Raw genomic sequence first — 57,671 nt, 5'->3', positions numbered from 1 at the left:
ATCCGGGTAGCCGGCCGGCCGGCCGGTCCGCTGGAGCCGTCGGTGGGCCAGCCACCGTCGTCGCGGCCACGTGGCAGCCGGCCGGCCGGGCGGCCCGGCTAGCCTCGGCCGCATGGCCGCGCGGATCCTGCTCGTCACCGCGACCCGGGTCGAGGCGCTCGCCGTCCTCGCCGACCTGCCGGCCGCGGCCACCGTCGCGCTCGGCCCGGTGCCCGGCCAGCAGGTGCAGACCCCGGCCGGCTTGTTCACCGTGATCGTCGGTGGGGTCGGCCCGATGGCGGCCGCCGCCACCACCGCCGCGACGCTCGCACATGTGCCGGTCGACCTGGTGCTCTGCGTGGGCATCGCCGGGGGGTTCGGCACCGAACTGACCGCCGGTGACCTCGTCGTCGCCGATTCGATGGTGCCGGCCGACCTGGGCGTCGAGACGGTGGCCGGATATCTGGGTCCGGAGACGTTCGGTGCGGCGGTGGCCTTCTACCCGCCAGCGGGGCTCGCGGAGGAGATCGCGGACCGGCTCCGTGACGCCGGGCTCGCCGCCAGCGTCGGCCCGGTTCTCACGGTCGCCACCGTCACCGGGACCGCGGCCCGGGCCGGGCTCCTCACCGACCGGCACCACGGGTTGGCCGAGGCGATGGAGGGCGCCGGGGTCGGTCAGGCCGCCGCGTTGTACGGATGCCCCGCAGCCGAGCTGCGGGCGGTCAGCAACCTGGTGGGGGCGAGGGACCGGGCTGGCTGGCGGATCTCGGCGGCCCTCGGTGCGCTGGGCGCGGCGACTGCCGCCCTGGCCGCGGCGCCGTTGGAAGCCCTGGCCCCGGCGGCCGCGCCGTGACCGTGTCCCTCGCCATCTCGCCCTGCCCGAACGACACCTTCATCTTCCACGCCTGGGTGCACGGGCTGGTCCCGGGCGCGCCCCCCGTCGAGGTGACGTACGCCGACGTGGACGTCACCAACGGGCTGGCCGAGGCGGGCCGGCTCGATGTGCTCAAGATCTCCTACGCGGCACTGCCCTGGGTGCTCGACGAGTACGCGTTGCTACCCGCCGGGGGGGCCTTGGGGCGGGGATGCGGGCCGCTCGTCCTCGTCGCGTCGCCGCCGGCGGGTGGCCGCCTCGATGGCGCCCGGGTGGCCGTGCCCGGCGAGCGGACCACGGCTTACCTGCTGTTCCGGCTATGGGCGGCGGATCACGACCTGGCCGGCGTCGAGGTGATGCCGTTCGAACAGATCATGCCGGCGGTCCGGGAGGGCCGGGTCGACGCCGGCCTGGTCATCCATGAGGCCAGGTTCACCTACCAGCGGTTCGGCCTCACCCGCCTCGTCGACCTGGGGGAATGGTGGGAGGAGCAGACCGGTCTGGCCATCCCGCTCGGGGCCATCGTCGCCCGGCGCGGCCTCGACGTCGCCGCCGTCGCCGATGCGATTCGCGGCTCGCTGCGGCGAGCGTGGGCCAACCCGGCCGCCTCCCGGGACTACGTGCTCGAGCACGCTCAGGAGATGGAGCCCGACGTCGTCGACGCGCACATCGGCCTGTACGTGACCGAGCACAGCCTCGCCCTCGGCGTCGATGGCCTGGCCGCCGTCCGCGGTCTGCTCACCCGGGCCGAGGCAGCGGGTCTGGTGCCGGCGATCCGCCCCGGAGCCCTTGACCCGGTGGGCTGAGGCCGCCCCCGCTCCCTCCCGCCCGCCGCCCGCCAGCCGCCCGCCCCGCGGCGAGTGGGCGAATGTGCGCGGGTGCCACGCTCCGAGTGGGCGAATCGCCCCGGCACAACCGCCCACTCGCCGTGGGGGCGACGTCTGGGGGACAATGGCCGGGTGCCTACCAGCAGCGCGACCGACCGGGTCCTCGTGGACGCGGTCGACCTGGCCCGAGCCGTCGCGGTGGAGGTCGGCGGCCTGGACGTCGTCGGCGAGCACGAGGGGGTCGACGCCGACGGGGAGCGGCTGCTCACCCACTACTTCGCCTGCCTCGACCGCGCCTATCGGGGGTGGCGTTGGTCGGTCACCGTCAGCCGGGCCTCCCGCGGGAAGACCGCCAGCGTCGACGAGGTCGTGCTGCTGCCCGGCCCGGAGGCGCTGCTGGCCCCGGAATGGCTGCCCTGGCAGGAGCGGCTGCGCCCGGGCGACCTCGGCGTCGGGGACCTGCTGCCAACCGCCGCGGACGACCCGCGACTGGTGCCGGCGTTCTTCGACGTCAGCGACGACGACGTCGACCAGGTCGCCTTCGAGCTGGGTCTGGGCCGGCCGCGGGTGCTCTCCCCGGAGGGCCGGGACCTGGCGGCGACCCGCTGGCACGAGGGCGCGGCCGGCCCGGACGCGCCGATCGCCAAGGCGGTCGCCGTGCCCTGCGCGACCTGCGGGTTCTTCCTTCCGCTGGCCGGTCCCCTGCGGCAGGCTTTCGGAGCATGCGGGAACGGTTACGCCCCGGACGACGGCCGCGTGGTCGCCGTCGACCACGGGTGCGGGGCGCACTCCGAGGTCGTCGTCGTCACCAGCCTGGCGGCCCCGCCGCCGCCGCTGCTCGACGAGTTCGGTGTCGATCCCGCGGCGCCCGAACACGCCGTCGGTTCGGTGACGGACACCGACTCGGCCGAGCCGCTCGGCCATTCCTGACCCGGTGAGCCGGGCCGGCGCCGCCGACCGGTTCGACACCGCCGACCGGTTCGACACCGCGGAGCTTCGCCGCCGGGTGCTCGCCGGCTGGGCCGGGTCGGTGTCCCGCTTCCGCGAGGACGCGAACTCGGAGGAGGACCACGCACTCGGCGGCTACCGCGATCGGCTGGTGGTGGAGCTGGCCCAGAATGCAGCGGACGCCGCGCGCCGAGCATCGGACGGCACCGCGGGTGCGCTGCGGCTCACCCTCGCCGACGGTGTGCTCGTCGCCGCCAACACCGGCGCCCCGCTGGACCGCCCGGGCGTCGAATCCCTGGTCAGTTTGCGGGCGTCGGCGAAGCGTGGCCCGGGCACGATCGGACGCTTCGGGGTCGGCTTCGCAGCGGTGGTTGCGGTGAGCGACCAGCCGGCGATCCGCTCCACCACCGGAGGGGTGCGCTGGTCGGCGGCGGAGAGCCGCCGGGCGGCGGAGGCGGTGCCCGGCCTGCGCGCGGAGATCGACGCCCGGGGCGGCGGGGTGCCCCTGCTGCGGCTGCCCTGGCCGGACGACACCCCGCCGCCGGCCGGGTTCGACACGGCGGTCGTGCTGCCGTTGCGCGACGGCGACGCCGAACGCGCGGTGCGCGAGATGCTCGGCGGCGTCGATCCCGGGCTGCTGCTCGCGCTGCCCGACCTGGCGACGGTGGAGGTGGAGATCGACGGCCGGGTGCGCCGGCTGCACGCCGCCGTCGGCCCCGACACCCTCGTCGAGATCCACGACGGACCGGAGGTCACCAGGTGGCGGGTCCGCCGTGGCGGTGGCGAACTCGCGCCCGGCCTGCTCGAGCAGCGACCGGTGGAGGAGCGCTGGCGGCCGGTCTGGAACGTGACCTGGGCGGTTCCGGTGGATTCGGCCGGCGAGCCATCCGGACGCCTCCCGGTGGACGGCGTCGCCCGGGCACCGACCCCGACCGATGAGCCGCTCGGGTTGCCGGCTCTGCTCATCGCGAGCTTCCCGCTCGACCCGTCCCGGCGCCACGTCGCGCCCGGCCCGCTCCGGGACTTCCTCGTGGCCCGGGCCGCGGAGGGGTACGCGGCGGTCCTCGGTGAGCTGCCGGCGCTGCCGTCCCGCCTGCGGCTGGTCCCCACCGGGCCGGCTGCCGGCGAGCTCGACGCGGAGCTGCGCCGGGCGATCCTCGCCGAGCTGGCCGGTACGGCCTTCCTGGTGCCCGCAGTGCCCGCAGTGCCCGCAGTGCCCGCAGTCCCCGCCGGGGCCGCGGAGGGCGGGCTCCGGCCGAGCGAGGCGATCGCGCTCGACGATGCGCTGGTCCAGCCGCTGGCCGGCGTGATCGGTGGCCTGCTCGAAGCGGGCTGGACCGGCGGCGACGGGGACCGGGCGCTGGCCGTCCTCGGTGTGCGCCGGCCGGGTCTCGCCGAGGTCGTCGATGCGCTAGCCGGTGCCGATCGGCCGCCGGACTGGTGGTTCGCCGTCTACGTCGGCCTCGACACCGCCCTCCCGCCGACCCCCGCCGAGCGCGAGCCGCTGGCCGGCCTGCCGGTCCCGCTCACCGACGGCCGGCTGGCCCGCGGGCCGCGCGGCCTCGTCCTCGGCGGCGAGGGGCTAGCACCGGCGGTGGTGGAGGCGCTGGACCTGCGGGTCGTGCACCCGGCGGCCGCGCACCCCCTGCTGCGGGCGCTCGGTGCGAGCGACGCCGACCCGGCCCGCCTCCTCGACGAGCCGCGGTTGCGGGCGGCGGTCGAGGCCTCCTTCGACGCGGCGCTCGACGGCGCGGATCCGAACCTGCTCGCGGACGCGGTGCTCGGACTGGTCGCGGCATCCGGGGCCACCTTCGCCGACCGGCCCTGGCTGTCCGAGCTTGCATTGCCGGGTGCGGACGGCGAGCCCTATCCGGCCGGCGAGCTGCTGCTGCCGGACGGGGTGTTGGCCGGGCTGGTCGAGGACGACGCGCCGTTCGGCCGGGTCGACGTCTCGCTCGTGGAGCGCTGGGGCCGGGACGCCCTGGCGGCGGTCGGGGTACTCGACGGGTTCGCCACGGTTGCCGACGCGGAGCTGTCACTGGACGGCCCGGGCGAGCACGACCTCGACGCGGAGGCCGGCTGGCTGGCCTGGCTGCGCGACTCGGTCGGTGCGGCGGACGACGCGGTGATCGCAGAGTTCGGCGCGGTCCGCGACCTCGAGCTGGTCCGGGCGGATGTCTGGCCGCGGGTGCTCGAACTGCTGGGCGGATCGCGGCTGCGGGCCCTCGTCGTCGAGCCGGTGCACGTGCTTGCCGGCGGCCGGCGCTATCCGCGCGTGCCCTACACCGCCTGGTGGCTGGCCCGGCATCCGGTGCTCGACGGGGCCCGGCCCGATCGGCTCCGCGCCGCTGACGCCGACCCCGAGCTGCACGGTCTATACGACCCCGCACCCCCTCTCGTCGACGCCGAGTTCGCCGCGGCGCTCGGGGTGCTGCGATCGCTCGACGACGCCGACCCGGACGACGTGGCGGCCCGGCTCGCCGATCCGGCCCGCGTGCTGGACCGCAGGATCGTGCGGACGTTGCACGGCTGGCTGGCCGAACGCCCGCCACAGCGACCCCCCGGGCAGGTCCGCGGAGTCCGGGGCGGCCGCCTCGACGTGGTCCCGCCCGGAGACGCGGTCGTGCTCGCCGCACCCGACCGGGCGCCGTTCGCGGACGGTCGGGCGGTGCTGCCCTGCCGGCTCGAGGTCGGGGCGGCGCTGGGGGCGGCGCTGGGGGTCCAGGTGCTGGGCCTTCGGGGGGACCACCCGGTCGAGTCGGTGGGAAGCGACCGCGACGTCCCCGGGCTGCTGCGCGATCTGGTGCCGGGCCTGCCGACGTCCTACGTCGAGCACACCCCGTTGCGCGTCGGCGGCCGGACGGTGCCGTGGTGGTTCGCCGACGGGGTGCTGCACGTCGACGCCGGCCACCGCATGATCGGCCTCGGCCGTGGGGCCGCCTGGGCGGTGGGCGATTGGACACTGCGCGCGGTTCTCACCGAAGCGGCGCTGCTCGCCGACGACGCACCGGTCGAGTTGGTGGAGCGGCTGCGCACGGAGACGGACCTCGACTAGCCGGGCGATCGCCTCCGGCGCTGCAACCAGACGACGAACCACAGCCCGTAGCCGCCGAGGACGAGACCGACCACGCAGGTCCAGATCCACCAGATCTCGTGGTGGCGGGACAGCGACGCATGCATCGGCACCAGCACCGCAAGGGCGACCAGCCACAGCGCCAACCCGACCGCCACCGCGCGCGCGTCGTTCGTGGCGAGCGGTGGTGGATCCGGGCGGCGGGCCATGTGCCCAATCTAACCCGGTCCAAGCGCACGGTTTTTGTGCCATAACGAGGGCATCCGTCCCCAACGCGACTGCCCAGACTTGGCCGGTCGAGGGGGCGACGGGCCGCCGTCGGCCTACTCTCGGACTCGCGCCGCGAGTTGGGGGTGAGGTTGTGATCAGCGAGGTGCTGTCGCTCGCCGGGGAGACCGATGCGGTCCCCCTGGCTCGCGCATTCATCCGTGGCCGACTCGGCTCGTGGGGGCTCCCCGAACTGGTCGCTGACGCAGAGCTGATCGTGAGCGAGCTGGTGACCAACGCGTTGCTCCACGCCGGTCCGCCGGTCGGCCTCGAGCTGAGCATGGACTCGCCCGGACTGCGGATCGCGGTGGCCGACACGAGTCGGATCCGCCCGTTGCGTGGGCTGGACGACGGCGAGGGGATGACCGGGCGGGGACTGACGCTCGTCCGGGCGATCGCGACCCGGTTCGGGGTGGACACGACCGACGCCGGCAAGGTCGTGTGGTGTCTGCTGGACCCGGCGGGGGAGTCCGCCGAGCTCGAGGTGGATGCCGACGCGGACGCCCGGCTGGCGGGCTGGGACGACGACGCCGAACTCCCCGGCCGGCGCTACCGGGTGACCCTGGGCGACGTGCCCACCGACCTGTTGCTCGCGGCGAAAAACCACGTGGACAGCCTGATCCGGGAGTTCACCCTCGCCGCTGCCGGGGCGAGCGCCGGCAGTACCCCACTGGTGCCGAGCCAGCTCGCCGACCTGATCGAACGAGTGGTGCACCGCTTCGCCGAGGCCCGCCAGTCGATCAAGCGGCAGGCGATCGCGGCCGCCGGGCGCGGGGACCTCCGGGTCACGCTGACGCTGACGCTGCCGCTGGACGCCGCCGACGCCGGGCTCGACTACCTTGCCGGTCTGGACGAGGCGGACGCGTACGCCCGCGACGCCCGACTCCTCACCCTCGAGTCCCCGGCGGAGTACCGGGTCTTCCGCCGGTGGTACGTCGAGGGCCTCGTGGACCACCTCCGAAGGGCCGCCGCGGGCGAGCCTGCCGCGGTGCCCGAGTCGTTCGAGGCCCGGCTCCTGACGGAGCTGCGCGCGATCACCGCCCGGCAGCGCTCCAGCGAGCGGGCCGCCCGGCTCCAGTCGATGACCGCCGCGTTGGCCGCGGCCACGTCGTCGGAGGAGGTCCCCGGCGTCATCCTCGGCGAGGGACGGGCCGTGCTGGGTGCCGCCGGGGGACTACTCGCCCTGCGGGGACCCGGCGACGTCCTGCTCCCGGTCGGCGAGTTCGGCCGGGACGCGGGCCTCCTCCGCAGGTACGCGGAGGAGGGCGCGGCCGATCCGGCGGGCCCGAGCTGGGCCGCCGGGGTCCCGGTCTGGGCCGAGTCCCTCGCGGTGGTCCCGCTCGCCGTGGGCGGCCGGGTCGTCGGGGTGTTGAGCTTCTCGTTCGCGGAGCCGCGGCGGATCGACAGCGACGAGCGTGACTACCTGTTGGCGCTCGCGGCGCAGACCGCGCAGACCCTGGAACGGACCCGGCTCTTCGAAGGCCAGCGCCGGACAGCAGAGCGTCTCGGGCGGCTCCAGTCGGTCACCGCCGCGTTGGCCGCGGCGCCAGGTTCGGCGCAGGTGCTCGACCTGGTCGTCGAGCACCTGGCGGGAATGGTCGGCGCGGAGGTGGCTACCGCGTCGCTGGTCAGCGGGGACGGCAGGGCGCTCGAGCTGCGCAGCCGCCGTCGTGGTCAGGACGTCAGCTTGGCCCGCTACCGCTCCTATCCGGTGGACGCGGTACTGCCGGCCAGCGAGGCCTTTCGCTCCGGCCAGATCGTCGTCGTCTCCGGCCGGGCCGATTGGGACCTGCGCTATCCGGAGCTGGCGGGCCTCGGGCAGTTCTACGACCGGACCCTGGTCTGCCTGCCCTTGACGGTCGAGGCGCAGCGGTTGGGCGTTCTCACCCTGTCGCTTCAGGGTAATTGGCCGCTCGAGGACGACGACCGGGCTTTTTTCGGCGCACTCTCCGATGTCTGCGCGCAGGCCATCGCCCGGTCCCTCGCCCTCGACGAAGCTCAAGATGCCCGGGACAAGCTGATCTTCCTCGCCGACGCCTCCGCGGAGTTCGGCAGCAGCCTCGACTATCGGACCGCGCTGGCCAACCTCGCCCGGCTCGCCGTTCCCCGGCTGGCCGACTGGTGCACCGTCGCCATCGTCGAGAACGGTCGGCTCGAAACCGTCGCGGTCGCCCACAGCGACCCGACCAAGGTCGCCATGGCCGAGGAGGTTCAGCGGCGCTATTGGGCGTCGCTCGACGCCCCCGCCGGGCCGGCCGAGGTGATCCGCAGCGGGATCGGGCGGCTCCACGCAAACGTCACCGACCGGATGCTCGTCGAAGGCGCCGTCGACGAGGACCAGCTGCGGATTCTTCGCGAGCTCGGCATGTCGAGCATCCTGTTCGTCCCGCTCGCGGTGGGCCGGCGGGTGCTCGGGGTGCTCACGATGATCAGAGCCGAGTCCGGCCGGCACTACGACGGCGAAGACCTCGACTTCGCCGGGGACCTGGCCCGGCGGGCGGGTATGGCCATCGACAACGCTCGATCGCACCGAGCCCTGGAGGAGACCGCCGTCGCCCTGGCGCAGAGCCTTCTTCCGGCGAGCCTGCCGGCCATCCCCGGCCTCGAGCTGGCCGCGCGCTATCACTGCGCCGGCCACGGCAGCGACCCCGGTGGCGACGTCTACGACGTCTGGGGGCTGCGGCGCGATCCGCCGACCTGGGCCGCCTTGGTGGCCGACGTGCCCGGCAAGGGAGTCGCGGCGGCCGCTCTCGCCGCGCTCGTCCGGTACACGGTGCGAGTCGCCTCCCGGCACGCGGCACGGCCGGATGACGTGCTGGCCGAGCTCAACGACGCGCTGCTCATCGCCGAGCCGGGAACCGGCGGCGAGCTGTTTGCCACCGCCGTCTACGCGGAGCTGACCCCGCGGCCCGGCGGGCTGGACATCTCGCTGTGCTCCGGCGGGCACCCGGCGGCCCTGCTCCGCCGCGCCGACGGGTCGGTTACGACGATCGACACTGGGGGTGGCGCGCTCGGCTGGTTTGCGGTGCCGACGCTGGACGTCGTCGAGATCCGCCTTGGTCCGGGCGACGTCTTCGTAGCCTTCACCGATGGCTACCTGGAGGGCCGTTCCGCCGACGGCAGATTCGCCGACGACCTGCTGGCGATGACGCTCATGAACTCGACCGCGGCTACGGCCGCCGAGCTGGTCGGGGAGTTGGAGGCAGCGGTCCTCGGCTTCTGTGCGGGCGCGCCCCGAGACGACATGGCGCTGCTCGCCGTCAAGCTGCCGGTCGGGTGAGCTCGGGATGTCCGGACCCGCCCACCTGCTCCCCGGCGCCACCCCTCGGCTGGCCGAGGAGCGCTGGTCGACCGGGCTGAGGTCCTTCGCCGATCCCGGTCAGGAGTGGCGCCGGTTGGTCGCCGAGTTCGTCGGCACCTTCTTCCTCGTCCTCGTCGCCGCCGGGGCCGGGGTTGCCGATGCGGTGAGCCACGGAGGGATCGGTCGGGTGGCGGCCGTCGTCGCGCCCGGCGTGATGGTGCTCGCGCTGATCTACACCGTGGGGGAGACCTCGGGGGCGCACCTCAACCCGGCGGTCACCATCGGGTTCTCGGTGCGCGGTCACTTCCCCTGGCGGCGGGTGCCCGGGTACGTCGTCGTCCAGCTGCTCGGGGCGGTAGCGGCCGCCGGCCTGCTCCGGGCGCTGTTCGGAGTGGTCGGCGACCTCGGGGCGAGTACCCGGGTCCGTGGGGTCAGCTCCGGCACCGCGTTCGTCGTCGAGGTCGTGCTCACCCTCGGCCTCGTCTCGGTCATCCTCGGCACGTCCTCCGGCGCCCGAAACGTCGGCCACAATGCCGCGATCGCAGTCGGCGGTTACGTCGCGCTGGCCGGGCTGTGGGCGAGCCCGCTCAGCGGCGCCTCGATGAATCCGGCGCGGAGCCTCGGCCCGGACCTGGTGCGTGGCCGGCTCAGCTCGAGCTGGATCTACCTGGCCGGCCCCGTGCTCGGCGCGCTGCTCGCCGTGGGGCTGGCCTGGTTGCTGCGCGGGCGGCCGTCGCCGGCGGGCGACCTCGCCGCCCAGGGCGTGAGCGGCACCGGTCGGTAGCGGCGCTTCCGTTAGCGAGGCTCATGAGTTATGCTAACGATATGCCGAAGAGCACGACCCGCGCCGACACCGAACTGTCCGGTGCCCTGCGAATAGGCGTCATGCGGCTCGCCCGGCGGCTGCGCGCGGAGCGCACCGACGCCAGTCTGTCGCTCACGCAGATGGCCGCGCTCGGGTCGCTGGAGCGCCACGGGCCGCTCTCCCCGAGCGAGCTGGCCGGACACGAGCGGGTCCGTCCGCCGTCGATGACCCGGACCATCGCCCTGCTCGAGGCCAAGGGCCTGGTCGGGCGCACGGCCCACCCGACCGACGGCCGGCAGGCCATCGTCGCGCTCTCCGCCGAGGGTCGGGCGCTGCTCGCCGCCGACCGTCGCCGGCGAGATGCGTGGCTGTCTCGCCGCCTGCCCGAGCTGGAACCCGACGAACTGGAGGTGCTCCGCGCGGCCGTGCCCATCCTCGACCGCCTGGCCCAGTCATGACGATCTTCTCCTCGCTCCGAGTTCGCAACTACCGGTTGTTCGCGGCCGGCCAGGTGGTCTCCCTCACCGGGACCTGGATGCAGCGGGTGGCCCAGGACTGGCTGGTGGTCCAGCTGACCCACGGCTCCGGCTCTGCCCTCGGCTACGCAACCGCGCTTCAGTTCCTGCCGACGCTGTTCCTCAGCCTCTACGGCGGCGTGGTCGCGGACCGGCATTCGAAGCGCCGGCTGCTCATCGTCACCCAGGCGGTCATGGGAGCTTTCGCGCTCGCCCTAGGCCTGCTCGTGGTCACGCACAGCGTCGTGCTCTGGCACGTGTACCTGCTCGCCTTCCTGCTCGGTCTGGCGTCTGCGATCGACACCCCGACCCGGCAGGCGTTCGTCGCGGAGCTGGTCGGACCGGCACAGGTCGTCAACGCGGTGAGCCTGAACAGCGCGACCTTCAACCTGGCTCGAATCGCCGGTCCGGCAGCCGCCGGCCTGCTCATCGAGGCGATCGGGACCGGGCCGGTCTTCCTGTTCAACGCCGTCTCGTTCCTCGCGGTGATCGGCGGTCTCGTGCTCATGCGCGAGGCGGACTTGTACCTCGCGCCGCGCCAGCCGCGCGCCGCCGGCCAACTGCGGGCCGGCCTCGCCTACGTCCGGGGCCGCCCGGACCTGCTCTGGCCGATCGTGCTGGTCGGGATCGTCGGCACCTTCGGGCTGAACTTCCAAATGACGATGGCCCTGATCGCAAAGAACGTCTTCCATCGCAACGCGGGAAGCTACGGGCTGCTGTCCACGGCGCTCGCCTTCGGCTCTTTGATCGGTGCCCTGCTCGCCGCGCGCCGCCCGCGGCCGCGGCAGAGCCTGCTGATCGGATCCGCGCTGGCCTTCGGCATCCTCGAGACGATCAGCGGCCTGATGCCGAGCTACCTCACCCTCGTGCTGCTGCTGATCCCGACCGGGGTGGCCGCGCTCACCCTGTCGACGGCGGCGAACACCACGATGCAACTCGGTTCCTCGGCCGCGATGCGCGGGCGGGTGATGGCCCTCTACGTGCTGGTGTTTCTCGGCGGAACCCCGATCGGAGCCCCCATCGTCGGTTGGGTCGCCCAGGTTGCCGGCGCCCGGTACAGCCTCATCCTCGGCGGGGCGATCTCCGCGGTGGCCGCGCTCGTCGTCGGCCTCGTGCTGGCCCGCAGCCGCCAACTCCGGGTCGAGCCGCACCTGTTCCGGCGGCACCCGCACGTGCATATCCGGTTGCCAGAGGAGGCCCCGATGCCGCGCCCGGACATCGACGAGGTGGCCACGGCCTCGTAGGCTGCGGCGTCGATGGACATCCACCTCGATCCGCCGAAGGCGATCCTCCAACTGTCCCGGGACGCCCCCGCGCTGGTTGCCGCGGGGCGCCGGGCCGGGCTCGACGCGATCGTCCCGTCCTGCCCGGGGTGGACCGTGGCCGACCTCGTCGGGCACGTGGGCGGGGGCTACGCGCACAAGGCGACGATCGTGCGCGAGCGACTCCGCGACCCACCCGAGCCCGAAGCCACGCCGCCGGGCGGAGAGGCGGTCTTCGGCTGGTTCGACGAGCAACTCGCCGACCTGCTCGGCGCGCTGAAGTCCACTCCTGCGGATACCGCGCTATGGACCTGGTTCCCGCGCGAGCAGAACGCTCGATTCTGGAGCCGCCGGATGGCCCACGAGACGGTCATCCACCGGGCCGACGCCGAGCTCGCCACGGGCGAGCCGCACCACGTCGACGCCCTGGTCGCGGTGGACGGGATCGACGAGTTCCTCGAGCGCATGCTCGGGTTCTGGGGCGAGGGCGACCCATCCTTGGCGGACCGCACTATGGCCGTCGTCACGCCCGGTGCCAGCTGGCGGATGACCGGGCGATCCGACGGCCTCGACTTCGAACGCGACCCCACCGGCGCCGCCGGTGCCACCGTCGCCGGCACCCCCTCCCACGTCCTGTACTGGCTGTGGGGCCGGCTCGGCGACGAGGCGGTCGACCTGCGCGGCGACCTCGACCTGATCGCCGCCATGCGCCGGCAGATGGCCGCCGCGGCGGAGTGAGCCGGTCGGCTCAGCCGACCGGAGCCGGCTCCCGGGCATCGACGGGTTCGGGAAGGCGCAGCGCCCGGGCCGCCCGGCGGGGGAACCACCAGTTCCACCGGCCGAGGAGTGACACCAGCGCCGGCACGAGCAGGGCCCGCACGATGGTGGCGTCGAGCAGGATGCCGGCACCGAGGCCGGTGGCCAGCACCTTGATGTCGGTGTTCGGCGCCGAGGCGAGCGAGGCGAACGCGAGGAACAGGATCAGCGCCGCGCTGGTCACCAGCCGACCGGTTCGGCCGAGCCCTTCGACGATCGCCGACGTGGTGGATCCGGTGCGGTCGTACTCCTCGCGGACCCGGGTGAGGATGAACACCTCGTAGTCCATCGACAGGCCGAACAGGAACGCGAAGATCATCAGGGGCAGCCAGAAGGTGATCGCGCCGGTGGCCGGGATCCCGAACAACGCCTGCGAGCCGTGCCCCTCCTGCCAGAACCAGGTGAGCAGGCCAAAGGTCGCGCCCAGAGACACCAGGTTCAGCAGGACGGCCTTCGCGGCGAGCACGATCGAGCGGAACGCCCGGGCGAGCAGGAGGAAGGTGGCCAGCGCGATGATCGCGAACATCAGCGGGAACTGGCCGAACACGGCGTGGCTGTAGTCGAGCTCGATCGCCCCGACCCCGGTGACGCCGATCACCGCCGGGTCGCCGGCGAGGCTGGCGCGTACCGTGCGGACCGGTGCCAGCGAGGCCGAGTTGACCGTTTCGGCGGAGGGGATGGCGATCAGGTCGGTCAGGCCGCCGCGACTCCCGGTCCGTCCGGAAGCCAGCGCCACGGTGGCGATGCCGGGCAGTCCGGCCAGCCGGTCGCGGACCTCGGGGGCCGAGCGGGTCCGGACCAGTACCTCGATCGGCGTCAGCACCCCGGAAGGGACGCCGCCGGCCAGCAGCTGGTCGTAGCTGTCGTGCGCCGGTCCGGTCCGGGCCAGCGCGCTGGCGCTGGTCTCGCCGACGGTGAGGGAGAAGATCGGCGCGGTCACGACCGCCAGCGCGGCCACCCCGACGCCGGCGGCCAGCCAGCGGTGGCGGACCACGCCACGGGCCCACGCGGCCCAGGCCCGGCTCGCCTGGTTCTCCTTGCGGACCCGCGGCCAGTCGAACCGCGGTCCGATGCCGCCGAGCAGGGCGGGGAGCAGGGTCAGCGTGACGCCGACGGAGACCAGCGGAATGAGCATTCCACCGATGCCGACGCTGCGCAGGGCCGGGACGGGCAGGACCACAAGGGCGACCAGGCCGATCGCCACCGTGACGCCGGAGAGCATGACGGCGCGCCCGGCGGTCGCGACCGCGGTGGTCACCGCGGTCGCGTTGTCCGCGCCATGCGCCCGCTCCTCCCGCCAGCGGGTGACGAGCAGCAGCGAGTAGTCGATGGCGACGCCGAGCCCGACCAGGGCGACGAGGAACTGCACGACGAACGAGACCTGCGTGATGTAGGTGAGGCCGAGGATGACGAGCAGCGTCGTGAGGATGGAGACCGCGGCGATCAGCAGCGGCAGCAGGGCGAGGAACGAGGCGAACACGAACAGCAGTACGGCGAGCGCCCCGGCCGCGCCGAACATCGTCTCGACGAGGACCCCCGGCCCCTTGGTGCTGCCTCCACTTTCCAGTGCGCTGAGCCCGGTGGTGCCGAGCCGGTACCCGGCCGGTAGCGCCGCCCGGATAGTCCGGGTGGCGCGCTCCGCCACCTGATCGCCACCGAAGCCGTGAACGATCGGGGTGAACAGCAGCGCGTAGGTGGAGCCCCCGTCTGCGGTGACGAACTGCCGGTCACCGGTCACCGCGAGGTCGACGATGCGGACCCGGTGATCGCTCACCCGGGCCCGCTGGAAGGCCGCGGCGATCGGGGCCGCGTCGCCGGCGACGGTCTGACCGGGCGGCACGGTGACCACCTCGATCGCCGGCGGCTGCCCACCGCCGTTGCCGTAGTGCGCGGTGACCCGCAGCGCGGTCTCGTACCCCGGCTGGCCGGGCAGCGAGAAGTCGAAGGTGAAGCGCTTGGAGACCTGGCCGGCCGCCGCCCCGCCGGCGACCAGCGCGACGAGCCACAGCACGATCACCACGCGCCGGTGGTGGAGCACGAAGCCGGCGAGCCGGGCCAGTGCCGCCGAGTGCGACGGCCGGGCATCCGGGCGGTCGGTCATCGGCCCACCACTTCTGCCGTAGACGTTTCGAACGGAACGCTCCTCCACCGTCGCACAGCGTCGGATTCCTCCTGTCCCGGCTGGGCTTCGTCATCGCCCGTCGCTTCGCCGGGCCCCGATCGGCATGCTCCAGCGGCTCGCGGTCGGGATGCAGCTACCGCACTACGCACCCTGACCTGACCTGCGGAGACCGCTACCAGGCGTACGCCTCGGGCGCCGGACCACCCGGGCCGGGAAAGATCTCGTCCAGCCGGGCCAGCGCCTTCTCGTCGAGCCGGATCTCGAGCGCGCGCATGGCCCCGTCCAGCTGGCCGAGCGTCCGTGGCCCGATGATCGGGCCGGTGACCGCCGGCTGGTGCAGCAGCCACGCCAGACCCACGTTCGCCGGGTCCTCGTCGAGATCGGTGCAGAACGCCTCGTACTCCTCGACCGCCGGCCGGATCTTCTCCAGCAGCTCCTGGGAGCGGCCGCCCTTCGACCGGCCGAGCTCCTGCTTGCGCAGCACCCCGGCAAGCATGCCGCCGTGCAGCGGGCTCCACGGGATGACGCCCAGGCCGTAGGCCTGGCAGGCCGGGAGCACCTCGAGCTCGAGGCTGCGCGACGCCAGGTTGTACAGCGACTGCTCGCTCGCCAAGCCGGTGAAATGCCGGGCCCGGGCGGCCTCCTGGGCCTGCGCGATATGCCAACCGGCGAAGTTGCTGCTACCGACGTAGAGGACCTTGCCTTGTGCGACGAGGACCTCCATGGCCTGCCAGATCTCGTCCCACGGGGTGTTCCGATCCACGTGGTGCATCTGGTACAGGTCGATGTAGTCGGTCTGCAACCGGCGCAGCGAGCCCTCGCAGGCCCGGCGGATGTTGAGCGCGGACAGGAACGTGTCGTTGGGCCAGTCGCTCATCGATCCGTACAGCTTGGTCGCCAGGACGGTCTTCTCCCGCCGCCCGCCGCCCTGGGCGAACCACCGGCCGATGATCGCCTCGGTGAGTCCCTCGCCCTTCTGCCAGCCGTAGACGTTGGCCGTGTCGAAGAAGTTGAGCCCGACGTCGTGCGCCCGGTCCATGATCGCGTGCGCGTCCGACTCGGTGGTCTCGGGACCGAAATTCATGGTGCCCAGACAGAGTCGGCTCACCGAGAGGCCGGTACGACCCAGATGCGTGTAGTCCATATCCGAACGCTACCCCTGGCCTCCCGGGTGGTACCCATTGCAGGGTGAGGATCTGGCAGCGCACCCTCGATCACGTCACCGTCCCGCCGCGGCCGCTCGCGCTTGCGTCGCCCAAGCTGCGCGGGGCACTCGTCGCCGCCGTGCTCGCCCTCGGCTGTCTCGTCGCCGGCGGGGTGTGGGGCAACATCCACGGCAACCTGCACCATCGGGTCGTCGCCGGGGGAGCCGCCGCCGGTTTCGTGCTGGCGTCGCTGGTCGGTATCCGGCACACCGCCAACGAGTTCGCCAGGGTGCTCGCCGCCCGCACCGGGGTTACGCACGCCTCGATCGTGCGGTGGCTCATCATGGTCGTCGGGTACCTCATCGCCACCTTCGCCACCCTCGATCTGCTCTCGGTGCCGGTCGGCCATTTGCTGCTCGGCGGGGCCCTGACCGGGATCATCATCGGGATCGCCGCTCAGCAGTCCCTGGGCAACATCTTCGCCGGGATCGTGCTGCTGCTGGCCAGGCCGTTCAACGTGGGAGACGACATCCGGATCCGCTCCGGGGCGCTCGGCGGCGAGCTGCTCGGAGCGGTCAGCGGGATGGGCCTCACCTACGTGACCCTCGTCACCGCGGACGGTCCGCTCTCGGTGCCGAACTCCGTGTTGCTCGCGGCCGCGATCGGCCCGGGGAAGCCGGCGGCGCCGCCGGCGGGTCAGTCCAGCCGCTCCACGATGTAGTCGATGCAGGCCGTGAGCGCCTCGACGTCCGTGGTCGGGATGTTCGCGAACATCGCGATCCGCAGCTGGTTGCGGCCGAGCTTGCGGTAGGGCTCGGTGTCGACGATTCCGTTGGAACGCAACGCTTTCGCGACCGCTGTGGCGTCGATGGGCTCGTTGAAGTCGATGGTTCCGACAACTGGCGACCGCGCCTGCGGGTCCGCGACGAACGGGACGGCGTAGTCGCTTTTCTCGGCCCAGGTGTAGAGCGCCTGCGCCGACTCGGCGGTCCGGGTGGTTGCCCAGTCGAGGCCGCCCTGGGCGAGCATCCACTCGAGCTGCTCGGCAAGCAGGAACAGGGTAGCGAGTGCCGGGGTGTTGAGCGTCTGGTTGAGCCGGGAGCTCTGCACCGCCGCGCTCAGGTCGAGGAAAGCCGGCGTCCAACGGCCCTTGGTCGCGATCCGGTCGGCCCGCTCGATCGCCGCGGGGGAGAGCGCCGCGAGCCACAGCCCACCCTCCCCGCCGAAGTTCTTCTGCGGGGCGAAGTAGTACGCGTCGCACTGGTCGAGGTCGATCGGGATGCCGCCCGCCGCGCTGGTCGCATCGATCAGCAGGAGCGCACCCGGATCGGCCCCCGGGACGCGGCGGACCGGGCAGGTCACCCCGGTGGACGTCTCGTTGTGCGGCCAGCAGTACGCGTCGATCCCCGACTCGGCCAGCGGCTCGGGCCGACTGCCGGGCCCGGCCTGGCGGATCGACGGGGTCTCGAGGAACGGCGCGGCGGTGGTCTCCGCGGCGAACTTCGCACCGAACTCGCCGAACGACAGGTGCTGCGAACGCCGCTCGACGAGGCAGAACGCGGCGATGTCCCAGAACGCGGTCGCCCCGCCGTTGCCGAGGGCGATCTCGTAGCCGTCCGGCAAGCCGAGCAGGGCGGACAGCCCGTCGCGCACGCGGCCCACCACGTTCTTCACGCCGCCTTGCCGGTGCGAGGTGCCGAGGAAGGCGCTACCGGTCGCCGCGAGCGCGTCCACGGTCTCGGGACGTACCTTCGACGGACCGGAGCCGAACCGGCCGTCGGCGGGTTTGAGGGCGTCGGGCAGGGCGATCTCAGCCACGGTTCTCCAGTTCGGCCAGGGTTTTCGGGACGGCGGACACCGGACGCGGGCCGGGCCCGATGTAGCGGGCGCTCGGGCGGATCAACCGCTCGGTGCGCTTCTGCTCGAGGATGTGGGCGCTCCAGCCGGCGGTCCGGGCGCAGGCGAACATCGACGTGAACAGGTCCGCCGGGACCTCCGCGAAGTCGAGAACGACGGCCGACCAGAACTCGACGTTCGTCTCCAGGACGCGATCGGGCTTGCGCTCGTGCAAGGCGCCGAGCGCCGCTTTCTCGAGTTCCTCCGCCGCCGCGTAGCGCGGGGACCCGAGCTCGCGCGCGGTCCGCCGCAACACTCGGGCCCGCGGGTCTTCCGCCCGGTACACCCGGTGGCCGAAACCCATCAGCCGCTGACCGGAGTCGAGCAGCGCTCGGACGTAACCCTCCGCGTCCCCGCTCTTCTCCACCTCGTCGAGCATGGCCAGAACCCGGGACGGGGCGCCGCCGTGCAGCGGACCGGAAAGCGCGCCGACCGCACCGGACAGCGCGGCCGCCACGTCGGCCCCGGTCGAGGCGATGACCCGAGCGGTGAACGTCGACGCGTTCATGCCGTGCTCGGCGGCGGCCACCCAGTAGGCGTCGATCGCCTTGACGTGCGCCGGGTCGGCCTCACCGCGCCAGCGGATGAGGAACCGCTCAACGATCGACTTCGCCCGGTTGATCTCGGACTGCGGGACCGGCGGCAGGTCCCCCCCGCGGGCTGACTGCGCCACGAAGGACATCCCGGTCACCGAGCAGCGGGCGAGGTCCTCGCGGGCCTGCGTTATGTCGATGTCGTGCAGCTGGTGCAGCCCCCACTGCGGAGCCAGCTCGGCCAGCGCCCCTTGCAGGTCCACCCGGGTGTCGCCGAAACGCAGCGGGATCGGCAGCGGCTCGGCCGGGGGCAGGCCCGGCTCGAAGGCGCCATCGACCAGGAGTCCCCAGACGTGCTCGAATCGCACATGGCCGGCGAGGTCCTCGACGTCCACACCCCGGTAGCGGAGCGCACTGCCGGCCTTGTCCGGCTCGGCGATCTCGGTCTCGAATGCGATGACCCCTTCGAGCCCCGGCTTGAATACGGTGTCGTCGGACATGCGGCCGGGGACTCCCCTCGTCGGCAGGCGGCGAGCGGCAGCCCACCGGAGCCCAGTGTCTCGCGTCCCGGCCGCTGCTGTCGGATCGGGGCGCACCGGCGGCGGGAAGGATGCACGTGGACGAGGCGGGGCGGCGCCGAACGGGCCCCGGCCCCGGGCTGAGCGCGGGGACCCGGTGAGTGGATCGGGGGAGCTCGCGCCGGTGGCGCCGTCGGGGGCGCCCCGGGCCATCCTCGCCGACATCACCCCCCTGCGTCGCCCCGACTACCGGCGGCTGTGGGCTGGGACCACGGTCTCCGTCATCGGGTCACAGCTCACCATCGTGACCGTCCAGATCCAGGTCTACGCCGAGACGCGCTCCTCGTTCGACGTCGGGCTGATCGGGCTGGCCGGGCTGGCCGGGCTGGTCGGCTTCGGTTTCGTCGGCGGCGCGGTCGCCGACTCGCACGACCGGCGGCGGGTGGCGATGTTGACATCGAGCCTGCTCACCCTGTGTTCGGGGGCACTCGCGGCCCAGGCGGGCTGGCACGTGCGGGCGGTCTGGGTTGTGTATCTGCTGGTCTTCGCGATCTCCGCGCTGTCCGCGATCGACCAGCCGACCCGAGGGGCGATCGTGCCGCGGTTGCTGCCGCCGAGCGAGCTGCGAGCCGGCAACGCGCTGGCGCAGATCTCGATGAGCGTCGGGTTCACCGTCGGCCCGTTGCTGGCCGGACTGCTGGTCTCCCAGGTCGGCGCGTTCGCCGCCTACCTCGCCGACGCCGGGTCGTTCCTCGTGGCGCTGTACGCGATCTGGAGATTGCCGCCGGTGCCGCCGCTCGGGGAAGCCCCCAGGGCGGGGTTCCGCTCGGTCGGCGAGGGCCTGCGGTTCCTGCGCAGCAAGCCGGTGCTCTACATGACATTCCTCGTCGACATCAACGCGATGGTTTTCGGTATGCCCCGTGCGCTGTTCCCCGCGCTGGCCGGATCGTTCTTCCACGGCGGCGCCGGAGTCGTCGGACTGCTCAACGCGGCCCCCGCGGTGGGCGCTTTGGTCGGCGGGGTGCTGTCCGGGGTGCTCGTCCGGGTGCGCCGGCAGGGGCTCGCCGTCCTGGTCGCGGTGGCGGTCTGGGGGGCGGCGGTCACCGGATTCGGCTTCAGCCGCTCGCTGCCGGTCGGCCTTCTCCTGCTCGTCGTCGCCGGTGCGGCAGACCTGGTGAGCGCCGTCTTCCGTAACACGATCCTCCAGGTGCTGACCCCGGATGCGCTGCGCGGCCGGTTGCAGGGGGTGTTCATCGTCGTGGTGGCCGGCGGCCCGCGGCTCGGCGACGTGGAGGCGGGCAGCGTGGCCGCGCTGGTGTCGCCGGCCTTCTCGGTGGTGAGTGGCGGGCTCGCCTGCATTGTCGGCGTGGTGGCGCTCGGACTGGCGGTGCCGGCCTTCGCCCGGTACCGGGGGTAGCGCCGCCCGACCGCGCCCTCCGAGGCCGGGCAGCGAGCTAATCCGGGCGTCCGCCGGGGGCCGAGTGGGCGGTCAAGTTGATCTTTCACGCTCGGAAGGCGCCGGATTTCCGTGCAAACCGCCCACTCGAGCTCGGCGGACCGCGGAGTTGCGCAACCGGGTCAGCGACGCAGTGGATCGCCTGGCGAAGGCTGGAGTGTCAGTTCGCGATGCCGGCCGCGCGCTCGGCGTCTCGCCACGGCGCGTCTCTCAGCTTGCTCGGGATCACCGGCTGGCGGAGCGTGGCACGCGGGTCGCAGACACGATCCGAAGGACGGCCCGCGGAGCATCGCGATCGAAGGTGTAAGCCACGCGGCGTGGCGCCTAAAACGGAAGTCTCCGGACGTATCGGCGCCCGCCGGTGGGGTAGCAGACACATCCGGGAGGAGTTCGCCCGCCCACGTCGAAGAGTCCTTCCTGAAGCCCCAAGCGACGAAGGAGGGTTCCCCGGTGCGGCTCCCCCAGCTTCCGTTACCGGGCCGGATTCGAGGCCTGTCGCCGACGGTCGTCACGGCGGCCGTCACCGTGACCCTGCTCGCCGGCAGCGCGCTGGGCGCCAGCCAGCTTGTCGCCGACCATCATCTGGCGGGTCGGTCCCACCTGGTGGCTGCGGTCGGCCCGACCGGCGCGCCGGCGCCCACCCACGGCGCAACCTCGACCCTCCACAGCTCCGCGCCCGTCGAGCCGACGGTCGCGCCGCTCCGCCGGCTCGAGACGGCCGACCTGCTCATCGTCAGCTCGCACCCGCTGCCCCTGGCTGAGGTCCGCGCGGTCGCCCGGCTCGCCGGCGTGCGCGGCGCGGAGCTGGCCGATGAGGGCCGGGTTGCGCTGGCCCGGCACCCGGCCGAGATGCTCGGGGTGATCCCTTCGACCTTCCGGGCCTGGACCCCCCTCTACACCGCCCGCTCCGACGCACTCTGGCAGTCCGTGGCCCGCGGGGACACGGCGGTGAGCTTCGACATCGGACATGACGCGCGGCTCCCGCTCGGCGGCACCGTGCCGGTCGCCGGGCGGCACCAGCTGCCGATCCGGATCGGGGCTTTCGCGTCGGTCGGCATCGCCGGCGTCGACGCGATCGTCACGGATACGCAGGCCAGGCGGCTCGGCCTCGTGCACGGCAACGCGCTCGTGGTCAGCGCGCCCGGCGTCGACCCGACCACCCTGCGCCAGGAGGTGGCGGACCTCATCCCGCACGCCGGACACGTCGAGCTGCTCCGGCCGGTCATCGTCGTCCGCGATGCGGGAGAGTTCCTGACTCGCGCACAGATCAACACCGTGCTCCGGGCGGCTTGGAGCCGGCTCGGGCTCCCCTACGTATGGGGGGCTACCGGGCCGCTCTCGTTCGACTGCTCCGGGCTCGTCCAGTGGTCCTACGCCCGGGCCGGCATCTTGTTGCCGCGAACCGCGGCGGAGCAGTTTCTTACCGGCCCGCATATCCCGCTCGCCGATGCCCGGCCGGGCGACCTGCTGTTCTGGACCTACGACCCGACGGCGCCCGGGTTCGTCGACCATGTCGCCCTCTACGTGGGGAACGGGATGATGGTCGTGGCGCCGCACACCGGAGACGTCGTCTCCTACGCGCCGGTTCCGCTGGCCGACCTGGCGGGTGTGGTCCGGGTCGATCCGGCTTTCTGAGCCACCGGCCCATCCGGACGGCTCAAGACCGCGCCGGCGCCTTCCGACATCTAGTCCACAGGGCCGCCATCCGGGCGGCCGGTTGTTGGGGGAACCATGCGCCGAACGTCGCTCCTAGCCGTTGCCGGGCTCGCGGCGCTGGTCACCGGCTGTTCCGGCGCGGCCAGCACCGCCGGGAGCTTCGTGCCGATCCACCACCCACGGGCGGCGCGCACGGTGGAGCAAGTGGCCGCGCCCGCTGCGGTGGCGAAGACCCCGGCAGCAGCTCTCCGGCTTGCGGTGGCGAACACGCTCGGCGCCCAAACTGCCGCCGTCAGCGAGGAGATCAGCTTCCCGGACATTCCCGCCAAGGCGGGACGGCTCAACAACATGGCGCTCCAGATCGCCGGCAACGTCGACTTCGCCCACGACCGCGGGCGCGTCCTGTACTACCCGCAGCCGCAGATCGACAAGTTCACCGCCGACCTCCAGCCCGTCGAGGTGGTCCAGACCCGCGGCAAGGACTACCTGTTCGTCGCGCACACCCAGATCGGCTTCCAGCCCGAGCCCAAGGGTGGCTCGGTGAAGCTGTTCCTCCAGGACGAGCGGTTCGCCGCCGGGCCGATCACCGACGACGGGATGCGTGACCTGTCGCAAGTTGGACTGACGCATGAGTACAGCTTCAGGATCAAGCTGACCGAGTTGCTCGCCAGCGACAGCCCGAGCAACCTGCAGGACGCCGCGACCCGGGCATTGGCCCAGTCGCCAGCCACCGAGGACGTGTACGTGGACTCGACGGGTCGGATCGTCTGCCTGGTCGAGACAATCACCATCGCCGGCACGAGCCTGCCGGCCAACGAGCGGCGGGTACGGGCGGTCATCCGCCTCAGCGGATTCGGGGGCAGCGTGTACCAGCACGTGAACCCCAAGGGTCAGCCCACCTCGCTGTTCCTCGTCTAGCGTCATGATCACCGCACTGCTGCTCTGCGCGGTCGTACTCGGCAGCCTCGGGTCGACCTTCCTGTTGCTGCGCTGGATGCAGGGGCGCCAGGACCACCGTGGCGAGCTCGAGCTGGTTCGCCAGGTCGAGAGTTTCCTCGGGGCGATCGCGACGGACCGCGCCGCCTAGCGTTTGGCTGCCGGCCGGGTGGGGCCGGCCCGAGGCTAGGTCTGGTCCCGCCTTCCAGATCCAGCCCCGGCGGGTACCTCCGCTTGCGGAGGGTAGGTTCGAGCCATGTTGCGTCCTGCGGTGCACCCTGGCCGGCTGGCGGCCTGGCGCTGCGCACTGCGGACCACCAACCCCCCGGCCGGTCCGATCGATCCGGTAACCCGCTGGCTGGTCGTCACCCGCGCCGCTGTCCTGCCAATGACCCTCACCGCGGGGGCGGTTGCCGCCCTGCTCGCGGTGGATCGCGGTGGCGTGAACGTGCCCGACCTGGTCCTCGCCCTTGTCGGGATCACCGCCGCGCACGTCTCGAACAATCTGATGAACGACCTTTTCGACACCGCCGTCGGCGGCGATACGGAGAGCTACCCGCGGGCGCTGTACGCACCGCACCCGATCCTGTCCGGTCTGGTCAGCCGACGGGCCCTGGTCATGGCCATCCTCGCCATCAACGTGATCGACCTCGCGATCCTCGTCGCGCTCACCGCACGTCGCGGATGGCCGGTGGCTGCGATTGCGGTGGCGGGCTTCGTGCTGTCCGTGGCGTACACGGCCCCCCCGTTGAGGCTGAAGAAACGTGGGTTGGGGGAGCCTGACGTTTTCGTGGTGTGGGGCCCGCTGATGGTGGGTGGCACCTACTACGCGGCGGTCGGGACGCTTCCCTGGCAGATCCTGCTGGCATCTGTTCCGTATGGCTTGCTCTGCACCACGGTGCTCATGGGCAAGCACATCGACAAGATCCCGTTCGATGCGCCGGTCGGGACCCGGACGCTCCCGGTGATCCTGGGCGAGGGACGCGCTCGCGCGGTAACCCGCGGCCTGCTCGCCGGGTACTACGTGTCCGTTGTCGCCTGCGTGGCCGCCCGGGCGCTCCCCTGGCCGGCTCTGGCGACGTTCGGAGCGCTGCCTGCGTTGGTCAAAGTGTGGCGCTACTTCGGGGCGCCGCGCCCCGCCGAAGCCCCGCCGCGGTTCCCGGTCTGGCCGCTGTGGTTCGCCGCCATCGCATTCCTGCATACTCGGCGGGCCGGTGCGCTGCTCATCGTCGGGCTCGCCGTTGCCGCGGGACTGGGGATCCGGTGACGCAAGACTCCGACCCAGCGGTGCGTGTCGAGCGTGACGGGCCGGTGACGACCGTCGTCCTCGACCGGCCGCACGCGCGCAATGCCGTCGACGGGCCCACGGCCCGGGCCTTGACCGCGGCGTTCCGGAGCTTCGAGGCCGACGAATCGGCCAGGGTCGCCGTGCTCTACGGCGCCGGAGGCACGTTCTGCGCCGGCGCGGACCTAAAGGCGCTCGGCAGCGAGCGACGGAACGACACCGTGCCAGTTGGCATGGGTGACGGTCCAATGGGCCCAAGCCGGTTGCATCTGTCGAAGCCGGTGATCGCCGCGATCGCGGGCCATGCGGTGGCCGGCGGCCTGGAACTCGCGTTGTGGTGCGACTTGCGGGTGGCCGAGGCCGATGCCGTGCTCGGGGTGTACTGCCGGCGATGGGGAGTCCCCCTCGTCGACGGCGGCACGGTCCGCTTGCCCCGACTGATCGGCGTCGGTCGCGCACTCGACATGGTGCTCACCGGGCGCGGGGTCGGGGCCGAGGAGGCGCTCAGCTTCGGCCTGGTCAATCGGGTGGTGCCGGCGGGCACCGCATTGGCGGCGGCCCAGCAGTTGGCCGGTCAGATCGCGGGTTTCCCCCAGCAGTGCATGCGTGCCGACCGGGCATCGGTCTATGACCAGCAGGGCCGTGCCGAGCCGGAGGCACTAACCGCGGAGTTCATCGGTGGGTCCGCTTTGCTCGGTGGGGACGAGATCGAGCAGGGGGTCGCCCGTTTCGGATCCGGCGCCGGGCGGCACGGGGCGTTCTGATCACTCCCATCCGTCGCACCAAAGGAGTAGCCGAATGAAAGGCCGTACTCTCGGGGCCGATCGGCTCGCTGTTTCCGCTCTCGGCCTTGGTTGTATGGGGATGAGCGAGTTCTACGGCGACGCAAATGAAGCCGAATCGATCTCGGTCATCCACCGGGCCCTCGATGCCGGTTGTGTCTTCCTCGACACGGCGGACATGTACGGACCGTTCGTCAACGAGGAACTAGTCGGGCGGGCGATTGCCGGTCGCCGCGACGAGGTCGTTCTCGCGACCAAGTTCGGCGTGCAGCGGGGCAGTGACGGATCGCGACTCGGCATAAACGGTTCACCTGAATACGTCCGGGCGGCATGTGAAGCATCGCTCCGCCGGCTGGGAGTCGACCATATCGACCTGTATTACCAGCACCGCGTCGATCCCGGCGTTCCGGTGGAGGACACGGTCGGGGCGATGTCGGAGCTGGTAAACGCCGGCAAGGTGGTCCACCTGGGACTGTCCGAAGCGGGGCCGGAGACGATCCGACGGGCGCACGCAATCCACCCGATCGCCGCGCTGCAGACCGAGTACAGCCTCTGGTCCCGGGATCCGGAGGACGAGATCCTCCCGACGGTTCGCGAGCTCGGGATCGGCTTCGTCGCGTACAGCCCACTCGGTCGAGGATTCCTGACCGGCCGCTTCCAGACCATCGAAGACCTGGCGGAGGACGACTTTCGCCGTCACTCGCCTCGGTTCCAAGGGGAGAATTTCCTGCGGAACCTGGATTTGGTCGCCCGGGTCCGGGACATCGCGTCCGAGAAGGGCTGCACGCCGGCGCAGCTGGCCATCGCGTGGCTGCTCCACCAGGGCGAGGACATCGTGCCCATCCCCGGAACGAAGCGGCTGGCTTATCTCGAGGAGAATCTGCCGGCTGTCGACCTCGAGCTCTCGGATATGGATCTCGCGCGGATCGACGAGCTGGCCCCTAAGGGCGCCGCAGCCGGCGATCGCTACGCGGACATGAGTTCGGTCAACCGGTAGGGCGGCTCGCGAGGGTGGCCCGGCCCTCGTTGCAGGGTCGCCAGCCGGCGACTCCGGCGTAGGCCTGGCGTAGGCCTGGCGTAGGCCCTCGTAGGTCAGGTGGATAGAGCGTCCGCCTCCTATTCCGGTCTAGCGATCTTTGGCATGAGCGGGCCATACGACGAAACCGCAGGTCGCAGCTTCCGGAAGCACGATCTCGACTGCGGGGGCGGGGAGCGAGGCCGAGCCCGCTCTTCGCCCTCAAGATCATCCGCGCGAGCGTTTGCCCCCATGAACGTCCGAGCCGAGTGTGCGCAGCACGCAGGTGCTTACCACCCTCGGCGACGGCGCGGCTGAAGGGGTCCAGAACCCCGGTTGCGGCGTTGAGCGGGCTAAACGCTCGGCGGTCGATGAACCGGCCCCTCGCTGGCGATCTTGGCAGAAGTGCAGGAACTACCGGATGTTGGTGGGCGGTGGCGTTCCATGTTCCTCGTACTCTTCTGCGCTCCCGGTCGCCACCCGTCGCACTCGGGATGCTCAGCGGCAAGATTATCTGCGTGGACGTTCGCCCTGGTCAGCGCAGAGGCCAAGTACTTGCACCCCACGGCTCGCCAAGCCTCCGGTAAGTGGAGAGTAGACATGTGTTCGAAAAAGTGAACACTCGCCTATACTCCGTTCGTGAACCTCACCTCCCCGGCCGCATCGGTCTTGCCAGCTCTGCGCGCCCGGGTCCTGATGGTGCTCGCGCGGGTGGAGGCCGGCCTGACCGGACGTCGGGTTGCTGCCTTGGCCGCCGGCAGCGTGGCGGGCGTCGCCAAGATCCTTGAGACGCTGGTCCACGGGGGCCTCGTGCACCGCATTGACGCCGGGTCCGCCAGCCTGTACTTCCTCAACCGTGACCACCTTGGAGCATCTGCAGTACTCAGCCTGGCCACGATGCGCGAGCGACTGATCGAAATGCTGCAGCGGCGAGTCAGCGAATTCACCCACCGACCCTTGAACGCGACCCTCTTCGGCTCGGCAGCTCGGGGCGATGGCGACGAGGAGAGCGACATAGACCTGCTTCTGGTCCGTCCTGAGGCGATATCCGAGGACGACGAGGCCTGGACGGACGACATCGAACGGCTCGCCACGTCCGTTCTCGCATGGACCGGCAACCCTCTGAGTGTCGTCGAGTACACGCCCGCGGATCTCGTCGTCAGGGCCGGGGGGCGCGACGGCCTGCTCGATCGGATCAACCGTGAAGGAGTACACCTCCACGGCACCGTCCTGCGGGCGCTACGTCGACGCGCGGGAGTCGGCGTCGGAGCTCGATGAGCGCCGAGATCGTCGCCGACGAACACATCGCCAAAGCTGACCAGTTCCTCGCCGCCGCAGAGCTCGCACTCGGCGAGAGCCTGTGGGACGCCGCAGCCAGCTGCGCGGTGAGCGCTGGCATCCACGCGAACGACGCCATTTGCCTGGCGCGGCTCGGCCGGTTCTCAACGGCGAAGTCCCATGGCGAGGCGGTGGCCTTGGCTCGCACCGCCGGCCCGGATGGTCGCGCGGCCGCCACTCAACTCACCCGACTGCTGGCCGTCAAGAACAAGGCGCAGTACGACAGCACCGCAATCGGAGCGAACTCCGCCCGGAAGGCGGTGGACACCGCGAACAAACTCGTGGAGCTAGCACACCGGGTTCGAGCCGGGTGAACCCCCGCGCGGGCGCTGGTACTCATTTCGCGACCGTTTCGTTGGCAACGCGCCGAACCACGGCATCGTGGTCGGCACGGATCCAAGCTGCAGCGGTCAGTGCGCGTCGATCATGCCCAGGAGCCGAGTATGAACGTGGCAGGCGACACCGGTGCCGCACTTCCCGTGATCTTCAGACCATCCATCGCCCACAGGGGAAAGTGCATGACTAGCGAATGTTGGTGGGGGCCAAGTGTCATGTTCCTAATGCACTTTCCCGGGAATCGCCGGGCCGGCAAGCGGATCTGCCCGCCAAGCCACGTTGAGCAGGTCGGTGACTGTCCCAGCGTCAACATCCTTGACCGGTCTCAGGCCGGCACACGCGCTTCTCCGCCTGGCCAGTGTCCCCCGCCGGTGCGAAACCCCAGGCGGAACGCGAGCCCCGACCTGCGCTGCGGCGGCGGACCACAAGCTCCCCAGAGCGCCGGGGGTGTTCGGGCTGGCTCCTCGCACACGCCCCCTGAGCGCCTCGCCCGGCGCCGACACCCTGACCCACCCATATCCTCCGCCGACCGGGCGAACCGGCCGGCATGGCCACCAGGTCGCGGGCCACCGGACCGCCGCACGACCACCACCGGTGCGCGACGCGACGGGGACGGTTGCGGGGGCTGCTCGGCTGGGTACCTCGGGCGGACGGTGGTGTGCGGTGGCGGTTGTTTACTCCGAGGTGGTGAGGAAGCTCAGCAGTTGCGGCCAGGCGTCTTGGCGGGCGAGGGCGTTCGCCACCGGGCTGCCGCCAAGGTAGAGGGTGCCGAGCGGGGAGCTGGTCTCGGTCCCTCCCGTGGGCAGGTTGGGTAGCAGGATGTCGACGCCGTGCCCGGCATCGGGATAGCTCAGCTGGCGGTGGCGGAACGGGTCATGGTGCTCGTCGAGCCGGGCGGTGATCTGCTCCGAATAACTGCACGACGGCCACAGTTCGTCTTGGCCTCCGCAGATCGCGAGGACCGGGCCGAGGATCCGCTCGACCGGGATCTGCGCGCCGACCGCGTCAGCCGCGCTGACCCCGATCAGCGCGAAGGGCACCGGCTGCCCACCCAACGTCCAGGCGGGGTGCTGGGGTCGGTCGGGGACGAGCTGGCCAGCGCGCTGGGCGAGGCGACGATCACCCCGTGCACCAGGCTCGGGAAGTGCGCGGCGACGAGCAGCGCGGCTTCGCTGCCGAACGAGCCGCCGAGGAGCATGATTCGGTTGGGGTTGATGCCGGGCTGGTCGGCCAGCCAGCGCAGCGCGCGGGCGAAGTACTCCAACGGAATCCGGGTCAGCGCGGCGGGCAGTCCCGGCTCGCCGAAATACGCCAACGCCAGGCTCGGGTAGCCGCGGGAGGCGAGCAGCGCAGCGAGCGGGGCGGTGAACAGACCGCCCTCGGAGCCACCGAGCGTGACCACCGCCGGGCCGCCCGGATGTGCCGGGCGGAACAGCTACCCGTAGAAACCCACCTTAGCCGGCCGCTCGACCTGCCCGGTCACTCCCGGGGCGAGCACACCCCGGGCCAGGCGCGCACTGGCAACGATTCGGCCTCCCACAACCGCCGTCACGGTGACCGCCGCCACCGTGGCGGTGCGCGTCGGGTCCGCCAACGCGTAGAAGGAGGTCTGCGGATCTCCACCGATCCGGCTCATCGACCACAACAGCCCGGCCGGCGCGACGCCGGAGTAGCTGCCCGCCATCGGCGGCATTTTAGCCAGATCAACGATCCCCGCCCGGTTCGCGGCGAAGACGACCGACGACGACCACGCCCGCCCGTCAGCGTCGTCAGATGTCGCCCCCACGTCGACCCGCGCACCCGGACGCAACCCGATCACGCTGATCCGCACCGGGGCGTCGAGCAAACCGACGGGATGGTCAATCAGCAGTCGGACCTGCAAGGCGGCGGCGGCGCCGCCGCAGCCGACAGCTCCCGCTGCGACGGCACACGCCATCCCAAGCATGACCGGCAACCTCGCCGACCGCGGCAAACCGAGACGCACAGACAGGCACCGTAGCAACCGAAAAGTCGGATCACCCAAATAGCCGGCGACTGACCAGGTTTCGCCCGCGTCGCGGCATGACCGTGTGGGCGGAATGGCTGGTGCGACCCGATTGGTGCGCGGTGTCCACGGCCAAGTGTTTTGATAGAAGCATGACCGGCCACGAGGACGTTCCGCGCGTTGTCTGTGCTAGCCGGGAGATTGCGGCCAGCGCTCAGCGGATCTTCGAGCTCATTGCCGACCCCGCTCAACAGCCTCGCTGGGACGGTAACGACAACCTGGCTGAGGCACCGGGCGGGCAGCGAGTCCGCGCCGTCGGCGCGGTGTTCATCATGACGACCACGACGGGCAACGTGCGGGAAAACCACATCGTCGAGTTCGACGAGGGCCGACTCATCGCGTGGAGACCCGCCGAGCCGGCCCAGGAACCACCCGGGCACCTGTGGCGATGGGCACTCGAGCCGATCGACTCATCGCGAACGCGCGTCACCCACACATACGACTGGACCGAGTTGACTGACGAAGGGCGCCTTCCGCGGGCTCGGGCGACTACGGCCGAGAAGCTTCAAGCTTCGCTGGACCGACTCGGCGCCCTCGTCGAGGGTCAGTGATCCCCCCACCGCTCCACCGAGGCAAAGGGGCGCGACCGGTGGCATGTGGGGTCGCCGCCGGAGTTACCCATAGCGCCGGCACTGCGCGCCTAGTGCCCGCAGGCCACCCGAACAGAGCGGCACGTTCTCGCGCTGCGGAGCGGCCCGGCAATTCTCCGGGACGCAGGCGGTAGTAGCGCCGGTGACGTGCGGCGAACCCGTTGCGGATTGATCGAATGTAATTGATCTTCTCGTGCCCGTTCCAGCTGATAAGGCCACATGACCGGGGAGCGGTGGCCCATTGGGCCGTTCACCTTGAGCATCTTCGGCACCGAGGCCCTCACGAAGATGACGACGATGGCGAGCCTGACTCCACGGTCCCCGCATCGCCACGCCCTGAGTCAGGAGACCAGGGCTCGGCCCTGACCTAACGTGAGGATGTCGAATAGCGTCGGCTTCGGAACGACACTTTGGACGGCTCGCGACTGGACCATAGCCGTCATTACTTGGCGTTTGCCACCAAAGCCAGCGGTGCAGAGGCTGCGCTCTAACGCGGCGATGGGCCCTCGCGATCTTGAGTGTGTCAATCTCGCCTGCCGATGTCGACGGGGCCGGCACGCCGATAGCCCGGGCCGCAGCCCGGCCGACTCGTTACGACCGGCTGTCCCAGCGTCCCGCGCGGTCCAGCCGATCATGCAGCCTGCGCGCCCGCGGAGGCTGCGAAGCGCCGAGCCGAAATATGTCCTTGCGGAAACATGGCTAAGAGGATGACGCCCGGGAAGTTGGTGTCCTGCGCGTTCCGCCGGTCAGGGTTCTTGGCCGACCGTGCCTTGTCGCGCCGCCACCTACGTCTGAGAACTGAGTTTTGGCACGCCCGAGGCCGGACGGACCTGCGCGCCGTGCGGTTGGGGGCGCCGCGGAGGCGGCGGCGTTCGCCTCGACGTGCTCCTTCGGCTGCATCCGCTACACCGGGGCTGCCCGCCGGAGTGCCGAGAGCCCGCGACGGCGCCGGCCCGGACCCGCGACCCAGCCGAGGCTCACGCCGGGTAGGCGGCCGCGGGGTCCAGCGGGAACAGCGGGCCGGGGGCATGCATCCGGGGCAGGCTGGCCAGTCGGTGGGTGGTGATACCCGGGGAGTCGCTGGTGATGACGGCGGCGGCCAGCTCCCGGAAACCGGACCGGAAGTGGTGCGCCGATTTCACCGCGACGATCGGGCGGGTCGCCGGGTCGATGCCGTGCAGCAGCAACGGTGTCCGATCGATGGTCTGCATGGGGCGGCTGATCACGATGACGTCTACGCCCTCGACGAGGAGCCCCGCGGTGCGTCCCAGCTGCACCCGGACCCCGGCCCCCATCGCGGCCTCCAGCACGATCTCGCCGTCGCTCAGCGTGGCCACGCGGGCGGTGCCCCGCAGCGGCGGTCCGTGCCGGTCGTCGGTGTGCCCGCCCAGCTCCATCCGCAGGGTGGCCCCGACTCCGGCTCGGTGCGCCTGCGCGGCGGCGGCCGGGTCGCACAGCCCGCAGAAGACGGCGCCGGCCGGTCGGGCCTCGATCAGGGCGCGGAGCAGGTAGGTGCCGTCGCCCGGCGCCCCGCCGCCGGGATTGTCCGACGTCTCGTTGACGACGACCGGACCGCCGGGGGCGCCCAGCGCCAGGACCATCGCCTGGCCGATCGCCTGAGCAGGATCGGGATAGCTGTGCTGAAAGCCCTCGCGTCGCGCCCACACTTCGGCGGCGAGGGCCCGCGCCGTCGCGCGCGCCTGCTCCGGGGCTGCGTCGGTCGTGACGATGACCTGGGCGCCGACGTGCGGGCTGTCGGTGTGCGGGAAGCCGTGCATGAACGTGGCGTCGATGACTCCGGGCTCACGCTCGGCCTGCAGGCACAGCGCCAAGAGGTCCCGGCCGACGCCGCTGTCAGTGGTGGTGGGGGCGACCAGCAGCGGCAGTCGTTCGACGGCGATCGCTGGGCGCCACTCGCCGCTGGTCAGTCGGGGGATAGCGAGCACGGCCTCGCGGCCGCGGTCATACATGTCGTCGTGCGGGTAGCGCTGCACACCGAACATCAGATCGACCGCGTCCGCTTCCCGGGCGGTGATGTGCCCGTGCAAATCATGCGTGACGACGAGCTGCGTGGCCGGCCCGATCACGGCACGAACGGCGGCGCACAGCTCGCCCTCGACGTCGGCGCAATCCTGGCTGATCGCGGCGCCGTGCAGGACGAGCACGACCGCGTCCACCGGCAGCGCCGCCGCGACGAGCGCGAGCAGCTCCCGCCGGAGGCTGCGGTAGGCCTCGGCGGCGATCACACCGCCGGGGAGGGCCTCGGCGAGCAGCGTCCCGATTACCTCGGCACCGAGCTCGGCCGCGGCATCGACCATCCCGCCCTCGTAGGTTCTCGTTCCCGCGGCCAGCCGGATCTGCTCGCCCCGGCGCACCTCGAAGTCGCCCAGGGTGGTGGGCACGGCGGCGTAGCTGTTGGTCTCGTGGGCGATGCCCCCGATCGCGATCCGCAGGCTCACGGGGTCACCGGGGCGCGCACCGGCCAGGGCCGGGCGCGCTCGATCTGCCCGGCCACGCCGAGCAGCAGGTCCTCGCGGTAGTGGCGGGCCACCAGTTGAACACCGACCGGCAGGCCCTCGGCAGAGGCGGTGAATGGCACCGACGCGGCCGGCTGGCCGGTGATGTTTGCCAGCGAGGTCACGAACCCCGGCACGTAGCGGGTCATCCGGGTGAGCGCATCGTCCAGGGTGGGCGCCGCGAAGTTCCAGCAGTCCAGGGGTGGCGGGGGCTCCGCTGTGGTGGGCAGCAGCCACAGATCGTAGCGGGCGAAGAACGGCGCCGCAGCTTCGGCGAAGCGCGGCAGCGCGTCCAGCAGTACGGCGAACGCCGGACCACTGACCGCACGGCCCCGCTCGATGTAGCGCCAGGTCAGCGGCTCCACGCCGGTCTCGGTGAGCTCGCTGCCGCTCTCCTCCGCCCAGGTCTGCACCCGCGCCGCGGTCGCAACTGGTACCAGGTCCTCGAGCCGTTCGGTCACCGCGGCCAACGGCCCGGCCGTCACATCGAGATGGTCTTCGGCGACGTCGTGGCCAAGGGATTCCAGCAGCTGGGCGGCATGGCGGACGGCCGCGACGACGTCGCAGTGCAATTCGAAACCGTCGGGGGGAGCGACGGAGAAGGCGATCCGCAGCCGGCCCGGCTCGGCGGTGACCGCCGTGGCGAAGGGACGCGACGGTGCGGAGACGAGGTTCGGCGCGTCCGGGCCGGCCCGGCTGAGCAGGTCCAGCGCCACCGCACTGTCGCGGACGGATCGGGTGAGCACATGGTTGACCACGAGACCACCCCAACCGATGCCGGGGGTACGGCCACGGCTGGGCTTGAGACCGAAGACCCCGCAGGCGCTGGCCGGGATCCGGATCGAGCCGCCCCCGTCGCTGCCGGTCGCGATCGGGGCGATGCCGGCGATCACCGCGGCCGCCGAACCCCCCGAGGAGCCGCCGGCAGTACGGCCGAGGTCCCACGGGTTGCGGCAGGCGCCGTACAGCGCCGGCTGCGTCGTCGCCAACAGCCCGGCCTCGGGCATGTTGGTCATCCCCACCGGGTTCGCGCCGGCGGCCCGCAGCCGCCCGACCACGGGATGGTCGCCCGCTTCGGGGGTCGCCGATCGGAACGCCGAACCGTGCCGGGCCGGCAGCCCCGCACATGGGTGGTTGTCCTTGGCCAGTAGCGGCACCCCGCTGAATGCGGCCTCGTCGGGTGCACCGGACGGGCCGGGACTGACGTGCAGATCCCCGGTGACGACGGCGTTGATCCGGCCGTTGACGGCGTCGAGCACGCTCTGCGCGGCCTGCTGCAGCTCGACCGGACTGACCTGACCGGACCGCACCAGGTCGGCCAGTCCCACGCCGTCGTGCCGCACGTACTCGTCCGCCCGCATGGCCGCCTCACCGTAAAACGTCGCGTCCTTGACACTGTAGTCGACCATCTGGTCTACTCCACGCCGGCCGCGGTAGTCCCGAGGAGGGCGCAGGGTGAGCCGAAGCGGCACCGAGGGAACGGCGGCACGCTGGGCGGCGGCGGGCCTTGGCCTCGCCGCTGTCCTGACGCTGAGCCTGGGGAGCGCCAGCGCCGACCCCCGACCGTTGGTGACCGACCTCGTCGTCGCGAACACCGACCATCAGTTGGCCGCCACCGATCAGGTCATCGACAGTGAACCGGCGATCGCGGTGGACCCGTCCCAGCCCGGTCGGGTGGCGGCCTTCAGCGGGCACGTCGGACCCTTTCAGCCGGAGGAGTGGATGCCCAACGGCTGCGCTCCCGATCCGGTGCAATGCCCCCTCGGTGCCCTGCAGACGCACGGGTCGGTGTGGACGTCGGGCAACGACGGCACACTGTGGACCAAGACCTACAGCGTGCCGCTCCCGCCGGGGGCGACCTTCGGGGCGAACACCAACGACCGGGTGCTCGCATACGACCGGACGGGCCACCTGATCGGGGCGTTCCTGACCTTCGACAAGGCGATCTACGCGGCCAGCGCGACCGACCCCACCCAGCCGGGCTCGTGGACCTACCCAACCAACGTCGACGGCTCGGTCCAGGCGGTAGCCCGCCACGACGAGTTCCTGCCGCCCAGCGTCGGACCGGTGGCCAACCCGGTGGGTCAACCCATCGGCGAACCGTTCGGCACGGTGGACCAGCCACAGATCGCGGTCGCGCCGGACCCGCTGAACCCCAGCCGGGACAACGTCTACATCGCCTACGAGGACGACGGCAAGTTCTATCAGGATCTGGACCCGAGGTTGTCGCTGTTCGTGGCGACCTCCTACGGCAGCGCGCCGCTGAATTTCACCGCGCACCACCAGCTGTGGTCGACTCCGGCCTGTTGCACCGACCTGCCGCGACCGGACCCGCAGACGACCGCGCCACTGAGCAACGTCAGCTATCCCGCCATCCGGCTCGCGGCGGATCGCCAGCCGGGCCCGCTCTACGCGCTGTGGGGGGTGTCCAAGGCGATCGGCCTCTTCCCCCGACCGTACGGCGCGCAGTTCGACACGCAGATGGGCACCTCGGCGTTGGTCCAGTACCACGTCGACGTGTCCCTCGACGGCGGTCGCAGCTGGCTCGCCAGCACCCACCCGGGCGGGTACGTGGTGGACACCGCGTTCAGTTCGCAAACCTCCGACAAGTTCGCCACGATCAACGGCCTGTACGGGGGGACGCACGCCGCGGGAGTCGACCCGAGAACCGGCGACCTGTACTACGTCTACGGGGCCATCGATCCGACGACCGAGATGAACCGACTGGCGATGCGCCGGGTGCGGGTGGGGGGACCGCTCGGGCTCACCGTCGGCCCGCAGCACTTCGTGACGGGGCAGGTGCAGGCAGCGCTGCCCGGGGTAGCGGTCACCGACGACGGGACGGTCGGCGTGCTCTACGACGCCTTCGACGGCTTCGACCCGGCCGGCTACCCGCTGATCAGCGTGCACCTGGCGCGCACCGGCGACGGCGGGCAGAGCTTCTCCGACACCGTCCTCACCCGCTTCCGGTCGGTGGAGAAGGAGAACCCGAACGACGCCGGGCAGCGCCCGCTCGGGGATTACCAACAGCTGACCGCGCAACGAGACAGCTTCTACGGCATTTTCACTGTGAACGGTCAGGCCTTCGGGCGGGCCGCGCCAAACTGGGACGTCGCGTTCGTCCGGGCTGGCGGCCTCGACCAGCAGCCGGCGGGCGACGACCTCGGGATGACGCTGCCGCTCACCCTCGGTGGCCTGGGTTTCGTCGGAGCCGCCGGGCCGTGCGTCAGATCACGGCCACGCCACCGGCGTCCGAGCGTGAGCCGGCCTCGTCTGGCCCGCCCGCAGCGACGAGGCTTTCCAGCACGCGCACGGCGAGCGTGACCCGCGCCCGGTCGCCGGTGACGAGCCCGTCGAAGACCAGGCCGCGCAACGCGGCCGCGACCAGCGTCGCGGTTCCGGGCGGGAGCTGGCGGTCCCCGACCAGTCGGGCGAGCAACTCCTCGGTGACCGCGAGGTCGTCGTGCACGGCGTCCACGGCGATCCCGCCGTACCGGTCCGGATCGATCTGGGCCAGCCCGAAGGATTGACGCAGCACCCGCAGCTCGGGCGTTTCCCGACCTAGCAGCCGCAGCATCGCCGACATGTCCCTGGGCTTGCGTCGGGCCAACGCGCGCAGGTCGTCCAGCCGCCGCTCCCGGATCGCGTGCAGCGCCTCGCGCAGCAGCGCCTCCTGGCTGCCGAAGTGGTAGAGCAGCATGCTGTGGCTGGTGCCGGCGGCGGACGCGGCGACCCGCAGCGAGAAGCCGGCCATGCCGAACTCGAGCAGGTGCGCGACGACCGCGGACAGCAGCTCCGCCCGCCGGCGCGCTCCGCGACTCATCGAGGCAGCGTAGCCCCCGTCCGGCGCAGGAGCCTTGCCGCGTAGTCGACCATGTGGTCTACTTTTGCCGTCGGTCCGCCCACCCAGAATGCGGGCGGTCCGCCGCCCGGGAGGCGAGATGCTCCATCTGCTGTTGCGTGAGCGGCCGGTCTCCGGTCGCACGGTCCGCGGCTGCCTCGCCCTCGCCGCGGCGGTGGTGCTTGTCGGCGTGACGGCCGGGTGCGGCTCCACCGCCGTACCGACCGGGCCGGGCGGCGCGAACCCGACCGGTCAGGGCGGACTGGGCACCGGCTCGGCCGCACCGGGGTCGGACGCCGCCGCGGGCACGGTTCCGGGAACCGCCGCTGGCGCCGTCGGAGCCGGGGCGCAGGGAAGTGGGACGGCCGGCGGGCCCGGCGGATCCACTGGTCGCACGGTCGCAGGGTCCGGGCCCACCGGTGCCGGGGTCGCCACGAGCGCACCGCAGGGTTCGGTCAAGGCGGCGAGCATCGCGATCGGTTTCATCTACCCGACGCACACCGAGGAGCTGACGGCTATCGGGGTCAGCGGGGTGAGCACCGGCGACCCGCACGCGCAGGCACAGGCGATCGTGGACGCGTTGAACCGCGGGGGCGGTATCGCCGGGCGCCGCATCGTCCCGCTGTACTACGGGATCGACACCAGCCAGTACCTGTCCAACCCCGACCCGCAGTTCCAGGCAGCCTGCGCCTACTTCACCCAGGACAACAAGGTGTTCGCCGTCGTCAGCTACCTCGACGCGGAACAGGCGGGTTCCCCGGGGTTCTATTACTGTCTGGCCCAGCACAACACGGTTTTCGTTGACGATGCCAGCGGCATCACCTCCGCCGAGTACCGCAAGCTGGGCCCGTACTTCTACCAGCCGAGCAACTTCCTCGCGGAACGCGGCATGGCCACCTACATCGGCGGGCTGGCTGCGATGAACTGGCTGAACCCGACCACGAAAATCGGCGTGTTCTACGTCGACACTAGCCAGGCCCGTGACCTGATCGCGCACGTGATCATCCCGATGCTCAGCGCCCGTGGCCTGAAGGTGACCGCGCAAGGCGGCACCGGCACCGGGGCCGGCGGGATCAACGATATCCCGGGGATCGTGCTGAAGTTCCGCCAGGCCGGGGTGACGAACATCCTGAACCTAACCAACCCGATTTTCTTCATGCAGCAGGCGGACAGCCAGCGCTACTACCCCCGCTACGCGCTGTCCTCGACTTTCTCCCCGTCGACCATGCAGACGATTGCCCCCAAAGACCAGCTTCCGGGCGCGGCGTCGATCGGCTGGCAACCCATCAACGACGTGGACCAGGCCCACGATCCGGGACCGGTCAGCGCCAACGAGACCCGCTGCCTGCAGCTGATGCGCAACGCCGGGCAGGACACCTCCAACCGCACGGTGCAAATGTACGAGGCGCAGCTGTGCGACCCGATGTTCTTCCTGCAGCAGGCGCTGCGCGGCGCCACTACCGTGAGCCCCGCCGTGCTGGCCGACCGCGTGTACGCCCTGGGCCGGTCCTTCCCGTCCGCGCTGACGTTCGGCACCTTCTTCCAACGGGGCCGTCCGGACGGCGCCGGTGCCTACCGTCCCTCGCTGTACGACACGGGCTGCGGCTGCTTCGTCTACACCGGACCGACGCGGCCCTCGTTCGACCCGCCCGCCTCGTGACCGCGACCCTCCCCACCGTGCGGGTCCGCGATCCGCTGGCGTTCCTGCCCGCGTTGGAGCAGGCGGACCTGATCCGCAGGGGCGAGTTGACGCCGGCCGAACTGGTGGAGATTTACCTGGAGCGAACGGCCGCGCTCGATCCCGACCTCGGCGCCTACGTCACCGTCGACGCCGACCGGGTCCGCGCCGCCGCGGCCGCGGCGGCCAGCCATCCGGCCACGGACACCGCCCCGTTGCGCGGTGTCACGCTCTCCGTCAAAGACCTCACCCGCACCGCCGGGTTACGGACCACCCTGGGCATCGCCGGCCTACGCGACGACCTGCCCGAACGCGACGACCACGTCGTCACCGCGCTGCACCGGGCCGGGCTGCTGCTGCTCGGGAAGACCACCACCCCCGCCCTCGGTCTGGGCTGCGTCAGCGAACCCGCGGGGCTGCCCGCGGCGCGCAACCCGTGGGATCGGACCCGAAGCGCCGGCGGATCTTCGGGGGGCGCGGCGGCGGCGGTCGCGGCGGGGCTGTGCGCCGCCGCGCACGGCACCGACGGCGGGGGGTCGATCCGGATTCCCGCCGCCTGGTGCGGAGTGGTCGGCGTCAAACCGACCCGCGGGCGGGTCTCCGCCGCCCCCGCGGCAAGCAGCCTCACGGCGACCTCCGGTCCGTTGGCCCGCACCGTCACCGACGCCGCCGCGCTGCTCGACGCCATGTCCGGGCCGACGCCCGGCGACGCGTTCGCAGTCCCACTCCCCGACCGGCCGTTCCGGTTGGAGGCCAGCACGGCCCCGAGCCGGCTCACCGTGGGGGTAGCGGTCGGCCGCACCCCGCTCGATCCCGACGTCGCCGCCGGACTGGATCGCGTCATCGGGTTGCTCCCCCGGCTCGGCCACCGGGTGAGCGCCCGCGAACCGGAGCCGCACTGGGACATGATGATCTCCCCGTACCTGCATCCCCTGCTCGGGGCCACGGTCCGCCAGGCCCTGGCGACCCTGACGGTCGACGCGCCGCTGGACCCGTTGCTGGGCGCGGCCAGCAGGGAGGCGCCGGTCAGCGCGGACGACTACGCCGCGGCCACCGCCGAGCTGCTCACCCGGGCCCGCCGGGCCGCCGAGGCGTTCGGCGACGTCGACGTGCTGCTCACCCCTACCGTCGCCAAGACGCCGCCGCTGATCGGCGCGCATCGTGAGCTCCCGGTGGCTGAACTGTTCGCCACCTGGGAGAGCTACGTGCCATTCACCACGATGTGGAACTGGACCGGACAGCCGGCGATCTCGCTGCCGGTCGGGTTCGGGGCGGACAGTCGACTGCCGATGGCCGTCCAACTCGTCGGACGCGTCGCCGACGAGGCCACCCTCTTCCGCTTGGCCGGACAACTCGAACGCGAACTGCCCGCCACCCACCGCTGAGGATCCGATGCCCCCCCTGCGCTCCTATGCCGCCATCCTGCGGGCCGCCGCCCTAGCTGGGCCGGACGAGCCCGCCGTGGTGACCGTCGCCCCCGACGGGACCGAACGCACCCTGTCCCGCGCCGAGCTGGACGCGACCAGCGACGTCATGGCCGCCGGCCTGGCCCGGCTTGGGGTCGCACCCCGATCCCGGGTGGCGGTGGGTCTACCCAACGGGGCGGAGCACGTGCTGGCCTGCAGCGCGGTGTGGAAGCTCGGCGGCTGCGTGCTGCCGCTCGACCCCGCCGCTCCACCGCCCGAACGCGACGGGCATCTCGCCCTGTTCGACCCAGAGGTCGTCGTCGCGCACTGGCCGGACCTGCCGGGGACCGTCACCGGCGCGCAGCTGAGCGACAGCGCCCGCGCGGTCCCTGCCCTGCCCGACGTCGTGGCCGACCCGGGCAAGGCGATCGGGACCGGTGGTTCCACCGGCCGGCCCAAACTCCTGGTGAACGACGGGCCGTGGGGGCTGACCGCCGAGCTTGCCGACGTGCTCCGTGGATTCGGGCTCGCCGCCGGCGACGTACAGTTGCTGCCCGGTCCGCTTTACCACAACTTCGGTTTCGACTGGTGCTACTACGGGCTGATGCTGGGTCACACGGTGGTGCTGCTGGAACGCTTCGATGCCGGGCTGGCGGTCGACGCCATCGAACGCCACCGGGTCACCACGGTGGGGTTCGTGCCGACCATGATGCGTCGCATCGCCGCCCTCGACGGGATCCGCGACCGCGACCTGAGCAGCTTGCGCGAGATCGTGCATTCGGCCGGGCCGTGCCCGGCGGCGGTGAAACGGGACTGGATCGAGCTGATCGGCGCCACCCGGGTCCTCGAGGCGTACGGCGCGAGCGAGGGGTACGGCAACACGGTGATCCGCGGGGACGAGTGGCTGCGCCATCCGGGCAGCGTCGGCCGCGGCTACCACTGCGACATCCGGGTGCTCGACGCCACCGGCGCGGCGCTGCCGCCCGGCGAGGTCGGCGAGATCTACATGCGCCCGCACGAGCTGCGCCCGGCGGAATACCTCGGCGCGGACCCGCTGCGCACCCCCGACGGGTTCGGCAGCGTCGGCGACCTGGGCTGGCTCGACCCGGACGGATTTCTGCACCTGGCCGACCGGCGCGTCGACCTGGTGGTCAGCGGCGGGGTGAACGTCTACCCGGCCGAGGTGGAGGCCGCCCTGGCCGACCACCCGCAGGTCCGCGACGCGGCGGTGATCGGGCTGCCCGACGAGGAGTGGGGCCAGCGGGTGCACGCGGTCATCCAACTCGCGGCCGGCGCCGACGAGCCCACCGTCGGCCAGCTGACCGCACACTGCCGGGCACGCCTGGCCCCCTACAAGCTGCCGCGCAGCTACGAGTTCGTCGCCGCGTTGCCCCGCGACGACGGCGGGAAGCTGCGGCGGGCGGCGTTGGTGAGCGCCCGGGTCCCCGCGGCCGCCGGATGACCGCGACCGCATCCGGCACCGACGTCGCGGCGCAGCTTCGGGACCTGCTGGACGCCGGGATGGCCGCGCATGCGGTGCCCGGCGTTGCGGTCGGGATCCTCAACGGCGACGCGCAGATCGTCGTCACCGCCGGGGTGACCCACGTCGACGCCCCGGTCCGCGTCGACGACGCCACCTTGTTCCAGATCGGCTCCACCACCAAGACGCTGACCGCGACCGTGGTGATGCGGCTGGTCGAGCGGGGCCAGCTCGAACTCGACGCCCCGGTCCACCGCTACGTCCCCGAGCTCGACCTGGCCGACCGCGACGCCCTGGAGCGGATCACCATGCGGGACCTGCTCACCCACATGGGCGGCCACGACGGGGACCTGCTCGACGACTTCGGCTCCGCAGACGACGCGCTGTCCCGGGCCTGCGCCTCGATGGGGGTGCTCCCCCAACTGGCGCCGCTGCGCACGGTCTGGAATTACAGCAACGCCGGGTTCACCATCGCCGGACGGGCGATCGAGACCGTCACCGGCGCCCCGTTCGAGCAGGCCTGCCAGGAGCTGGTCCTCGACCCGCTCGGGATGGCCGACTCCTGCTTTTCCGCGGCCGACGCCATCACCCGCCGAACCGCGGTCGGGCATCGGGTGCGCGACGGCACCCCGCTCGTCACCCGGCCGTGGGAGCTGACCCGGGCAACGGCGCCCGCCGGCGGGTTGGCCTCCTCGCTGGTGGACCAGCTCCGCTACGCCCGGTTCCACCTCGGCACGGGACCTCGGCTGCTGAGCCCGGACTCGCTGCGACTGATGCAGTCCCCGCTGGTCCCCGCCGGCGGCGGGCGGGCCACCGCCTGCGGGCTGTCCTGGCTGCTCCAACCGACCCCCGGCCTGCTCGCCCACGGCGGCGAGACGAACGGGCAGATGTCCTCCTTCGCTCTGGTGCCCGACCGCGGCTTTGCAATCGCGGTGTGCACCAACGGTCAGCTCGGCGCGCTCGTGCACACCCCGATCGTGAAGTGGGCGCTGCGGCAGCTCGCCCGGATGCCGGCGTCGCGGCCCGCCGCGCCACCGGCTCCCTCCATCGCCCCCGCGCAGGTCGGCGGTGCCTACCGTGCCCGGCTGCAGACCGTGCACGTGCAGGCCGGGCCAGCCGGTAGCCTGCTGATCGACTACCAGCCGACCGACGTTCAGCTGGCGTCGTTCCCCGATGCGCAGCCGGTCGAGCCCCATCCGGCCGAGCTGACCGGCGGAGACACCCTGCGGATCGCCGGCGGTCCGCTCGCCGGGGCCCGTGGCGAGTTCCTCCGCGACCCGGCCGGGAAGGTGAGATGGCTGCGGATCCTGGGCCGGCTGCACGTGCGAGCACCGTGACCCCCGAAGCGGCTGCGCCCGGCCAGCCGGACCGGCCCGCGCTCGGCGAGGTGCTCGTCCTCGGCGCCGGACAGATGGGCGCCGGCATCGCCCAGGTCCTCGCCCTCGCCGGCTGCCGGGTTCGCCTGCACGACCGGGACGACACCGCGGCGACCGCCGCGCTGCACCGCATCGAGCACGGCCGGTACGGGATGCGGGCCGCCGCGGATCGCGGTGTGATCGGCGCCGAGCAGGCGGCGGCCGCGCTTGCCGCGATCCGCCCGGTCGCGCAGTTCGCCGCCGCCTGCGCCGACACCGAGCTGGTGATCGAGGCGGTCACCGAGAACCTCGCCGCGAAGATCGCGGTGTTCCGGGCGCTGGACGCCGCGACCCCGCCGACCGCGATCCTGGCCAGCAACAGCTCCGGGTTCCCGGTCGCCGCGCTGGCCGCCGCGACCGACCGACCGCAGCTGGTGCTGGGCTGGCACTGGGCGTCCCCGGCGCCGGTCATGCGGCTGGCCGAGATCGTCGTGCACGACACCTGCGACCCCGCCGCCGTCGACACCGTCGTCGGGTTGGCCCGCCGCTGCGGCAAGAACCCGCAAGTCGTCCGGGACGACGCGACGCACTGGGGGTTCGTCCCCAACCGGATCATGCTCGCCGTCTGGGCCGAAGCCGACCGCATCGTCAGCGACGGGATCGCCACCGCCGCGCAGGTCGACGCGCTGGTCAAAGACTGCTTCCGCTGGCCGGCCGGCCCGTTCGAGATGCGCGGCGCCGGTGCCGACCCGCCGCCGCACCTCCATGCCGGCGACGCCCGGACCCGGCTGATCGAGCAGGCGCGGCGCCTCGCCGGCCACCCGTGACCGTCACCGTGACCGGCGGGTTCGACCCGCTCGCCGCCGACGAGGTGCTGCGCGCCGTGTGCGACGCCGACGGGCCGGGGATCCAGCTCGCCATCAGCTGCGGGGACGAGGTCGTGTACTCCCGCGGCCGCGGGCTAGCCGACCTCGAGCACCGGACACCGATCACCGCCGACACCGTCTTTCACGTGGCCTCGGTGTCCAAGCAGGTCACCGCCTTCGCAGTCGCGCTGCTCGCCGAGCGCGGGGCGCTGGACCTGGACGCGGGCATCCGCGACTACCTGCCGCGGATGCCCGAGTGCGCCGACGGGGTCACGGTCCGCCAGCTGGTCCACCACACGAGCGGTCTGCGGGATCAGTGGATGCTGGCGCTCGCCGCCGGCTGGCGCATCGAGGACGTGATCACCCGCGCCGACATCCTCGACCTGGTGCACACCCAACGTGAGCTGAACTTCCCGCCGGGCAGCCGGTACCTGTACTCGAACACCGGGTACACGCTGCTCGCCGAGCTCGTCACCACGGTGAGCGGGCTGGAGTTCCCCGCCTTCTGCCGGCGGGAGCTGTTCGAGCCGCTCGGGATGCACAGCACCCAGTTCTGCGACGATCACCGGCGGGTGGTCGCGCATCGGTCGTCCTCCTATCTGCCCGCCGCCTCCGGCTCCGGCTACCAACGCTGCCCGCTGAACTACGCCACCGTCGGCGCGACCAGCCTGCTCAGCACCGCCGGTGACCTGCTGCGCTGGGCGGCGAACCACCGGCACGCCCGCGTCGGCGGGCCCCGGGTGCGCGACCTCGCGCACACCAGCGGGGTGCTCACCGATGCCACCCCCACCGGGTACGCGTTCGGGCTGATCCTCGACGAGTACCGCGGGCATCGCCGGTTCGGCCACGGCGGATCCGACGCCGGGTTCCGCGCCCAGCTGGTCAGCCTGCCCGAGCTCGGGCTGAGCATCGCCGCCCTGTCCAACCTGGCCACGGCGGACCCCGCGAAGCTGTGCGAGCGGCTCGCCGACCTAGTCATCGGCGCGCCGCCCGACTCGACGCCACCCGCGACGGTTAGACCCGTCGGCGCCTACGTCGGCACCTACGCCGACTCGGACACCGGCGAATGCCTGGACCTCACCGCAGACGCCGGCACCCTGACCCTGCGCGGCGTCGGCCCGCTGGAACCGACCGGCGCGGACCGGTTCCGCCACGGCCCGGCCGAACTGCGCTTCGACGCCGCCACCTCCCCGGCCGGCTCGCTCACCCTCACCGTGGTGTCGCAGGGCCCGCGCCGGCTGACCCGGATCCACCGCCGGGAACCCGCCCCCGCCGAGCTGGCCGAGCTCGCCGGCCGCTACCGCAGCCCCGAGCTCGACGTCGACTACACCGTGCGGAGCACCGACGCCACGCTGGTGCTGCACCGGCGCAAGCTGACCCCGATGCCGTTGGAGCCCGCCGCCCGCGACGGGTTCACCGGCAGCTGGGGAGACCCGGTGACCCCGGTGCAGTTCGCGGTCGTTTTCGACCGGACCGACGGGGTGGTGAGCGGGCTGCGGTTGAGCATGGCCCGGCTGGCCAACCTGCGGCTGCACCGGGTGGACACCGGCAACGGCGACCACCCGTGATCACCCGGGCGGAGCTGACGGAGCTGCGCGACGCGCTGCATCCGGGGGCGGTCCGCGACGACCCGGACCTGACCGCCGGCTACCGCACCGACCAGGCCAACCTGGTGGCCGCGGCCCGGCCGGCCGCGGTGGTCGCGCCGGCCAGCCTCGCCGAGGTCCAGCACAGCCTGCGCTGGGCGCGCCGCCACCGGGTCCCGGTGGTGACCCGCGGGGCCGGGACGGGACTGTCCGGCGGGGCGAACGCGCTGCCCGGGTGCCTGGTGCTCAGCACCGAACGGCTCACCGCGGTCCGCGACATCGACGCCCCGAACCGGACCGCCACCGTCGAAGCGGGGGTGATCAACGCCACGCTGAACGCCGCAGCCGCCCCGCACCGGCTGATGTTCGCCCCCGACCCGTCCAGCTGGGCCAACTGCACGATCGGCGGCAACATCGCCACCAACGCCGGCGGGCTGCGCTGCCTCCGCTACGGCGCGACCCGCGCCGCCGTCCTCGGCCTGCAGGTCGTCCTCGCCGACGGGCAGGCTATGCAGACCGGCGGGGCGACGGTGAAACGCTCTGCCGGCTACGACCTGACCCAGCTGCTCATCGGCTCCGAGGGAACCCTGGCGGTGATCGTCGCGGCCACCGTCCGGCTGCAGGCGCTGCCCGGGCCGCAGGTCACCGCGCTGGCGACCTTCGCCTCCTTGACGGCCGCCGCCGCCGCGGCTGCCGGCGTCGCCGGCGACGCCGGGATGCCGACCCTGCTCGAGCTGATGGACGCCACCACCGTGGCTGCGCTGGACCGGCTGCGGGGGACCGGCTTCGGCCCGGACGTCGGCGCGGTGCTGCTGGTCCAGCTCGACGACGCGCCGGGCGCGGACTCCCGGTTGCAGATGGCGCTGACCGGCCAGGGCGCCGGGCAGCTGCACCTCACCCGGGACCGGGCCGAAGCCGAGGCACTCCTCGACATCCGGCGGGCCGCCTACCCGGCGCTGCAGACCCTCGGCCGGGTCCTGGTCGAAGACGTCGCGGTGCCCTGCACGCAGCTGCCCCCGCTGATCGCCGCGGTCCAACGCATCGCCGCGACCAGCGGTCTCACCGTCGCCGTGGTGGCTCACGCCGGGGACGGCAACGCGCATCCCCTGCTGGTGGTCCCGCCCGGCGAGGACGGGGAACGCCGGGCCTGGGACGCGGCCGACGCGATCGTCGCGGCCGCCCGCGAGCTGGGTGGCACCGTGTCGGGGGAGCACGGCATCGGCCGGCTCAAACGCCGCTGGCTCGCCGACGAACTGGGTCCGGCCGCGCTGGGCCTGCACCGGCAGATCAAGGCGGCGTTCGACCCGGCCGGCATCCTCAACCCGGGCGCCATCTTCGACCCGGCCACCCCACCCACCGATGCCAACACCGACATCGCGGTCGACGCCGGCACCGACAACGACGGTGTGCGATGCCCAGGCTGAGCGGACGCGTCGCGATCGTCACCGGCGCCGGACGCGGACTGGGCCGGGCGCACGCGCTGGCCCTCGCCGGTCACGGCGCGGCGGTAGTCGTCAACGACCTCGGCGCCGAGGTGTCCGGGGACGGCGCCGACCCGACCCCCGCCCAGTCCGTGGTCGACGAGATCCGCGTCGGCGGCGGGTCCGCGGTCGCCTCCGGTCACGACGTCTGCGACTGGGCGGCCGCGGCCGAGCTGGTCCGGCTGGCCGTCGACACCTTCGGTGGTCTGGACGTGCTGGTCAACAACGCCGGGAACCTGCGGGACCGGACCCTGGCGAACATGAGCGAACCGGACTGGGACCGGGTGATCGCGGTCCACCTCAAGGGCCACGCCGCGCCCAGCCGCCACGCCGTCGCCTACTGGCGGGAGCAGTCCCGAGCCGGCCGGCCGGTGCGCGCCTCGGTGATCCACACCTCCAGCGCGTCCGGCCTGGTCGGCAACGTCGGGCAGGCGAACTACGGCGCGGCGAAGCTGGCCGTGCTCGCCCTGTCCGCGACGATCCGGCTGGAAGCCGGCCGCTACGGGGTCCGCTCGAACGTCATCGCCCCGGCGGCGGTGACCCGGATGGACGGCAGCAGCGCGACCCCGACCGCCGGGCTGGAGGCGCACCGCGTCTCCCCCCTCGTGGCCTGGTTGGCCGGCGCGGACTGCCCCGCGACCGGGCAGGTGTTCCAGGTGCACGGCCGGCGCATCCTCATCCTGCAGGTCCCCGCCATCACCGCCGACCTGACCACCGAACGGGAATGGACCCTCGACGAGCTCGACCGGGTCCTCCCACCCCGGCTGGTCACCCCGTTGACCCTCGAGGATCTGCTGCCCCCCGCCGACCTCCTCCCCACCGCAAACCCGTGACCGTGACCACCGCCGAATTGGACCAGGTGGCCCGGGCGCTGGGCGAGCGCTACCAGCTCACCGTCGACGGGCTGGCCACCCTGCCCGGCGAGATCGACCGCAACGTGCGGGTCGAGACCCCCGACGCGGCCTATGTGCTCAAACTGTCCCCTCCGTCGGCCGGGCCCGAGGTGAACCTGCAAGTGGCGGTGCTGGACCAGCTCGCCCGGGCCGAGCTCGGTGTCACCCTGCCACGGGTGGTCCGCACAGTCGAAGACGACGCGGTGCTCACCCTGGAGCTGCCCACCGGGGTGCACCTCGCCCGGCTGCTCAGCTGGGTGCCGGGACTGCGGTGGCGGGACGCCGGCTGGCGTTCGGCGCAGCTGCGCGCCGACCTGGGCGCGCTGGCCGCCCGGGTCGGGCAGGCGCTCGCCGGGTTCGACCATCCGGCGCTGCATCGCCACCACGGGTGGGACCTCCGGGACGCGGCGGACATCGTCGCCGACGGGATGGCGTTCCTCGCCGACCCCGACCAGCGCCGGGCGGTGGACACCGTGATGGCCCGCTACCACGAGACGGTCCCCGACGCCCTGCCGCGCCTGCCGCGGGCGGTGACCCATCACGACCTCAACGACGCGAACGTGCTCGTCGCCCGCGACCCGGCCGGCGCCTGGGCGCTGTCCGGGGTGATCGACGTGGGCGACGTGCTGGCCACCGTGCGGGTCGCCGAACCCGCTGTCGCCGCCGCCAACGCGATGCTGCAAACCCACGACCCAGTCGCCGCCGCCGTCGACGTCGCAGCCGGGTTCCACGCGGTCAGCCCCCTCGACGACGAGGAACTGGCGGTGCTGCTCCCGATGGCCGGGGCGCGGCTGTGCATGAGCCTGGCCACCTGGACCCGCCGGCAGGTCGAGGACCCGGGGAACGGCTACCCGCTCGACCGGGTCCGGTTCACCTGGCCGACCCTGCGCGCGCTGGCCGAGATCCCCGCCGAGCTCGCCCAGGCCCGGCTGCGGGCGGGCGCCCAGCACCGGCCGCCGCGGCCGCTCCCCGCAGCGGCCGTGGGACCCCACCACCGCGGCGCGGTGCCGCTGGTCGGCGACGCAGCCGCGCTCACCGTGCTCGACCTGTCCCCGGGCGGCGACGCGGACGTCGAGCCGATCCCGGTCAGCGACGCGGACCAGCTGGTCGTCTCGGCCCACGCCGAACCCCGGCTGTCCCGCGCCGGCCGCCGGTCCACCAACGCCGAACCGGCCACGGTGCACCTGGGGGTGGACGTCTTCGGGCCCGAGGGCACCCCGGTGCACGCTCCGCTTCCCGCCGGCTGCGAGTCCGCCGACGGTGGGCGGATGGTGCTGCGCCTGCCCGACGGGACGCGGCTGATCCTCGCCGGGCTGACGCCGGCGGTCGCGCCCGGCACGCAGCTGCCGGCCGGGACCCTACTCGGCACCGTCACCGGCCGGCCGTGCGAGCCCACCGGCCCGGCGCACCTGCACGTCCAGCTGTCCCGGCTGACCACCAGCCTGCCGCCCGTCTTCGTCCCGCCCAGCCACACGCCGGGGTGGCTCGACCTGTGCCCGGACCCGACCCCGCTGCTGCTCACGTCGGCGGACCCGGCCGCCGGACCGGGCCGGCCGGACCCGCCCCCGCGCCTTCCGGAGGTGCTGTCCCTGCGGGCGCGGTACGTCGCCCGCTCCCAGCGGGCGTACTACCGGCGACCGATGAACCTGGTCCGCGGCCGGGGAGTCTGGCTCACCGACGAGGACGGGCTGCGCTACCTCGACGCGGTCAACAACGTCACCCACGTCGGGCACGGCCACCCCCGGGTGGTGGCCGCCGCGGCCCGCCAGATGCACCGGCTGAACACCAACAGCCGCTTCCTCTACCCGCAGCTCGCCCGCTACGCCCACCGGCTCACCGGCACGCTGCCCGACCCGCTCGAGGTCGTCTTCTTCGTCTGCACCGGCAGCGAGGCGAACGACCTGGCGCTGCGGATCGCGCGCACCGTGACCGGCCGCGCCGACGTCGTAGTCATCGACGGCGCCTACCACGGCAACACCACGACGGTGACCGGGATCAGCCCCAACCGATACAAGGGCCCCGGCGGCACCGGCGCGCCGGGCACCACCTGGGAGGTACCGACCCCCGACCGCTACCGCGGTCGCTACGGCTACGCCGACCCCGACGCCGGCGCCCGCTACGCGAGCGACGCCGCGGACGTCATCACCGCGATGGTCGCAGCCGGGCGCCCCCCCGCGGCGGTGATCGCCGAGTCGTTGATGGGCACCGCCGGACAGATCGTTCACCCCCCGGGCTACCTCGACGCGCTCCTCGCCGCGACCCGCCGGGCTGGTGGCCTCGCCATCGTCGACGAGGTGCAGGTCGGCCTGGGCCGGCTCGGCCCCTTCTGGGGCTTCGAAGCCGCCGGAGTCGTCCCCGACATCGTCACCATGGGCAAACCGATGGGCAACGGCCATCCGCTGGCCGCGGTGGTCACCACCCGGGAGATCGCCGACACCTTCGACACCGGGATGCGCTACTTCAACACCTTCGGCGGCAACCCGGTGTCCTGCGCGATCGGGCTCGCCGTGCTCGACGTGCTGGACGAGGAGGACCTGCCTCACCACGCCGCCACGGTCGGCGCCTACCTCCGGGACCGACTCACTGGCCTCGCCGACCGCCACCCGCTCATCGGTGACGTCCGCGGGCAGGGGCTCTACCTCGGCATCGAGCTGGTTCGCGACCGCACGACCCGCGAACCGGCGGCGCCCGAGGCGTACGCGGTCTGCGAGCGGATGAAAGACGAAGGCGTCATCGTCTACCCGAATGGCGTCCACGACAATGTCCTCAAGGTCAAACCGCCGATGGTCTTCAACACCGGGGACGCCGACGCATTCACGGAGTCACTGGAACGGATCCTGAGCGAGGGCTGGTAACCGCAACCGAGCGACCTCGCCCCCTCTGCCGCCGCCCGCTATCGCTTGCCAGAGCCGGCCGGGGTCGCCAGCACGGGACGGCGCCCCCGCCCAGCGCTCCTGGTAAGCGAGCTCGCTGACCTGCTGGACACAACTCCTGCTCATCCACCCAGGCGCCCGCTGCCCTCGCCCACCCCGTAGAGCGCCGATATTCGAATTCGGCACACCAGGCGATTGCGCTGCTACCCATAGCAACCGCCGCCCGGCGTCGCCGTCCCAGAGTCGCCGGCCCGGGTTGTGACCGCAACCTGCCGATCAGGGCCTAGGCGCGGTTTCGGCGGCTGTCCGCCACGAATCACGCAGCGATCTTCACCGATGACTGGCTACCGGCGCGGCCGTAGCGCACCCACATCGAGCAGGGTCGAAATATGTCCTTGCTGAAATATGGTTAACAGGACGACGACCGGCAGGACCAGGAACACGACCGGGGCCAAGTGTCATGTTCCGTGTTGCGGATCTGCCTGGTGGGCGGGGTCCGCAACCCGGCACGGAGCGGTCGGTTGCCAGCGGTTGCCCGGCGGCATCCACCGGGCTCGTGATCACCCGGTCCCGAAGCCGTGGGGGGCGCCGGTCGTCACCTCGCGCACGCGGGTGCAATCCGGTCCCGGTCAGTTGAGCACCCATCTACGTTGCGGTTGCGCCCGGCTCCTGCGATTGTTCTGACATGAGCCTTTCCGGGCGGCTACGTCGACTCGACGCGCGGGTTCTCGGCGCCACGGAGGGTAGTCCCCGAGCCCGCCGGAAGGCCGACATTTGGGGGGCGTCCATCCTGGGTCTGGTAACGCTCGGAGTCATCGGCGCCTGGCTCGTGCACTCCCGGGATCTGGTTCCGCTCATCGTTCCGATCGTCATGCTCGGGGCCACGTTGGTCAGACTCAGCCGCGCTACAGGCGTGAACACGGGCCAGCCACCTCGACTGGCCCGCTGGGGCGGCGGCCCTGTCCGGGACGCGGAGATGCGGACCTTCGCGGGACCAATCCTTGACGTCCAGGAGCAGGAGCCGAACACCTAAATTAGCAAAAACCTGATCGTAGGCGAGAATAGAGGACCTGGTCGTGCCATTCACCGCCTCGCCACTGACATTCGCGGAGCACGCCCTCCCGGGTAGACCCAGCTTTCTCCAGAGATCGCTGCTCTGCAATGTTCTGGACGTCGGTAAACGCTTCGACCCGGTTCGCTCGCGTGTGCGCGAAGAGATATCGCGCAAGAAGTTGCTGAGCCTGCGTACCAACGCCTAGACCTCGAACATCGTCCCGAAGCAGAATGCCGAATTGCCAACACCACGACACGGCGGGCGGACCTCAACTGTTCTTCCACCAAGCAAGACGCCCCGCCCATTTTGCGTCGGCCTCAATGACCATTCGTCCCCACTCGGATGTAAGGAAACCTGTTTCCGCAAACTCAGCCCTTGCGGCGCTTGCCCCCAGCGGAAACCCGAACCACTGGGTGGCTCCAACCTGATCTTCGCTGGAAAATTCCTCGTAGAAGCGATCCACGTCAACTGCGGTGAAGGGTCGAAGAGTGACTTCCACCTTGGATAGTTGTCTTCCTGAGAGTAGCGGGCATAAGGGACGAAAATTCTGACAGCACACTATTGATGAAGCACGCAGCGGCGTCTAACGCACTTTCCCGGGAATCGCCGGGCCGGCAAGCGGATCTGCCCCCGCCAAGCCACGTTGAGCAGGTCGGTGACTGTCCCAGCGTCAACATCCTTGGCCGGTCTCAGGCCGGAAGCTCGCCGTCGACCCCGCGGCGCCTCGGCCGGGGGGAGTGACGCGGTGCTCACCCACGGCCGAGTGGTCACCGCTCAGGACGCGCACGGCCGAACGATTTCCGCACCGTCGGTCCAGCGACGCAGCGGGGCACCTACTCGGCCGCTATCGCTCGCACGGATCGGTTCGACTCGCTGCCAGGAGTTGCCTCAGTCGTTCGCTGACCTCGACGGTGTACGGCACCGACTTCAATGACTTGGTCGTCACGACGATCCCCTGTCGACGCAGCCGCCCCTGTAGCCACTCGTAGGGATGCTCGTCCTCCGAGTCGTCCTCATCGGGAAGCACAGTAGTTTGGACGTCGGCCTCGATATGAGCGGCCGCCATGCCGGCGAGTGGGTCGCTTGTTGTCGGTCGGCGTGGCCCCGAAACCGTGAAGCCGCGCACGCCGGAATGCAGGGTGACCCGGCGACCGTCGGCAAGCACCGCGAACTCCGCAACGTCAAAGGAGACGCTACCGGGGCTGGCTGATGACTCCTCCTCCGGCACGAAGTCGCAGCACGCCCCGAGGCCGACAATCTCGTCGCTCACCCAACGACGGTAGCCAGCTACCCTCCACCGCCGGGCTTGGGAAGGTTGAGTTCAGCGGCGGTCGTCGGATCGTCGGGACCCGGACGTCGGGGCTCCCGATCCCCCGAGGTGTCCCCGCCGTCGCCGCCTAGGCGTTTCCCAAGCAGGGTGAGAGCCCGCTCCCGGCTGAGATGGTTCGACGGCTCATCATCGACGGTCACCGACTTGCCGCTCGGAACGTGGGTCACCCGCACCGCCGTGCGGTGCCCAGCGCGGTCCACGTCGATCCGGAGCTCCCCCGGCGCCAACTCCACCCACAGATCATCGCGCACCAACCGACCGGGTGGGCCCAGGCCACCCGAGCGCCGAGCCGTTGCTTACATCCACCCGGTCGACCGCGGAGCGGCTGCTAAAGATCACGACGGGGAACCACCAGCAATCCGGGGGTCACGTGTCGAGGTACTCGTCCTCGAGCCACACTCGAAGGACATCCGGTTCGGCGGAAAGCCGTCTCCGCACGACCGTAGCCTCCTCGGCCGCCACCGAGAACCGCAGCACTTCCGTGCGGTACGCCCCGGGCGCGCCGAAGGAGCCGGTGAGCGAGAAGTCCCCGTTCGAGTAGGCCCCGGCGATTTGGAAGACGCGCCGGTCACTCGTCTTGCCGTCCGCCTCGACCTGGTAGCTCTCGGAGCGCCCGGAGCCCGGTGGCAGGTCCGGCCGGGGAGGCTGCCTGACTCCCTGCTCTGAGGCGAGCTCGACTGCCACGCACACGCGCTTCTCCACCTGGCCAGTGTCCCCCGCCGGTGCGAAACCCCAGGCGGAACGCGAGCCCCGACCTGCGCTGCGGCGGCGGACCACAAGCTCCCCAGAGCGCCGGGGATGTTCGGGGTGGCCGCCACGTCCGCCCGCACGGCTGCACGGCGGTTTAGCCGCAGCCTTCGACGCCGGCGATCCACCAACCACCCCGTGGACGTGTTCGGCGTTCAGCTGGATGTCCGCGCCGGATCCCAGGATGTGGAAGAAGTCGACGTCTCCGAAGCGGCCGGGAGCCTGCCGCGCGCCGGTCGCCGGGAACTCATGATTCCCGCCGGCGGTGGGGGTTGTTCCCGCCGGCCCGGTCGTTGAGAAAGCGAATGGCAGCCCTGGCCCTTGGCCGTCACGTTCCAAAGCGAGGAAAGCCCGCAGTGCCGCCAGCGGTGTACCCGGATCCGCCTGGCCCGGCGGCAACCCGGTGTAGAGCGTGCCGGTGAAGTGCTGCTGGTCGGGCGGTAACCACGGAAACGGCCCGGCATCTGGAGCTGACCACGAAAACGGTGTCCACCGAACCGGGTCAGCTCCACTTCGGATAAGAGACTCTGCCGTCGCGTCGCCGCTGCCGACGCCTCAACTTGGCGAGGTCATCGCCGCTTGCGACGAAGCCCCAGAATGAGGGCAGCGATCAAAAAGCTCGCCGCAACGACAGTATCTATCACCACCAGTACAGACCCGCCTGCCGCCAGCCCGAAGAAGCGACTTGCGGCAACGAGCCCCAGCAGTAGCGCGGCGGCCACCAAAGTACCCATTTGAGCTTTGGAAGACCTCAACGATCTCAACCCTCCATAGTTACTTTTCACCACTGCGACGGCCCAATTTCCCGACCCGCGAAGCCAGTACGGCGGCAACGAAGAGTAGGACCGCGACGCCTGCGACGATGAGAGGTAAAAACTCTGGTGTCCCGTGTAGTAGGAATGCCACTGCCACGAGTGCGCCGGACGTGATGGCTCCGAAAAGCCTGGCCATAGGACGGCCTGCGACGCGCTTTCGCTCCTGGCTGTAGACGGAGCCGAATGTCGGAGGCTGCTCAGTTCCTGCCGCTTGCTTATCCATCGCGAGTCTCGTCCGAGACATGAGAGTGTCGTTGAGCTGCCTGGTTGACGCGTTGTCCGCCGCTGCGGGCAAGCCGGCAAGCGAGCATCCGGCGGCGTAGCCGGCGCCCGGTAAGAGATGTTGATCGGATACGCGAGGGTCTTGAGCGACTCTCGGGTAGGTCGGGGGGAATGTTCGCATTCGCGACCGCGAATCGGTCACCAAGTGGATCCGCCATGGGGTTCGCCGCCTGAGGCGTCAGTTAGTCACGGGGCGGCAAGGGAAGCATGAGGTCCGGACAGACCCAGGGCGCTGAGCGCCGCAGTGTGGCACGACACGACCACGAAGACAAGTGGCCGGTGGCCCTGCTGTTCTAGCCCTTCGCGGTTCGAGGGCCGCGAGGATGCGCCCCGGCACGCAGGTCTCGCGACTAGCGCACAACAGGAGCCGCGTGGCCACTCAGGTCACCGCGGCGGCGTTCGAATTCGTCGGGGTGGCGCTGGTAGGCATCTGCGTTGGGCTCCTGCCGGGTGTACAGGTGAATGGCATTCCTCGCCGCGATCGGCTTCGGGGTCGTCTGCACGATCCCGGGACTGAGCGGCGGCCGCGGTTATCGTGAGAGCGACCGCACCGTTGGTGCTCGGCATGAGGGGGATTCCCCGGGCGTGACCAGGGACCACAAGCGTGTGCCCCGCCGCGCTCGTGTTGATCCCTACAGTGGTGTGGGCAGGCGGCTGCAGTACGCGAGCTTCGGCCTCGTCCTGGCGAGCTGCGCGGCGGTCGCGGGTGTGGCTGGTACCGGGTGGTCGTGGTGGCTGTTCGCGTGGGGCGTCGGCGCCGGCATCTTGGGGATGGCGTGCTACCGGCTGACGATCAGGTTCGTGATGGTCGCGTTGAAGCCGTCACCGGCGGACCAGGCGAAGGCGCAGCAGCTGGTCAAGGCCCGGAGTCGCGTTGTATATCCGATGTACCTGGGATTCGGCCTCGCCATCGCGACCGTCACCGCCGCCTTGCAGACAGCGTGGCCGGACATTCTGCTGACCGGTGCCATTGTGGTCTTCGGCTTGTTGCTGCCTCTGCTCTTTCTCCGGATAGCCAAGAGACGAGCCGCTGGAATCCGTGCGAGGCAGCAGATGTAGGCGTAGGCATTCAACGCCAATCGGCGGATCACCGCCATGCCTCCGGCCTCCGCGAACGCGGAAACCAAAGACCGAGTGCGCCGATTCGGAGTGAGAGCATCCGAGGTCGGCATGATGGTAGAGCTGTCTGATCCGATTTACACCGTCCGGCATGTCGCAGCCCTTTGCCACTGCTCCGTCCGGACCGCACGTCAACTCGTCCGACGTTGCGGCTTCCCGCCCAACCTCGGCCTCAGCGGTCGTCAATATCTCTTCGACTCGCAGGCAGTCATGCTGTGGTGGCGCGAACAGCGCGGGGAATTGCGTCCCGCAGGGGCGGTCACCCCTCGGGTCAAGAGTGCGCTTCTTCCTGCCTCGTATCAGGTGGTGACGAAGCCCTACGCTCGTCGCCCACGACGGACGTCGGCCGCATGATGAGCCCACAAACACCGTCGCGGCTGCGGTCGGGCTAGGTGCCGGTGTAGAGACGGTCTGCGTCGATGATCTCGACATCGTCGCGCGCGGAAGCCAGTGACACGAGTTGGCGGCTGGCGCCGGTCCGGGAGAACAGCAGGAGCTTTGCGTCGGGTGCGCCGAGCAGGTTCCGCAGATGCTCGAGCCGGGCCAGCTGTCCGGCTCCGACCGGTTCGGTACGCCACTTCGCTTCCCCGATCGCGCTGATCCGGCTGCCGCGATTGGCTCGGACCTCGAGGACGACGACGTCCAGCTCGTGGGTTCGGCCATGTTCCCGGCACGCGACCTCGGTCGCACCGACCCGGCTCGCGCCGCCGCCGAGCGTTGCCGGGTCGGCGTGCTCGGCGCACCAGGCCCGGGCCAGGGTCTCGAAATGGGGACCGTAGATGCGGGAGGAGACGGTGTCGGCTAGCTCGGCCCAGACGGCTCTGGCCTGACCTCGGCCGAGCCGGGCCTCGTTCGGGGCGATGACCAGCTGGTGCAGACGAAGTACCGGCTCGGCGATGTGGTAGGTCGTCCGCTTCTGCCTGAGCGCGTCGGCTAGCGGGCTCACGAGCCGCGCCTCGGTGAGCACGGTCAAGGGATGCGTGAGGGCACCCTCGGCTTTGCCGACGGCGGCAGCGATCTCGCTGCGGCGGGTATGTCCAGAACTGATCGCGGTGAGCACGGCGAGGTACACGGAGGCATTGCGGACATCCGGCTCCTCGGCAAGCAGCACGCTGCCCTCGCGGAACATCGCCGACGCCGGGTCGAGGAGGGTGGCTACTACCCAGGCGTCGAACTCCTTGTCCCGGCCCGGTGCGTGGCCGCGACACATGTCGCGGTAGGCCGGGGTGCCGCCGACCAGCGCATGCAAGCGCATCGCCACCTCGGGCGCACCGCCCACCCCCCAGAAGGCGGCCGCGTCTCGATAGCCGAACGGATGGACCATCAGTTCGAGAACGGCACGGCCGCGCAAAGGCGCCGTGCCACCGAGCATCTCGCCCATCGTCGAAAGCGCGGATCCGCAAAGGATCAGTCGGGCCGGCCAGCCGCGCGCTGCGGCGCCGCGCGGGCTCAGCAGGGCCTGCAGCATCGAGGGCAGCTCGGGATTCCCGTCGAGAAGGTAGGGGAACTCGTCGATCACGACGGCCACCGGCGTGCGGCGTCCCTCGCCTAGTGCGAGCAGCGCCCGCATCGCGTCCTCCCATGTTCCGAACGCGACCGGCACCCGAATGCCGGTGAATGCTTGGTACTGGACGGCGAACCGGGCCAGGTTCTGCGCGCTCGACTGCTGCAGTGCCGCACAGTAGAAGCCGGCGCCTGCCTCGGCGAGGGCCTCGAGCAGGAAGGTCTTGCCTTGTCTGCGCCGGCCGTAGACCAATCCCAGGGTCGCGCCGGCCCGGGGGGAGCGGACGAAGCCGTCGAGCGCGGCCCACTCACGATCGCGGTTGAAGACGTCCGCGGGCTTGTTCATCAGTAATGGTAATCACAGTTATGATAACTACGCCAGTGGTCGCGTTGACTCAGCTAAAAGGTCCGCGTAGCCGGGTTCGTTGCCTCACGTAAGAAGGTCCGGCTAGCGGCGTGTCGGTGCTGGCCGCTGGGGGTTTGCCGGTCGGCTTGCGGGATGGAGCTGACGTTGGCGAACCGGAAGG

48 protein-coding genes (1 of these 48 running past the window's edge) are annotated in these 57,671 nt (G+C 71.8%); 33 read left to right on the top strand and 15 right to left on the bottom strand.

Annotated features, from left to right (window positions below; translation table 11 throughout):
- The 5 genes from VNG13_01795 to VNG13_01775 form a co-directional block, all read left to right on the top strand.
- Positions 1-102, top strand: the 3' portion of a protein-coding gene (locus tag VNG13_01795) for an MFS transporter (GenBank protein HVA59253.1). It extends 1,296 nt beyond the left edge of the window; the window shows 102 of its 1,398 coding nt (coding positions 1,297-1,398); its start codon lies off the left edge, out of view; it ends in the stop codon at positions 100-102.
- A 10-nt stretch (positions 103-112) separates the two neighbouring features.
- Positions 113-832, top strand: a complete 720-nt coding sequence (gene mqnB / locus VNG13_01790) for a futalosine hydrolase (protein HVA59252.1) — start codon at positions 113-115, stop codon at positions 830-832.
- On the top strand, positions 829-1,659 hold the full coding sequence (locus VNG13_01785; protein HVA59251.1) for a 1,4-dihydroxy-6-naphthoate synthase: 831 nt from the start codon (positions 829-831) through the stop codon (positions 1,657-1,659). The genes mqnB and VNG13_01785 overlap by 4 nt, the downstream gene beginning before the upstream one ends.
- 153 nt (positions 1,660-1,812) lie before the next feature.
- On the top strand, positions 1,813-2,610 hold the full coding sequence (locus tag VNG13_01780) for a DUF3027 domain-containing protein (protein HVA59250.1): 798 nt from the start codon (positions 1,813-1,815) through the stop codon (positions 2,608-2,610).
- Between the two features lie 4 nt (positions 2,611-2,614).
- Positions 2,615-5,683: an ATP-binding protein gene (locus VNG13_01775; GenBank protein ID HVA59249.1), complete on the top strand. Its 3,069-nt coding sequence runs from the start codon at positions 2,615-2,617 to the stop codon at positions 5,681-5,683.
- Here the strand turns inward: VNG13_01775 and VNG13_01770 are convergent.
- The gene (locus VNG13_01770; GenBank protein HVA59248.1) at positions 5,680-5,910 is read right to left on the bottom strand and encodes a DUF2530 domain-containing protein; all 231 of its coding nucleotides are present in this window, start codon (positions 5,908-5,910) and stop codon (positions 5,680-5,682) included. The genes VNG13_01775 and VNG13_01770 overlap by 4 nt on opposite strands.
- A 152-nt stretch (positions 5,911-6,062) precedes the next feature.
- Here VNG13_01770 and VNG13_01765 point away from each other — a divergent pair, with 152 nt between their 5' ends.
- The 5 genes from VNG13_01765 to VNG13_01745 are packed head-to-tail and all read left to right on the top strand — an operon-like array spanning position 6,063 to position 12,589.
- Positions 6,063-9,248 (top strand): SpoIIE family protein phosphatase, encoded by a 3,186-nt coding sequence (locus VNG13_01765; protein HVA59247.1) that lies wholly within the window; start codon positions 6,063-6,065, stop codon positions 9,246-9,248.
- 7 nt (positions 9,249-9,255) lie between these two features.
- Positions 9,256-10,053 carry an aquaporin gene (locus tag VNG13_01760; GenBank protein ID HVA59246.1) on the top strand — a complete coding sequence of 266 codons (798 nt, stop codon included), beginning with the start codon at positions 9,256-9,258 and terminating at the stop codon, positions 10,051-10,053.
- A 41-nt stretch (positions 10,054-10,094) separates the two neighbouring features.
- Entirely contained in the window at positions 10,095-10,532 is a 438-nt protein-coding gene (locus VNG13_01755) for a MarR family transcriptional regulator (protein ID HVA59245.1), read from the top strand.
- The gene (locus VNG13_01750; GenBank protein ID HVA59244.1) at positions 10,529-11,833 is read left to right on the top strand and encodes an MFS transporter; all 1,305 of its coding nucleotides are present in this window, start codon (positions 10,529-10,531) and stop codon (positions 11,831-11,833) included. Before VNG13_01755 ends, VNG13_01750 begins: the two co-directional genes overlap by 4 nt.
- A 12-nt stretch (positions 11,834-11,845) precedes the next feature.
- Positions 11,846-12,589, top strand: coding sequence for a maleylpyruvate isomerase family mycothiol-dependent enzyme (locus VNG13_01745; protein HVA59243.1), 744 nt, complete (start codon positions 11,846-11,848; stop codon positions 12,587-12,589).
- A gap of 10 nt (positions 12,590-12,599) precedes the next feature.
- On the opposite strand, the gene VNG13_01740 is transcribed toward VNG13_01745, so the two are convergent.
- Positions 12,600-14,768, bottom strand: coding sequence for an MMPL family transporter (locus VNG13_01740; protein ID HVA59242.1), 2,169 nt, complete (start codon positions 14,766-14,768; stop codon positions 12,600-12,602).
- A 193-nt stretch (positions 14,769-14,961) separates the two neighbouring features.
- Positions 14,962-15,933, bottom strand: coding sequence for an aldo/keto reductase (locus VNG13_01735; GenBank protein HVA59241.1), 972 nt, complete (start codon positions 15,931-15,933; stop codon positions 14,962-14,964).
- Between the two features lie 44 nt (positions 15,934-15,977).
- On the opposite strand from VNG13_01735, the gene VNG13_01730 reads away from it, so the two are divergent.
- On the top strand, positions 15,978-16,655 hold the full coding sequence (locus VNG13_01730) for a mechanosensitive ion channel family protein (protein HVA59240.1): 678 nt from the start codon (positions 15,978-15,980) through the stop codon (positions 16,653-16,655).
- Here VNG13_01730 and serC read toward each other — a convergent pair.
- Entirely contained in the window at positions 16,631-17,752 is a 1,122-nt protein-coding gene (serC, locus tag VNG13_01725) for a phosphoserine transaminase (protein ID HVA59239.1), read from the bottom strand. The two genes, VNG13_01730 and serC, sit on opposite strands and share 25 nt — an antisense overlap.
- Positions 17,745-18,863: a citrate synthase 2 gene (locus VNG13_01720; GenBank protein HVA59238.1), complete on the bottom strand. Its 1,119-nt coding sequence runs from the start codon at positions 18,861-18,863 to the stop codon at positions 17,745-17,747. Before VNG13_01720 ends, serC begins: the two co-directional genes overlap by 8 nt.
- Before the next feature lie 175 nt (positions 18,864-19,038).
- On the opposite strand from VNG13_01720, the gene VNG13_01715 reads away from it, so the two are divergent.
- The 9 genes from VNG13_01715 (at position 19,039) to VNG13_01675 (ending at position 27,663) form a co-directional block, all read left to right on the top strand.
- Positions 19,039-20,298, top strand: a complete 1,260-nt coding sequence (locus tag VNG13_01715) for an MFS transporter (GenBank protein HVA59237.1) — start codon at positions 19,039-19,041, stop codon at positions 20,296-20,298.
- Between the two features lie 489 nt (positions 20,299-20,787).
- Positions 20,788-21,972 carry a C40 family peptidase gene (locus VNG13_01710; protein HVA59236.1) on the top strand — a complete coding sequence of 395 codons (1,185 nt, stop codon included), beginning with the start codon at positions 20,788-20,790 and terminating at the stop codon, positions 21,970-21,972.
- Positions 21,973-22,068: 96 nt separating this feature from the next.
- Complete coding sequence (locus VNG13_01705) at positions 22,069-22,911, top strand: hypothetical protein (GenBank protein HVA59235.1); 843 nt, start codon at positions 22,069-22,071, stop codon at positions 22,909-22,911.
- Between the two features lie 4 nt (positions 22,912-22,915).
- Positions 22,916-23,080 (top strand): hypothetical protein, encoded by a 165-nt coding sequence (locus tag VNG13_01700; protein HVA59234.1) that lies wholly within the window; start codon positions 22,916-22,918, stop codon positions 23,078-23,080.
- 105 nt (positions 23,081-23,185) lie between these two features.
- On the top strand, positions 23,186-24,196 hold the full coding sequence (locus VNG13_01695; GenBank protein ID HVA59233.1) for a prenyltransferase: 1,011 nt from the start codon (positions 23,186-23,188) through the stop codon (positions 24,194-24,196).
- A complete protein-coding gene (locus tag VNG13_01690) occupies positions 24,193-24,978 on the top strand; it encodes a crotonase/enoyl-CoA hydratase family protein (protein ID HVA59232.1) in 786 nt (261 codons plus the stop codon). Before VNG13_01695 ends, VNG13_01690 begins: the two co-directional genes overlap by 4 nt.
- A gap of 34 nt (positions 24,979-25,012) precedes the next feature.
- Entirely contained in the window at positions 25,013-25,993 is a 981-nt protein-coding gene (locus tag VNG13_01685) for an aldo/keto reductase (GenBank protein ID HVA59231.1), read from the top strand.
- A gap of 657 nt (positions 25,994-26,650) precedes the next feature.
- Positions 26,651-27,289 carry a nucleotidyltransferase domain-containing protein gene (locus VNG13_01680; GenBank protein HVA59230.1) on the top strand — a complete coding sequence of 213 codons (639 nt, stop codon included), beginning with the start codon at positions 26,651-26,653 and terminating at the stop codon, positions 27,287-27,289.
- Complete coding sequence (locus VNG13_01675) at positions 27,286-27,663, top strand: HEPN domain-containing protein (GenBank protein ID HVA59229.1); 378 nt, start codon at positions 27,286-27,288, stop codon at positions 27,661-27,663. The genes VNG13_01680 and VNG13_01675 overlap by 4 nt, the downstream gene beginning before the upstream one ends.
- Positions 27,664-28,359: 696 nt before the next feature.
- Here VNG13_01675 and VNG13_01670 read toward each other — a convergent pair.
- From VNG13_01670 to VNG13_01660, 3 genes are read right to left on the bottom strand one after another with little or no spacing between them, the layout of a single operon-like run.
- On the bottom strand, positions 28,360-28,725 hold the full coding sequence (locus VNG13_01670; GenBank protein ID HVA59228.1) for an acyl-CoA thioester hydrolase/BAAT C-terminal domain-containing protein: 366 nt from the start codon (positions 28,723-28,725) through the stop codon (positions 28,360-28,362).
- The gene (locus VNG13_01665) at positions 28,710-29,087 is read right to left on the bottom strand and encodes an acyl-CoA thioester hydrolase/BAAT C-terminal domain-containing protein (protein ID HVA59227.1); all 378 of its coding nucleotides are present in this window, start codon (positions 29,085-29,087) and stop codon (positions 28,710-28,712) included. Before VNG13_01665 ends, VNG13_01670 begins: the two co-directional genes overlap by 16 nt.
- 33 nt (positions 29,088-29,120) lie before the next feature.
- Positions 29,121-29,630, bottom strand: a complete 510-nt coding sequence (locus tag VNG13_01660) for an acyl-CoA thioesterase/BAAT N-terminal domain-containing protein (protein HVA59226.1) — start codon at positions 29,628-29,630, stop codon at positions 29,121-29,123.
- Between the two features lie 191 nt (positions 29,631-29,821).
- Here VNG13_01660 and VNG13_01655 point away from each other — a divergent pair, with 191 nt between their 5' ends.
- Complete coding sequence (locus tag VNG13_01655) at positions 29,822-30,280, top strand: SRPBCC family protein (GenBank protein ID HVA59225.1); 459 nt, start codon at positions 29,822-29,824, stop codon at positions 30,278-30,280.
- Between the two features lie 1,016 nt (positions 30,281-31,296).
- On the opposite strand, the gene VNG13_01650 is transcribed toward VNG13_01655, so the two are convergent.
- Both VNG13_01650 and VNG13_01645 read right to left on the bottom strand, forming a co-directional pair.
- On the bottom strand, positions 31,297-32,778 hold the full coding sequence (locus tag VNG13_01650; GenBank protein HVA59224.1) for a M81 family metallopeptidase: 1,482 nt from the start codon (positions 32,776-32,778) through the stop codon (positions 31,297-31,299).
- The gene (locus VNG13_01645) at positions 32,775-34,244 is read right to left on the bottom strand and encodes an amidase (protein ID HVA59223.1); all 1,470 of its coding nucleotides are present in this window, start codon (positions 34,242-34,244) and stop codon (positions 32,775-32,777) included. Before VNG13_01645 ends, VNG13_01650 begins: the two co-directional genes overlap by 4 nt.
- Before the next feature lie 46 nt (positions 34,245-34,290).
- Here VNG13_01645 and VNG13_01640 point away from each other — a divergent pair, with 46 nt between their 5' ends.
- Positions 34,291-36,159, top strand: coding sequence for a hypothetical protein (locus VNG13_01640; GenBank protein HVA59222.1), 1,869 nt, complete (start codon positions 34,291-34,293; stop codon positions 36,157-36,159).
- Here the strand turns inward: VNG13_01640 and VNG13_01635 are convergent.
- Entirely contained in the window at positions 36,062-36,658 is a 597-nt protein-coding gene (locus VNG13_01635; protein ID HVA59221.1) for a TetR/AcrR family transcriptional regulator, read from the bottom strand. The genes VNG13_01640 and VNG13_01635 overlap by 98 nt on opposite strands.
- A 118-nt stretch (positions 36,659-36,776) precedes the next feature.
- Here VNG13_01635 and VNG13_01630 point away from each other — a divergent pair, with 118 nt between their 5' ends.
- The 10 genes from VNG13_01630 to VNG13_01585 all read left to right on the top strand — a co-directional run bounded on the left by VNG13_01630 (position 36,777) and on the right by VNG13_01585 (position 51,327).
- Positions 36,777-38,336 carry a hypothetical protein gene (locus VNG13_01630; GenBank protein ID HVA59220.1) on the top strand — a complete coding sequence of 520 codons (1,560 nt, stop codon included), beginning with the start codon at positions 36,777-36,779 and terminating at the stop codon, positions 38,334-38,336.
- Positions 38,333-39,739, top strand: a complete 1,407-nt coding sequence (locus VNG13_01625) for an amidase (GenBank protein HVA59219.1) — start codon at positions 38,333-38,335, stop codon at positions 39,737-39,739. Before VNG13_01630 ends, VNG13_01625 begins: the two co-directional genes overlap by 4 nt.
- Positions 39,740-39,746: 7 nt before the next feature.
- On the top strand, positions 39,747-41,222 hold the full coding sequence (locus tag VNG13_01620) for an AMP-binding protein (GenBank protein HVA59218.1): 1,476 nt from the start codon (positions 39,747-39,749) through the stop codon (positions 41,220-41,222).
- Positions 41,219-42,577, top strand: a complete 1,359-nt coding sequence (locus VNG13_01615) for a serine hydrolase domain-containing protein (GenBank protein ID HVA59217.1) — start codon at positions 41,219-41,221, stop codon at positions 42,575-42,577. Before VNG13_01620 ends, VNG13_01615 begins: the two co-directional genes overlap by 4 nt.
- Positions 42,574-43,422, top strand: a complete 849-nt coding sequence (locus tag VNG13_01610) for a 3-hydroxyacyl-CoA dehydrogenase family protein (protein HVA59216.1) — start codon at positions 42,574-42,576, stop codon at positions 43,420-43,422. The genes VNG13_01615 and VNG13_01610 overlap by 4 nt, the downstream gene beginning before the upstream one ends.
- Positions 43,419-45,029: a serine hydrolase gene (locus tag VNG13_01605; protein ID HVA59215.1), complete on the top strand. Its 1,611-nt coding sequence runs from the start codon at positions 43,419-43,421 to the stop codon at positions 45,027-45,029. The genes VNG13_01610 and VNG13_01605 overlap by 4 nt, the downstream gene beginning before the upstream one ends.
- Complete coding sequence (locus tag VNG13_01600; GenBank protein ID HVA59214.1) at positions 45,026-46,471, top strand: FAD-linked oxidase C-terminal domain-containing protein; 1,446 nt, start codon at positions 45,026-45,028, stop codon at positions 46,469-46,471. The genes VNG13_01605 and VNG13_01600 overlap by 4 nt, the downstream gene beginning before the upstream one ends.
- Entirely contained in the window at positions 46,459-47,361 is a 903-nt protein-coding gene (locus tag VNG13_01595; GenBank protein HVA59213.1) for an SDR family NAD(P)-dependent oxidoreductase, read from the top strand. The genes VNG13_01600 and VNG13_01595 overlap by 13 nt, the downstream gene beginning before the upstream one ends.
- Complete coding sequence (locus VNG13_01590; GenBank protein ID HVA59212.1) at positions 47,358-50,276, top strand: aminotransferase class III-fold pyridoxal phosphate-dependent enzyme; 2,919 nt, start codon at positions 47,358-47,360, stop codon at positions 50,274-50,276. The genes VNG13_01595 and VNG13_01590 overlap by 4 nt, the downstream gene beginning before the upstream one ends.
- A 703-nt stretch (positions 50,277-50,979) precedes the next feature.
- On the top strand, positions 50,980-51,327 hold the full coding sequence (locus VNG13_01585; protein HVA59211.1) for a hypothetical protein: 348 nt from the start codon (positions 50,980-50,982) through the stop codon (positions 51,325-51,327).
- Positions 51,328-52,192: 865 nt separating this feature from the next.
- Here the strand turns inward: VNG13_01585 and VNG13_01580 are convergent.
- The 3 genes from VNG13_01580 to VNG13_01570 form a co-directional block, all read right to left on the bottom strand.
- Positions 52,193-52,618 (bottom strand): hypothetical protein, encoded by a 426-nt coding sequence (locus VNG13_01580; protein HVA59210.1) that lies wholly within the window; start codon positions 52,616-52,618, stop codon positions 52,193-52,195.
- Positions 52,619-52,635: 17 nt separating this feature from the next.
- The gene (locus VNG13_01575) at positions 52,636-52,929 is read right to left on the bottom strand and encodes a hypothetical protein (protein HVA59209.1); all 294 of its coding nucleotides are present in this window, start codon (positions 52,927-52,929) and stop codon (positions 52,636-52,638) included.
- 115 nt (positions 52,930-53,044) lie between these two features.
- Positions 53,045-53,380: a hypothetical protein gene (locus tag VNG13_01570; GenBank protein HVA59208.1), complete on the bottom strand. Its 336-nt coding sequence runs from the start codon at positions 53,378-53,380 to the stop codon at positions 53,045-53,047.
- A 1,604-nt stretch (positions 53,381-54,984) separates the two neighbouring features.
- Between VNG13_01570 and VNG13_01565 the strand changes: the two genes are divergently transcribed.
- Positions 54,985-55,581 (top strand): hypothetical protein, encoded by a 597-nt coding sequence (locus VNG13_01565; protein HVA59207.1) that lies wholly within the window; start codon positions 54,985-54,987, stop codon positions 55,579-55,581.
- A 448-nt stretch (positions 55,582-56,029) separates the two neighbouring features.
- On the opposite strand, the gene VNG13_01560 is transcribed toward VNG13_01565, so the two are convergent.
- Positions 56,030-57,490 (bottom strand): ATP-binding protein, encoded by a 1,461-nt coding sequence (locus VNG13_01560; GenBank protein ID HVA59206.1) that lies wholly within the window; start codon positions 57,488-57,490, stop codon positions 56,030-56,032.
- Positions 57,491-57,671: the final 181 nt, after the last annotated feature.

Source organism: Mycobacteriales bacterium (genome assembly GCA_035533475.1).
In the GTDB taxonomy this organism is placed as follows: Bacteria; Actinomycetota; Actinomycetes; order DATLTS01; family DATLTS01; genus DATLTS01.
Note: the sequence above shows the minus strand (reverse complement) of the source record. Positions and strands in the feature narration are given on the sequence as shown.

What these genes read in the sequence shown, in the direction of transcription:
- VNG13_01720 (HVA59238.1), bottom strand. Translation starts at nt 18,863, where the DNA reads ATGTCCGACGACACCGTATTCAAGCCGGGGCTCGAAGGGGTCATCGCA.
- VNG13_01770 (HVA59248.1), bottom strand. Translation starts at nt 5,910, where the DNA reads ATGGCCCGCCGCCCGGATCCACCACCGCTCGCCACGAACGACGCGCGC.
- VNG13_01760 (HVA59246.1), top strand. Translation starts at nt 9,256, where the DNA reads ATGTCCGGACCCGCCCACCTGCTCCCCGGCGCCACCCCTCGGCTGGCC.
- VNG13_01685 (HVA59231.1), top strand. Translation starts at nt 25,013, where the DNA reads ATGAAAGGCCGTACTCTCGGGGCCGATCGGCTCGCTGTTTCCGCTCTC.
- VNG13_01750 (HVA59244.1), top strand. Translation starts at nt 10,529, where the DNA reads ATGACGATCTTCTCCTCGCTCCGAGTTCGCAACTACCGGTTGTTCGCG.
- VNG13_01585 (HVA59211.1), top strand. Translation starts at nt 50,980, where the DNA reads ATGAGCCTTTCCGGGCGGCTACGTCGACTCGACGCGCGGGTTCTCGGC.
- VNG13_01620 (HVA59218.1), top strand. Translation starts at nt 39,747, where the DNA reads ATGCCCCCCCTGCGCTCCTATGCCGCCATCCTGCGGGCCGCCGCCCTA.
- mqnB (HVA59252.1), top strand. Translation starts at nt 113, where the DNA reads ATGGCCGCGCGGATCCTGCTCGTCACCGCGACCCGGGTCGAGGCGCTC.
- VNG13_01700 (HVA59234.1), top strand. Translation starts at nt 22,916, where the DNA reads ATGATCACCGCACTGCTGCTCTGCGCGGTCGTACTCGGCAGCCTCGGG.
- VNG13_01660 (HVA59226.1), bottom strand. Translation starts at nt 29,630, where the DNA reads ATGCTTGGGATGGCGTGTGCCGTCGCAGCGGGAGCTGTCGGCTGCGGC.
- VNG13_01740 (HVA59242.1), bottom strand. Translation starts at nt 14,768, where the DNA reads ATGACCGACCGCCCGGATGCCCGGCCGTCGCACTCGGCGGCACTGGCC.
- VNG13_01655 (HVA59225.1), top strand. Translation starts at nt 29,822, where the DNA reads ATGACCGGCCACGAGGACGTTCCGCGCGTTGTCTGTGCTAGCCGGGAG.
- VNG13_01565 (HVA59207.1), top strand. Translation starts at nt 54,985, where the DNA reads ATGGCATTCCTCGCCGCGATCGGCTTCGGGGTCGTCTGCACGATCCCG.
- VNG13_01560 (HVA59206.1), bottom strand. Translation starts at nt 57,490, where the DNA reads ATGAACAAGCCCGCGGACGTCTTCAACCGCGATCGTGAGTGGGCCGCG.
- VNG13_01705 (HVA59235.1), top strand. Translation starts at nt 22,069, where the DNA reads ATGCGCCGAACGTCGCTCCTAGCCGTTGCCGGGCTCGCGGCGCTGGTC.
- VNG13_01695 (HVA59233.1), top strand. Translation starts at nt 23,186, where the DNA reads ATGTTGCGTCCTGCGGTGCACCCTGGCCGGCTGGCGGCCTGGCGCTGC.
- VNG13_01635 (HVA59221.1), bottom strand. Translation starts at nt 36,658, where the DNA reads ATGAGTCGCGGAGCGCGCCGGCGGGCGGAGCTGCTGTCCGCGGTCGTC.
- VNG13_01630 (HVA59220.1), top strand. Translation starts at nt 36,777, where the DNA reads ATGCTCCATCTGCTGTTGCGTGAGCGGCCGGTCTCCGGTCGCACGGTC.
- VNG13_01615 (HVA59217.1), top strand. Translation starts at nt 41,219, where the DNA reads ATGACCGCGACCGCATCCGGCACCGACGTCGCGGCGCAGCTTCGGGAC.
- VNG13_01735 (HVA59241.1), bottom strand. Translation starts at nt 15,933, where the DNA reads ATGGACTACACGCATCTGGGTCGTACCGGCCTCTCGGTGAGCCGACTC.
- VNG13_01675 (HVA59229.1), top strand. Translation starts at nt 27,286, where the DNA reads ATGAGCGCCGAGATCGTCGCCGACGAACACATCGCCAAAGCTGACCAG.
- VNG13_01645 (HVA59223.1), bottom strand. Translation starts at nt 34,244, where the DNA reads ATGGTCGACTACAGTGTCAAGGACGCGACGTTTTACGGTGAGGCGGCC.
- VNG13_01755 (HVA59245.1), top strand. Translation starts at nt 10,095, where the DNA reads ATGCCGAAGAGCACGACCCGCGCCGACACCGAACTGTCCGGTGCCCTG.
- VNG13_01595 (HVA59213.1), top strand. Translation starts at nt 46,459, where the DNA reads ATGCCCAGGCTGAGCGGACGCGTCGCGATCGTCACCGGCGCCGGACGC.
- VNG13_01745 (HVA59243.1), top strand. Translation starts at nt 11,846, where the DNA reads ATGGACATCCACCTCGATCCGCCGAAGGCGATCCTCCAACTGTCCCGG.